The sequence below is a fragment of the Methylomonas sp. Uni0009 genome (assembly GCF_054188105.3).
Window position 1 is genome coordinate 4078862 of sequence record NZ_JBTAFN010000001.1, and the last position, 55049, is coordinate 4133910.

Genomic DNA, 55049 nt, shown 5'->3' on the forward strand with positions numbered 1-55049 from the left:
GGTTGCCTAGGTTTTTCACCAGCGATTCCGCTAGATCATCCATCGGCGTAACGACGGCATTCAGCAACGGATTGCACGCGGCCAATCGCGCCTGAGCCGCCTTCAGCAATTCCCCTGCCGTAACCTCGCCGGATTGCACCAACTGAGCCAGACCCAGGGCATCATATTGCGGATATTCGCTGAACGGGTTCATCGCTCAGACAGCCGTTTGTTAGCCCGGGGCATGCCGGTAAACAACATCAGTGCGCCAACGACCACGACCACATCGGCAACATTGAACACGCCGGTACGAATCAGCCCAATGCCCATGTTGATAAAATCCACCACATAACCGCCGTATATCAATCTATCGATCAGATTGCCCAAGCCACCCGCCAACAGCAGCGCATAGGCCAGGATCGAGGACGGCGAGGCCGACTTTGAAAACAGGATGTAACCCAGCAAAGCGATTAACATTCCGGCTACAGCAAACGAGAATAGACTTTCTCGGAGGTTTTCAGGAAGCGACGAACCCAGGCCCAAAAATGCGCCGTGGTTGTGAGCCAACTGCAAGCGCACGGTATCGCCCCAAAACGACCAGACTTCGGTCTCGGATAAAAACGATTGGGCTACCGACTTGGTAACCTGATCGCAACCGACGCAGGACACCAATACAATAAAGACCAGGAGTGCGCGTTTCATCATGCTCATTTCGGTATTTCCTCAGGTTAAACGTGTTCTTTTAATTCAAGACTTGGGTCGACAAAGTCCCAGGGCTGATGGCTTGCATGCCAAAAAACGGTTTGCGGCTTAAACAAACCGGGATTGTCCAAGGAGGCAGCATGGAAAAACAGCATGCCCGGATAACCCGATGATGTTTTTAATACCGGATTGCCGCAAGTCGGACAAAAGCCGCTAGTAACGGTATTGCCGCTATCGGCAGTCAGTTCGTAAAATTTCAGCGCTCCCGAAATCATTGTGTCTTTTGCCAATGCTACAAACTCGGCCGAATGGCCTGTGCCGGTGATTCGTTGACACTGCCTGCATTGGCATAAAAAAGACAAACGCGGCTCGGATTTCACTGCGTATTGAACCGCGCCGCACATGCAACCGCCTTTAAATTCGCTCATGCAATCTCTCGAAGTTAGGGTTTAATCGCTATGATGGTCGTCATGCGGTTGACGACTTCGTTAAACGTCACCCTTAAGCCGCAATCGGCAAGGATTTTCACGACATCGTCTGGAGAGACACGGACTTTATAGTAGGAACTCACTTTTTGCTGCCAGCCGTTTTTCGTTTTAATCTGCAACAAATCCGTCACCCGCACCCGGTCTACCTCATAATCCAGGCAGCAGGTCAGTATTTTGGTGTCGTCACTTTTTACCGGTATAAAGCGCTGATCGTCTGTGAGTGCCGTTGAATAATCTCGAAAAGATAAAACCAATTTTCCGCTTTCAAATAACGATTCGCAGCAATCGATAACCAATTGCCTAATTTCATCCAAACTTTCAAGATGTGTCAGTGTGTCGCCCCAGCAAATAATGAGTTCCGGCTGGGGATCAGCATATTTTTTTACCAGACGAATATCGTCATTAAAGCCGGTAACGGAAAGTCTCTGCGTATTGTCGTTTAACTCGGATAAAAGCTGTTGGTTAAAATCAATCGCTTTTACCGTATATCCCAATTTTGCCAGGGAAGCACTTTGTATACCGTGCCCCGCCCCCAGATCTAGGGCGATTGAAGTGCTATGTGGAGATAGGTCGTTAGCTACCAAAAATTGTTGATGTTCTTTTTGCCTGGCATCGAAGTCTCCAACCATCCATGCATAAAAGTCGCCAAGATGCCGGTCGTGGTGTTCTTTTACGGTCATGCTATTTCCTGTAGTCTTTCAGTTATTCGATTCCCAATACATCATGAGTTTTGATACTTTGCAAAATAAAGTACGCCACTCATCGAATTGCGCATCCGTTTTCCAATTTAGCGTTTTTTCCCGAAATAATGAATGGCATGGGTTTTTGCACCGGAAACTGTCGCGGCCTCAGTGACAAAATGGCTAATTTCATCAAATAGCGATAATTCTTCAGCAATCTCTGTAGGAACAAAATGTTTCATTGCCACATTGAAAGATGCGGTGAACGTGCCCGTTGAAGAATAAAGGATGTTTTCCGACCGATGAAATTCGACGCAATAAATGATGCCACCTTCATTCAGCGACTCATAGGCCGATTCGACGATTTTCAAGCGCTGCGCCTTAATGGGAATGCAGGTCAGTACGGCGCAAAATAAAATGACGTCGAATTTTCCAATGTCGGCAAGTATTTCATGGCTATCGATGTAACGTAGATCGAGCGTTGGATAGTGTTTTAAGCCGCGCCTGATCATTTCGATTGACGTATCTACGCCTGTCAAACAACCGTATCCTCTGGCGCGCAGCTCGCTCGTTATCCTGCCATAGCCGCAACCGTAATCCAGTATTTTTGCATTCTTGCTAATTAGCGTTGCTAACTTATCCAAGTCCGGCTCAAGCGAAAATGAGATTTCACCGGCTATTTTGTTCCATTCATTTTGCTGGGTATCGACAAGCGCTACAGGATTATTGGAACTCACTCGACCTCCATAGCCGTAGAGTATGTGCTTACTGATGCGGAGTCCGAGGCAGAATCGTTAGGACTTCGGAAAACGGGAGTACTTTGTACAGCACTCGCGGTAATAGTCTCGATCATTTGTAAAATCGTGTTCGCAACTTCGTGAGCATGACGATGATTGGTCATCAGGGATATATGATCGGCTTCTTCAAGGGTTCGCAACGAGCTGTTCGTCGATAAATTCAGCCAATTGCGCTGTTGTTTCCGATGCCAATCGATGAATTTTGCCGCAGCCTCGGCATCCAGACCGGTAAACTGGCCCGCTACGATTACCGCTACCGGCAGATCGTTTAAGGGTTGCAAGGAACGAATTTGCTTCAACGTGTCCGGTAGAAAACGGTATTCCCAAACGACGGTTTTGAGGTAATCGGTTTGGGCAAGGAAGGCATTGGCGACCGCTTCCGTATCGGCGGGCAGTCCCGCGGCAAGATTGAACAACCCCAAGCCAAGAACCGCGCGCATTGCCCCGACAGACGCCAGATAGGGAAATACCTGAACGGTTGGTGGCGTCCAATCTTCGACCTTGGGTAAATCGACTTCGGCATAGGTTTCCAGCACCGACGGGTTGGTCGCATCGACCAGAACCAATCCCGCCACATCCTGAGGATAATTCGCGGCGAACATGCGCGCATACGCACCACCGATAGAGTGACCAACCAGGATGTAGGGCCCGGGAATATTCGCAGCCGTCAATAGGTCGTGAAGTTGCCGGCTGGTGTTAATGGCATCCATGGGGAGCGCGCTTGGCGCGCTCCAACTGTATCCGGCTCTGTCATAAGAACAGACCTTCGCATTTTTTGCCACCTCCGGCTGTATCCAGGCCCAAGCCAGCGAGGAAGCACCGGCGCCGCCTTCGAGAATCACGGTCAATGGACCTGCGCCCGAGCAATTAATATGAAACAGATGGCCGTCCACGTCGACCATCCGGCCAGGTGGCGGGTATTTTTCCAAGTCGGCCTTTACCGCGAAGCGTTGATAAACGGCCCCGGTCAGTAGCAATGCGGTTAACAATACCATCCCAGCTTTTATGGCACGAAATGCCCAGCGCCAAACGGCGCGCAATAGCGTAAGAATATTGCTTGCCATTTAGAGTGCTCCGGCCAGCGATTCCTTGAGTGGCATATCGGCATGGCGTATATGCCAGTCATTGAACTGTTGCCGGTAGGATTCAAAGGGCTGATGCAGTTCCTCACGGGGATCGTTGCTCAGCGCGTAGGCCATGCCTTCGATTAGCCACTGTTCACCGCTTAGCAGCGCCAGGCTGCCGAATTGGTCGGCCTGCCAATGATGGATGAGCTCATGCGCCACGTAGTGTCGCTGCCAGCCACGCGGTGCGATGGCGATAGCGAAATTGCCCAAGGTGAATCCGGCTTTGTTGGATAGGCCGAATGCGGACCGGCATTGCTCCGTGCTACAAAAGACGATCTTCGGCTCGCCGATAGACAAGCCCCATTGTCTGGCAAGATCACTTTTCGAGTCATAAAGTAGCGATTGCGCCGCCGCAAGCAGAGAAACATCGTCAATGCACAAATGTTGCTCGTTGCAATGAACACCGAATGCTTCCGGAATCAGCACCCGAACCGGTCTGAAAAAAGCCAGCGCGGAAATCGGCACCAACAGGAAAATCACGGCTAGCCATCTACTGTATTTCATCAATCTTCCTCCATGGCAGCTAACGCATACGTTTCGGTAAAGCGCAGAGTTTGTGAACATGATCCCTGTTCGTTATTGAGGCTTGATGACCAGCATCTGATCACCGCCCCGCTGAAATTCGTAATCAACCTTAACGATCTTTACGTCAAACCCTAGGCTGGCAAATTCTTCGCAGACTCGGGAAAGATGTGGCGACAGGACCCTATCCAGCGCCAGCAGCGGAAATATCCGTACCTCTCGGGCAACCCGCAACATTTCCTGTACTACCTGAAGATGAAACTCCGCCGACAAGTGTGCGCTGTACAAAAACAGAAAATGCGATGACAAGGCCATATCGAATTGTCTGTCTTCAAAAGGCAGTGCAGGTAACTCTCCCGCTAGGTATCGGCCTTGTTGTTTACCCAACTCGAAATCGGCAAGGAAAGTGTCCATGGCCGTCATACGGATTTCTCCTAGCGCCTCTATCGAAGGAATGACATCCCAGATAAAGTCGCGTTGGTTTTCAAGCGTCTGAGCCATGACAGTTTCATAGGTTTCGGCGATGCGGCTTTTGATCTGCTCGACATCAAACATGTAGACAGGGTCTACTGAAACGATATGCCCACCACGTTGGGTCAGTTCAGCGTTGAATCCGGCGGGCCCGTCACCGCAACCCAAAATATGCCGACCCAGATCGGCCTCGCTCAGGCTAAACATGCTGACATATTCCGCGTATGAACGCCCCCAGGGTACGACCTTGTCGAGTGTAAAAGCCATCCTATGTTCCTTACCTGCTTCGGGTCTTAAACCCGGTTATTGTGCTTCCGAATGTTTGACACCAAATCGCCCGATGCGGCCAAGATGGGTAAAATCGAATCCCGCCGGATATTTGAGTCCGTAACCCAGCGCCCGGTCAAAACCGATATGGGCGCACCAGATCAAACCGGCACATTGCAGGGCCGACGACGGAACCGTGAGGCCGATCACCAGACTGGCAACGGCACCGAGGTATGAGTGCGCAGTGTTATAGCTAATAGCGCCAACCTTAGCGCCGGCGAAATAACCGAGTAACGAAATATCGGGCACCAGGAAGTAGAGTGCGAAAGTGCTCCAGTTCAGATCGAGTTTTGCGTAAGCGATGCAGGCGGCAAGTAGCACGCACAATCCCTCCAGTCGCAATAACACCCGAACGGTACCTGTGGTTTCACCTAACATTTTGACTCCGGCAGTTTCCGCATAGAAACGGATTATTTTGGGTTAATTACAACTCAGGATCAGGTCTTGCAACAACTGTCAGTATTGACAGGGTTATGGTGTGAAACTTGTAACCTGTGGCATACAGCTCGCTTATGATCCGCCATCGCTGCAACCGCAGTCTAGGATTTATTCTATATCGACAAGCGCTCTTGGCCTATTGCATCTCACTCGGCTCCCATGAAAGCCAGCATCAGATGCATTTGCGCGGCCAACATCGGAACGCCGGTGTGGATGACCTTCCCTTGGCCGGCGTTCCGGCTTGGCTGACCGGGTGGGCGATGACGCCAAGTATTTTGGTGTCGCCGGTAATCGATGCGGGCATATTGTTGAATGTGGCTTAAACGGATTGTTCCTTTGCGGGTCATGTTGCACGGTAGCGATATACCCCATATTCCCAATAGCCGCCGCCCGGCTTCGCGGGACCAACCCAATTTCGGGCTAACAACGCCTGGGCTATGAAGTAATTAACGAAACCATGGCCCACCAGCAACACGCTTTGATGCTCATGCGCCATGTCTATTAATAACGATGCCGCGACTTGCGCCCGCTGTTTTGCCATGGCGAGCGACTCGCCGTTTCGCGAGAATCCCATCGTCGACAGACAGCGTAACAATAAGCCCCAGGCACCAACCGACATCGTCAACCCACCCTGTTTGAAATGAGGGATAGCAATTTCCCGAAACACCGGGTCGCTCAGCAAAATATCGGCAAATCCCAATGCCTTGGCCGATTCCAGAGAACGGATAAAGTCGCTACAAACTGCGACATGGCATGCCGATGCGCGCTGCTTGGCGTGTTCCGGCGGTTCGTCAGCTATGCCGGATAAATCATAACAGCTGACAATTTCGCCGATGTCCCGCGCTTTGACTTTGCCTTTCAGCTCGAACGCCGGCTTACCGTGTCGGATTAAAGTAATTTCCATCACTTAACTTGCAATATGACCGGGAACTAAGGCGCTGGCGTTACATTTGAGCATCATGTTAAACCTCTAAACGGTCACCTAGTGTAGCCGGATGAGAAATCACCAAGAACCGGACGTCCGCGCTGGATTCATTGAGGAATTGGTGTGGTGTCCCGGGATCAACTTCAATGCCTTGTCCTTCGGATAATGGGATGCGTTTGCCGTTTATTTCCAGAATGGCGCAACCTTCCAAAATATAGAAAAACTGGCGAGCGCTGGCGTGAAAATGACGTACTTCACTTGCGCCGGGCGGTACGCGTTCGGAGATCACCGACATGTCGGCTCGTTTTACGAGATGCCAGCCATCACAGCCGTTTCCCCATGTGTAGTGCTCAGCGGATGAGCGGTCGATTGCTTGCATAAATTTTTCCATTAATTGGTTGCACCTTGAACGATAAACCACTCGACGACGGCCGACATGACCACCACTCCCGCCCCATCGACAACCTCAACGGGAATTGCGGCCACTACCCGGCCTCGGGATGTCAGCTCAGTAGACCATCGCTCAGTCTCTTCAGCGGGGACATTGCATCTGGCCGACACCTGCCCTAATGCCGGCTTGCGAAACTTGGCCTCAAGCTTTCTGACCACCGGAACGATGCCTGAGGTACCGGAAAACTGCTGTGAAAGAAACGCACCGGACCCCGCCTCGGCAACCGCCAATAAGGCGCTGCCGTGAACGGTGCCGAGATGATTGGCGTATTGAGGGTTTTCCGGTAAGCAAACTAAAAAGCCGCTATCCGGGTTGGCTAGCTCTAAACCGAGCAACTGATTGAAAGGTAATTGCGAGACATCCATGGCTGATTCTCTCCGATCGATGTTCAAATTAAGTGGGCTGCCGATGTTGGCAAGCTCTGTTCAACTACCATGCTAGATAAAGGGGTAGTGTACAAAAACAGGTTTTGGCCTCAAAGAACAGCATGTTATAAGTCGCTGTGTAGCAGTAACTTAATTTTCGTGCCTATTTGAATGGGATCCGCATCTGGTTCTATGCGCACCGATATATGACCCAAGCTGATAGGGCACACAAACTGGAAAAAATTTCCATAGCGCACAAGCAGGTATTCCAAACCGCCGCAGTCGATGTTGCCTCGTTGCGAGGCCAATTTAAGCAAGGTAGGATTGACCAACAGCTCTTCATATCTATCGCTCTCCGAACTGCTGGCGCCCAACATATTCGATTTTGCTTTCGATTCTAGCTGACCATTTCTATAGATGGCGACGTAGCGAACACTCTCTGACAGCTTGAATATTTTTTCAATCATAATTTCTCAACAAAGAACAAATAGCGTTGTTAGTTTCCGACAGTTTGCCTTGTCGTGCTAGGCAATTTTGCAAGCAAATCAACGTAGGCATCTTCTATTAGCTGATGATGGGAGACACCTAACTTTTCCAGCAATGCGTGCGCAATGGACACACCGGCTTCGTTAGGTTCACCCTCGCCAAGCACCACTTCCAATTCCAGAAAATCACCCAGTCCTTCGACTCTATCCAAATGCACTCGGGTTTTGCCGACCATAAACAATGTGCGGTGTTTTTGCACCCTACCGCGTTCACCATAAGCAAGCGTCAAGCTTTGCCGGAGTGTATCCGGCGATGCGGTGGGCGAAATCACATAAAAAGACTGTTTGGGATCTGCGCTGTCGGGGCGTTGATAGAAAATCAGCTGTCCGCCATGATCGGAGAAGGCGCGAAGTTTCAGCCTGCCATTAGAGCAAGGAAAAAAGGTATCGTCTTGGATGATTTCGATGGGCCCTTCATCGGCAATATTGACCACCAGCGGCCATAGTGATTCGATGCTGTCGATTCGCGCTTTGATTTCAATATTTCTGGCCATATTCGCTTCAGTTAGACAGTATGATTTTGACGGTCAACGTCCGGCAAGTTGTTATAAACCTGCTCGACGGTTTGGTGTTCGGTTAAGGCCCTGATGACGATCGGCAAGGGTTCCTCCCGGATGCCGGGTAAATCTTGTTCCAAAGCATTCACAATCGGGAACGCCAATTTTTCCAGCGGGGGGCAAAAGTCCGCGTTCACGCCGGGCTTATTGCCGCGCGCATCGATCCGGTACCAGCCGTATTGTTGCAGGTAAACCGCGTTCAAACCGTGCAGACAATAAGGAGGCTGGTCGCCGTCTATCGTCAACCGTTGGTAACACAGCCCGGCCGGAATACCGTTGGCGCGCAACAGCGCCGCCAGCAAATGGCTTTTGGCGTAACAGTAGCCGGTGCCGTGGATTAATACCTCGGAGGCTTTGCTGGTCACTGGATTCAGCCGGTAGTCCCAACTGTGTTTGATAACATCGCGAACGAATTCGAAACAGTGTTTGGCGATTTCTTCCTCATTGCCACAACCGTCCGCCAACTTTGCGGCTTGCGCGATTATCGCGGGATGTTGGCTATCGATATAAAGGCTGCGTCCAGGTATGGTTTCATCGCCGGTGATGGATTCACCGCGCGTTCGATTTCCGTTAATACGTCGGTAAGTAAAGAGAGTATTTCCGGCATAGCCAGCAGGTCTGCTTCGCCGATGTTCGCGCTCGGCAACGGTAAAGTGATTGATGCCGCTTCGATCAGCGTTGCCGACATCGTGATCAAGGTTTCCCGGATCGCGGCATCGGCATGATGGGCGCGGGGCATCGCGTTCAATACCGCCACCGGTTTGTAAGCAAAGCCCTCGAATGCCACCAACCAATCCAGCGCATTTTTGATGGTACCGGTAACGCCGTGGGCATATTCCGGGCTGGCGATCAGCAAGGCATCCGCAGTGGCGACTTCAATGCGTAATTGCGCCGCGATGGCCGGAGGCGCGGTTTCCAAATCCGGATTGTATAAGGGCAAGTCGCCAAGCCCGGAAAACAGACTGACATCAATCGAAGCCGGCGCCAAATGCCTTACAGTGCGTAGCACGGCGGAATTGACGGACGCCGCCCGCAAGCTGCCGGATAAAGCCAGTATTTTCATTGCAACGCTAAGTATTGAACATCAAGGATAAAATGGTGACTGTTTAGTTTTCATCGGTTACTACTGAACAATCAAAAAAACGCTGCTGAAATACAGGGTAAATCTGAAACTCCTTGGATTAGACGCTATTTTCAAAGCTCCAACAACTGTCAATATTGACAGCTTATATCGCCATTCTGCTTTGTAGGTAAAAACTCTGGACATATTGAGTTTCGGCGATTTCGCTCTTTAGGTTAAGCTTTCGAACAGTTCTATTAACCCGGCCCTTAAATACCCTGTGCTGCGTAAGCAGCGGCTGGGTGCCTGAAATAAGCGGCGACATGATTGGGTAGAGCCGAGATACGGTTCATGAAGGCGTGGGCTTTTTCAAGTAACGCTTCCGCATTTTGGCTGACGGGCCCACTGCGTAAGGCGGTTTTGAAATCGCGATTGAGGTATTCGTCAGGGTTCGATTCGGGCGCATAAGGCGGTAGAAAAACCAGTTCAATCCGGTCTTGTTTGTCCTGTAGCCATTCGCTAACTTGTTTGGCGTGATGCACGCGCAGGTTATCGACCACCAGAAAGATTTTTCGTGTCACACCTTCGATCAAGCGGCCAAGAAATTCCAGAAATCGCGGGGTATTGATCGAGCCTTCGACGATTTGAAAGGCACATTCACCCCGTGCGGAAATGGCTGAAATCATGGACAGTTTGTGCCAGCGTGTCGGTGTCTTCAGCACCGGTGTCTGGCCTTTAGGGGCATAGCCTCGAATCCAATGCGTGTCTTCTTTAACGGCGGTCTCGTCGCCCCATAAAATCGTGGCGTTTTCTGCTTTGGCTCTCGCCAATAGCTGTGGATAGGTCTGCTCCAACCAGGTAGCGACTTTGACCGGATCTTGCTCCAGGGCGCGCTTGATAGGGCGTTGTGGGGTAAAACCCCACCGCTTGAGATACTTGCCCACCAGGCGATCCTGCATCTCCACGCCAAAGCGTTCCCGGATGAGTGCCTTGATCGCAGGACGCGTCCATAAGGCAAATGGCAGCTTCAGTTGCTGTGGGCATTCGCCCACGATTTGATCACGCAACCAGCATTCATCCGCCATGGTTAGTTTACGTCCGCTACCGACGCGACGCCCTCGGCTTTTTTCCAGTAAAGCACCTTCGCCTTCCTTACGGGCTCGGGCGAGCCACTCTTCAATCGTTCGATGGTGAACCCCGGCCACATCGGCCAGCTCTTTGAGGCTCATACCTGACTGCTTGCGCAATCGAATCACCATTTGACGTAATAAAGCACGCCCTTCAATCGTTAGTTTTCGCGCATCAATTTTCTGTTTTTCCATGCGCTTATTTTATCAAATTACAGGGTATTTGAGGGCCGTGTTAATAACGACGGTAAACCCATGAAAGCCTGGCAAGAAATTCAACTTCAAGCGTTGCAGACGAGCGATAGCGAGCATCAGCTTATCCAAACCATTGTTTCATTGGGCGCGGAATTGGGTTTTGATTACTGTGCCTATGGACTTAGGTTGGCGCTGCCGCTGAGCAATCCGAAGATCGTGAAAATAAGTAATTATCCATCGGCTTGGCAAGCGCAATATCAAACAAAAAACTATTGTGCGATCGATCCCACCGTCAAACACGCTCTGTACTCGCCTTTGCCTATCCTTTGGACGGACGGTTTGTTCGCTTCAACGGCGGCGTTTTGGGAGGAAGCGCGTTCCTTCGGATTGCGTTATGGTTGGGCGCAATCCATCCGGGATGTCCATGGCGCCACCGGCATGCTGACGTTGGCGCGATCCGATGAGCCGCTGACCGAAACCGAGCTTGCGGACAAGGCTTTTAAAATGGCTTGGTTGACCCAAAATGCGCATATTGCCCTATCGCGCCGATTGTTGCCCAAATTGCTGCCGGAAGCGGATGCGAAACTGTCGAACCGAGAGATTGCGGTATTACGCTGGACTGCCGATGGGAAAACCGCCGGCGAAATCGGCGGCATCATGAAAATAACCGAGCGGACTGTCAATTTTCATATCAGCAATGCCGCAGCCAAATTAAATGCCAGCAACAAAACCGCGGCGGCCGTTAAAGCGGCGATGCTCGGTTTTTTGTAACAACCATCCGCCTGGATTCCATCCAAGCTTAGCCAAACCCTACCGCCGTCACAAAGCGAAACCAAAGCACGCCCAGAATGATGCAGCTTGAAGCCCAAGTCGCAAAGCGATACGGCACCCAGTTTACCGCCATATAAATGACGGCATGGACATACCTGAGTACAACAAAAGCCCAGGCAAGCGCGATTTGAACGGTGTCCACTTCTTTCTCGACAAGCATCAATAGGCAAATCACATAAAAAAGCGCGGGTACTTGCATTAGATTATTGAACGTTCGAGCCGGACGCTCGAATCGATCGTCGGCTGGAACATCCGCCTTGTAATCCGCGAAATACCTGATCGACGCATGTCCTCGAATAACGGCAACATTGCGTGCGACGACCATCGTCAGCCATACCAAAGCCGTCAGCGTAAAGAGCGTGGCCATGGGAGACACAAGCAGCTCCGGTGGAACAGCCCGATGTTCACCGGCTAATAGCCAAAATAACCATGCTGCGACTGATCCGACTATGATGCAAGGAGCCGTGTAAATCCGCGGCAACGAGATATTGGTGGCAGTAGAATTTATTGGCGACATATACGATCTCCTGATGAATGTGGTTTGCGGAATAAGCTTCGATTGATATACTTGCAATATGCAACTAATTATCCCATTTCAATTGCAAAACGCAAGTAAATAAGCCAAATGTCCGACTCGAAACTCGAAACTAGATGCCCAATTGATTATGCCCTTGAAGTGTTCGGAGACCGGTGGACGCTGATCGTACTCCGCGATCTGATGCTAAGTGGCAAACGGCACTACCGGGAGTTGATGACTTCGAAAGAAGGAATCGCAACCAATATTTTGGCTTCGCGACTGAAAAAAATGGAAGCGGACGGACTCGTCATCCGTAAACACAAGCCTGAAGACAAACGCCAAGTGTTTTATGAGCTAACGGAAAAAGCGCTCGATCTGGTGCCTGTGCTACTCGAAATTAGCCGTTGGAGTGTCATTTACGACCAGCATACGGCAGCTCCTCTGGAACTCATGCGCCGCTATCGAGAAGAGCCGCAGCAGCTGATAGCCGATTTGCAGGAAGCGGCACGAATTCGGCAATCCTGATCGTTTTGCAACAAAAACGAAAATCCGGAGGGCCATGGATAATCTGAACAGCGTGAAGCACATCGTTCGTGATCGGTGTGGTTCGTGAATTCAACGCTCCCAATGCCTTCCATCTAAGACTGGTAATTCTGTTCCGTCTGGCTGTTTTTGACCGAACTGATACCTTCTGGCATTTGACCCAATGACAGCTCACATCTCACGTGCATTTGACCTCCCCGTGAAGATTTCGTGACTTTTCCGATTGCACAATGGCCGCGCCATTTGGCATTCATATTAAGGAGAATCACGATGCAAAAAAACCATGCTTTTACGCTGTCGGCGCTGTTGTTAGCGGCCAGTGCGGCACCTTTAAGTTCGGCAGAGGCCGCGCAGGTCACGCTGAGTTTCAGCAATTTATCTGCTGCCAACGGGCCGGCCTTGAGTCCGTTTTTCATCGCCTTGCACGACGGTTCGTTCGACGCGTTCGATGTCGGCACCACTGCGTCGTCGGCCATCGAAGCGATTGCCGAATTAGGCAGCGGCGCCGGTTTGTCGTCGGCATTCGCGGCCAGCAGCGCGGCAGCGGCCGGCGGTTCCAGCGCGACGGTGACCGCGTCGGTCAACGCCTTCGGCCCTGGCATTTTCCTGCCCGGCGCCAAAGGCAGCGTCACCCTGGATCTGGACCCGGTGAAAAACCGTTATCTGAGTTATTTCGCGATGGTGGTGCCGTCCAACGACCGTTTCGTCGGTAACGATTCGCCGACCGAAATCGAATTGTTCGACGCCCAAGGCCATTTCACCGGCGGCACCTTCGTCGAGAACGGCAGCAGCATTTGGGACGCCGGCACCGAACTGGACGGCACCACTGGCGCGGCGTTCCTGGTCGGGTCTAACGCGGCGGATAGCCCGGCGCAAAACGGCACGATTCAGGCCAACCACGACTTCGCGGTCTATGCCGGATTAGGAACGCCGGCCGGTTACAACTTTACCGACCTGCCCGGCGCCAATACGCCGCTGCTGCAAATCAGCGCGGTGTCGCAAGTGCCGGCTCCGGCGGCGGCATGGTTGTTCGGCAGCGCGTTGCCGTTGTTCGGTTGGTTCCGGAAGCGCGCGCCGGTGTCGGCTTTGCCGGCTTGAGGCGGTCGCTTCAACGCAGTGGAGTGCAAAACTAGATTTGTACTCCAGCTTCGCACCGCATCAAAACCCGTCGCCGTAACCCTGATTTTGCAAGCTGGCTGGCGGCTTGCCGGTGGGGAAGCGGGCTTTCAATTCCACCGTCACCGCGAGTTCACCGGCCGGTACGCTGACGATTTGCTCGGCCGTTTGTTCGGCTGCGTCCGGATGCCAAAAGCTCAGGCGGTAGCGGCCCTCCGGCAAATCCAGCGTCCAGCGGCCCTCGGCGTCGGAAACCGCAAGGTAATCGGCATCGCTGACGTAGACGTAACCCAGCATCCAATCGTGAATGTTACAACCCAGCGCGACGATGCCGGGCTGGTCGAAGCGCACCGGTTCGCGCGGCACGCCGCTATAGAGCTTGATCTCAAATCGCTTGGCTGCGGAAAACGAATAGACGTGGTGCTTGATCGCGTCGCTGTTCGGAAAATACACCGGTGTGCCGCTGCGCACCGCCAACACGTGCGGGACAAACTCGCGGCTTTTCTGGTCCAAGGCCATGGCCGCCGGCGCCGGCGGCGCTTTGACCCGGCCGGCGGCATCCAAGGCTTGGGCGGCGACCACCAGATCGGCCAACGGCCGGCCGCCGGCTAAGGCTTTACCCGCCAATTCCGCAGCCGGCGCGACGGCGGCCCAGGCCGTTAAAAAAACAGCCGGTAAGCGACTTGCCACAGTGTGTCCTCCTGATAAGCGGCTTCGCCGCGTTCCTGGCGCGCCGGACGGGCGCTGAAAATGCGGCTGAATTCGACATTCAATTGATGGTGCTGGGCAAAGGTCAGATTGTAATTGACGGTCCAGGCTTGGCCGTGTTCGCCGTTGCGGTCTTGCGGCAGGTAATCGCGTTCGTCGCTACCGAAGCGTTCGTAGCGCACGCTGAAACGGCCATCGCCCAGCGGCCGGCTCAGCAACCAGGATGCCGACCAAAAGCCGACGTCGACCGCGCGCAAATCGCCAAGCAATTCGCCCATGCTGGTTCGCCCGGTCATTGCTTGTGAAATCAAAGTGGTTTCCCAGGGCAATTCGGCTTTGGTGCCCAAACTCCAGAAGCGGGTGTGCCAGCCGTACTGGCCGGCGGACAGCGCGGCCGGATCGGCGTTGTTGTCGTAATACAGCGCGCGCAAGGTGTAACGCTGGGGCCGTTCGGCGGCGATGCCGGCGTAAAAGCCGGGGCGGCCGTCCACTTCGACGAAGGTCTGGCTGGCCTTGGCCTGCTTCGGAAACAGCGCCGGTATGGCGATGCCTTCCGGCAGACGCAGGCGGCCGGTCAACGTGGATTCGAAGTCGTGCAAACTCCAGCCGCGCCAGGCCAACATCAGGCCGGCGGTATCATTGTTGGCCAAACCGGCGCCGAACACGCCGAGTTTGTCGCCGGCTTCGGTCTGGTAATCCACACGTAACTCGCCGCCGAAAGTACGCAATTCCTCGCTGACCCAGGCGTTGATCGTCGACGAACTTAGCGTGTACGGGCTGCTCCAGGCGGTGCCGGTGTTTTCCAACGAAATCGGCGGAAAGAACATGCCCAAGCGCCCGGCCAGACGCCAGCCGGCGGCACCGACCGGCCGGTAGGCCAGATAGGCTTCGGTCAAGTCCAGCGGTGTCGATTGACGGTCGGCGTATTTGACGGTGGCGTTCAGCATCGAATCCCAGTCCAACCGCACCTGCAACGTGGCGGCAGCTTCGTTTACCCTCCAGCGGTCGCGTTCGCCGCCGGCGCGCAGTTTGCCAAGACCGTTCTCCAGCTCGCCCGGCGCGGCGTCGCTGTGTTGGTAGCGCAGGTCCAGCAGGCCGTGCCAGGTCACTTCCGGAAATTGGCCGTCGTCGGCTCGGCAGATCTGCATCATCAAACCGAAAAGCGTCAGCAGAAGAAGCGACTGCATTAGGCAGGGTGGCTTCCAGCTTTGCCGCTGCTGCGGGAACGAGCTTGGCGGGACCGGGAATCGAGCGGCCAATAACAGCATGTTTACGATTTGCCTGTCGCGGTGCGTGTGGAATCAGCCAGCGGTAAGTCGAAGCGAAATTCGCTGCCGACACCCAGGGTGCTATCCACTTGCAAGCGGCCGCCATGCAACTGGGCGATCTTGCCAACTACGATTAGCCCGAAGCCGCCGCCGTCGGCGCGGGCACGGCGGGCCAGCGGTGAGTCCCAATCGCACAAAGTCGGCAGATATTCCGGCGCGATGCCGATGCCGGTATCGCGGACGGCCACCGTTATCCGGCCGCGCGCCGGCCAGGCGTCCAGCCGCACTCGGCCGCCGGGTGGGGTGTGGCGTAAGGCGTTGTCGATCAGATTGGTCAGCAGGCGCTCGATCAGGCCAATGTCGGCGCTGACGAGAGGTAAGTCCGGGCGCAGTTCGGCTTGCAAGCTGACACCGCGCTGCTCGGCTTGCAGCCGGTATTTTTGGGCGACGTCCTGCAGCAATTCGGCGAGATTGAAGGGCTCGGGACTCAGGCTGGCGTCGTCGCATTCCAGCTTGGCCAGTTCAAACAGTTCCTGCGCCAGCCGGCTGACTTTTTCGGTCTGGCGCAGCGCGGTGTCCAGAAAATGCTGCTGTTCGGTGGCCGGCAAGGTATCGGCCTTGCGCTGCATGGTTTCGAGAAAAGCGCGTAACGCAGCCAACGGCGTGCGTAAATCGTGCGACATCGAAGCCACCAACTCGCGGCGTTCCTGGTCTTTTTGGCGCAGTTCGCCCAGTTGGCCGGCCAGTTGGGCGGCGCGAACGAAGGTATCGGCCAGTCTGCCCAATTCGTCGTTGCGGCCGGTCAGCGGCGAGGCAGCGAAATCGCCGTTGACCGCTCGTTCGCCGGCACCGGCCAAGGCCCGTAGCGGCCGCGACAGATTGCGGGCGATGACCACGCTGCCAGCCAGCGTCGTCAACAGGCCGAGCAGCAACACCCCGGCCGCCAGTAACAGCATATGGCGGTAGCCGGCGAAGGCATCGGTGAACTTGATTTGCAGCAATGCGGCGACGCCTTGATCGCCGCCGGCCGCCGGCAACGTCAGTATGCGGCCGAGGTAGCGGCCTTGCGCGGTATCGACCGTGGCCGCCAGCGCCCGGTTGGTCGAGCTGTGCAGCAAGGCCAGGGCCGCGTCCGGTGCCGACGCGGCCAGCAGGCGGCCGCCGTCGGCACTGAGTTCGGCCAAACCGATGTGCAGCGGCAATAGCGAGTTTTGCCGAAATCGGGCGATACGCTGCTCGTCGACAGCCTGCGCCACCGCCACCCAGCCCACCGGCAGCGGCGCCGACACCGGCACCAGCGCCCATTCCTGCAAGCGGCCGTCCAACACGCCGAACCAGACCAGTGAGCGGGTGGCGTCGGTGTTTGCCAAGGCTTGCGCATACGGAAACGGCTGGCCTTGCCACTGGCCGGCGCTATCGGCGAGCACCTGAAATTGTGGATCGATAAACAAGCCGCGTTGGGCGTGGATGCGCAGCAGCAGGTTTTCCAAGGCCGAGGCGATGGTGGCCGGGTCGCCGCCGGTGACGGTGCTGCGAAACCCAAAATCGGCGACCAGCAAGCCGGCCTCGCCGGCGACTCGTTCGGCGCGTTCGACCAGCAGTTGCCGGAAGGCTTGCTCGGCGTAGCGCAAGTCCTGGTCGAGTTGGTGCAACAGGTTGTCTCGCACCGCCACGTAAATGCACGCCACCGTCAGCGCCTGCACCGCGACGAACAGCGCCGCGAACAATAGAGCGATGCGGCTTTGGAAGCTCAGCGTCATGCGTCGGCGGTGTCCGCTTCGGCAAACTTGTAACCAACGCCCCACACCGTCAGTATTCGCGCCGGTTTGGCCGGATCGGCTTCGATTTTGGCGCGTAAGCGATTGATGTGGGAGTTGACGGTATGTTCGTAGCCGTCGTGGTTGTAGCCCCAGACCTGGTTCAACAGTTCCAGCCGGGTGAACATACGGCCCGGATGGCGAGCGAAGAAATGCAGCAAGTCGAATTCGCGGGCGGTCAGCGCCAGCGTTTGGCCGTCCAAAACCACCGTGCGGCTTTGCACATCGATCCGCAAACCGTGAGCGACCAGAACGGCATCTGCTTGAATGGCGATGGGTTCACTCAACGCCGCCACCCGCCGCAACAGCGCCCGTACTCTAGCGACCACCTCGGCCAATGCAAACGGTTTGACGATGTAGTCGTCGGCGCCCATTTCCAAACCCACCACCCGTTGCACGTCGCTGGATTTGGAACTGACGATGATGATGGGGGTATAAACCGGCCCAGCCCGCACCCGCCGGCAAATTTCCAAGCCGTCCACACCGGGCAGCATGACGTCCAGCAGCAACAAGTCGTAACGATTGCCGGCAATCGCGGCCAGCGCGGCCTCGCCGTCGGCCGCCCAATCCACGCTGTAGCCTTCCTCGCGCAAATTGGCGGCCAGCAGGCCGGCAATGTCGGGATCGTCTTCGACCAGGAGCAGGTGTTTCGTAGGCGGCATGGTTGGCGGTTTTAGACAAAATAAAGCTGATTATCGGCCAAGCGGAGCCGTAAATCTAATCACGAAATTATCACGGCGGCATCAGTTCTCGACAAATTCGCCGAATTTGCCAACCAAACGTTAAGAAATGGGAACGAGCCCGAGCGGCCGCATGCACTGGGCAAGCACATGACGAATGCGCGGGTAAACCAAATGCCGTCTCGCACTTGGCTTATCGATCCGCGGCGTTTGGGAGTGTCATGCTTCTCGCCAGTTCGACGAGCTTGCAAACCGTTCGCCAATTGCGGCCGATCATCGCCACACCAAGGCGCTTTTCGGCCTGGGCCGCCAGTTTCGAGCGGCCGATTCCTTCCGGTGCATGCAGGTAGAAAACTAGATCGATCAGACTAAACCGTTCGCTGTCTTTCTAGATGGCAGCCAGCGCGGCCAGGTCGGGGTTGGCCGGTGCGGACAGCAAAAAATTCAGGTGCAATGTATCGGGCTGGGTTTCCGCGTCGGGAAAGGGATAGGTCCGCACGGCCTGTTCCAGTTCCGCTAGTTCCAGCAATACTAACTGCGGCTCGATCTGTTAGCGTTGTTTTATTGCACGCAGATTCGAATTACTAAAAATGCTCAGCTAGTTTATCGTTTGATCGGCACTATAGCTTCTGTTAGCATCCCATCATGATTAACGTCCTCCCAACCCTGCTGGCTATTATTACCACCATTTCAACAATGGTGGGTTAGCACGTTTACTTTCTACTGCAACCCGCCCTGAGGCGGGTTCAATATTGCCTGTCTCTTGGTGCCTTAACCTACCAAGGAGATCGATATGGCTTACCATCCACTTAAACAAATTATCGAAGCTGCTGACAAAGCAATCACTGAAGAGGACTTCGTTACCTTGATGGCTTTCTACGCAGACAATGCAACGCTCGTCATCAAGCCAGGCTTGATTGCTACAGGCAAGGAACAAATCCATAAGGCGTTCCTCGCGATCACCGAATATTTCAACCATAGTCTTGTGGTCAAACAAGGCGCGATGCATGTCATTCAGAGCGGAAATACGGCTCTAGTGATCATGGAAACCGTTCTGGAAACGGCGGATGCTGCCGGTGTAGCGAATTGCATGTCAAGGCGCGCCACCTATGTCTTTCGGGAAGACCCTGTCGGCAAGTGGCTTTGTGTTATCGATAATTCGTATGGCACTGACTTACTGGGAGCCATATAAAATGCCAAAGCTACTGCCAACATTGCATCTGCTCTGCGGAAAAATCGCCTCTGGCAAATCGACATTGGCAAAGGAACTGGCCAAGACGCCGGACACGGTGATCCTCAGCGAGGACACTTGGCTTGTACATCTATATCCAGACGACATCAAGACTGTGGCGGACTATGTTCGATGTGCTTCGAATTTGCGTGACGCGATCGGTCCACACGTGACCGATTTGCTTCGAATAGGTGTGTCCGTGGTATTGGATTTTCCAGCCAACACCGTCGCAAACCGAAAATGGATGAGATCTCTTATCGACAGAGCCGAATCAAGGCATGTGTTGCATTTTCTTGATGTATCGGACGACAAATGCTTGACACGTTTACGTGCGAGAAACGCGTCTGGCACTCACGCTTTTGTAGTGGCTGATACCGAATTTGACCTAATCACAAGTTTCTTCGTCGCCCCTCAGCAGGAAGAGGGGTTCAACATTATTCGATATTAGGTGTTCTGAATCAGTCTAAATGACGTATCACTGTCGTGTCCGTTTTGCTTTTGCGTTTTTTACGTTGGGCTCTACGCGCGGCGTCGTACGAGCGCCGCGCCCACAGAACGGCCTGCTCCCGGTCTTCCATAAACTCGGCCGGCGCTTGGTAATATGACATTTTCGTCATTTTGCCTTCCCGCTGATATTCGAATGGCGCAAGCCCCTGTTCCTCGAAAAATTTGGCATTCTCGGCATCCGCCTTGAGATACAGAGTATCGTCCGCCACCAGCGCGAACATCAAGCCATCGTGGTAGACACCATAGCCCCCAAACATCTTACGGATCTGAATGGTGCCGAACAGTTCGAACATTTCGGGCAGATAGGCGATAAATTCACTCATCGGCATACCTTATTGCTGGATGATGGCAAGCTTGAGAACACTCATTAAACCCTAACTGGCAACTGTTAATCCTAAAGGTTTTGCTCATTTCTTCCGCAATAAATACCCGGAATAAGCCACAAATTCTTGACCATTAATCGTCTCCAGCCGCACGGTTTCCTGCATGCCCCGCCCCAGCCCAAGAATGACGGCGGCGTTTTCCGATACCGGTGCAATCGGGAGGGTCAGATTATTCAGGTCGAATGTGGGAATGGAATACTCCAGCATCAAAAAACCGTCCCGCTCGCGTAGCGCGCATTTTTCCGGAACCATCGCCTCGCCTTCGGCAAGATTCACAATCTCGTATTCACCCAGACGGCTACGCATGGCGGCGGGAATCGGTACGGGTTGGATTTTCTCGCCCAATACAAAGGTTTGGCCGTGCCAATGGGCCAACGCCAGATCATGGCCGTCGACATGCCGTATCGACAAGCCAACCTCGGCCAGCTGCTTTGGTTGTATTGGAATCAAGCCCAGCAGTTTGTAGCGAATGCCGAATTTGCCATCGTCCCTGCCGACCAAATCCATACTGCTGCCGTTCAGTTCGGTGACCAAGGTGTCGCCATCGGCTGTTAACTTGATGTAGCCTAACGCGGTTGCATACTGCCCTGCCCCCAATTGTTGCTCTTGCGCGGTTAAGCCGCGTGTTTCGATTTCAGGCGTTTCGGCGTCCTCCAGCAGCGGCTGGCCGGTTTTTATCGCAACCGCCAGTTTTAGTGCCTTATCGGTGACTTTGTCGATCGAGTCGCCGGTGGGCGGGGAATTCGCCAGCACGACCACGCCTAGCTTGTGTTCCGGCAGCACCGTCAGCAGGCTACGGTGAAAAAGCGTTGCTCCGCCGTGTGCGGCCACATCGCCGATACCGGGCTTGCTGGTCAAGAACCAGCCCAAACCGATTTTATTGCCCACATCCAGCGCCACATCCTGGTTTTGCTGGCGCAGCATTTCATTTAGGGTTTCCGGCTTCAATAGTTGCCGGCCATTGGCTTTGCCGTCCGCCAAGACCATGGCGATAAAACGGCTTAGATCCAAAACATCGGCATTCAAGCCGCCGGCCGGCATATCGCGCAGTGCCACTTCGGCCTTTTCCTGATCACTCTTATAGGCTTTGGAAGTCAGTTCTCCCGATATGCCCGGCGCAAATGCCGCATTGGTCATACCAAGCGGTTTTAACAGCTGCCGGTCGGCATAACGGCTGAAATCCTCGCCGGTCAGCCGTTCCAACATCGTCCCTAATAAAGTGATGCCCAGATTCGAATAGGCCCAGATGCGATTGGGCGGATAGGCGGCGTATTCGTCTTTCAGCGTGTCGACCAGCTGACTGAACGGCGCCGGGTTGTTAGTCCACATGCCATTGCCTCTATCACCCGGCAAACCGGAATGATGGGTCATGATGTTGCGCGGCGTTATCGGTCCGGCATCCTGGAAGCGACTTTTGATGGCAAAATTCGGCAGATAGGTTTGTAGCGGCTGATCAATATCCAGCTTGCCCTGCTCCGCCAGTTGCATGACCAGCGTATCGGTGAAGAGCTTGGAGATGGAGCCGGTTCGATAAACCGTTTCCGGTGTGGCGACAATCCGGTTGTCTTGATCGGCATAACCAAAACCTTGCGCCCAAACGACCTGCTGATCGTCGACCACGGCAATACTCAAACCTTCCACGTCCTGTTCGGACATTTCCTGTTCAATCAACCATGTTAGATGAGTCTTGAGGTAGCTGTAATCGCCGCGTGCTACGTTATTCGATTTTAGCGGCGGCGAACCGGCGCAAGCGCTGAGCAAAAGCAATATCGCGCTTAAACAAGTCAAATAGGTTTTCATCTGATCCTTGAAGGGGTGGTCATCAATTAGTCGGCCAGCAAGATTACAAGCCGTGTGTTTGCTGCTTTGAGGCTGTTACCGGAGCTGATTTTAGTGGGTGGATGGTATTAGGCGAGCCGATTGCAGTCAAACGTTTTGACAGAGCTGCCTTGAGCCTACGCGAAGGCAGACTCTTGCATTGGAAGTAGTTGCGCGTTGAATGATAATTGCGGCGTTCATTTTTTGTGTAACGGTTTGAGTCAGTGATTTGCCATGTTTGCAAACTCTGCCCAGCAGTGGATTCGGAATGATCATGGCCCACCCCCCACCGGAAACGCCGTCTTATCCACGACCCGCCGTAACAAGAAGCTACGGTCGCGCCGGGAATGCCGGCAACCGCCGCCTCGAATGTGTTGAAACGTTCCGACGTGTGTTGGTCTATCGGAATGTGGCTCAAGGCCATCAGTGTCAGACCCAAGGCTTTGGCATCCAACAAGGCCCGATAGCCGACGCTCAGGCGCCCTCCTCCACCGCTCGCACCCGCCGCAGGCAGGGTGATGCCGACAGGCCTATGCGGTCGGCCAGTTCCTGTTTGCTGATGAGGCCGTCGGCTTGCAGTCTGACCGCGTCGCCCGGCGCACTGTTTAGCGGCGTCAATCGCTTATCGGTCGACTAAAAACAGCCCCCCGTCACTACGGTTTTCGGTTAGCGACAGACAATATCAACGACTTTGCTCATCTCTGCAATTTCATTGGGGGCTGTTGCCATTTTGTCATAATCCCTTTGAAAATCGATTGGCGAGCCATATTGATTGAGTTTTCAATCAAACGATAGCTAGCGAATGCCACGCCAACTGCTTACAGATACCCACTGGGAAAAGCTAAAAACGATTATGTTGAGTTTCAGCATTTACGACAAACCCGGTCTTCGGCAAACGGTCGAAGGGATTTTTTATCGCTTGCGTGTTGGCTGCCCTTGGCGAGACTTGCCCGTCGCTTTTGGCAAGTGGAATGCCGCGTACAAGCGCTTCAATGCCTGGTCACTGCAAGAAAAGCTGAGGGGTATCTTTCAGGCGCTAGTGATTGAGCCTGATTTGGAATGGCTATTTATTGATGGCAGCATTATTAAAGCCCATCAACACAGTAGCGGCGGCGCCCATGAAAATCCAACAGCCATCGGGAAATCGGTCGCAGGCAACACGACCAAAATCCATATGGCGGTTGATGCCGGTGGACTTCCCATCCAGTTCTCGATTACGGGGGGCGAAGTACATGACTGCAAAGAAGCGCCGGAATTTGTGGCCAAACTCCCCCAGGCGGGCTACATGATTGCAGACAAAGGGTATGACAGCGAGCCGTTACGGATTCAAATTCGAGACCAAGGCACAGTCCCCATCATCCCAAGAAAACAAAATTCAATAGTCGGGAATGAGGAAATGGACTGGTGTCTCTATAAATATCGCCACCTCGTTGAAAACGTATTTGCGCGACTGAAACATTTTAGAGCTATTGCCACCCGATATGACAAACTAAAACGCAATTTTGAAGGTGCTATCGCCCTGGCTTGTGCATTTATCTGGGTGTCCATTTTTATTAGACCACTACATGGTTACCGATGTAAAAAGGCAACAGCCCCTATCATTCAACCTAACCATCTCCCGCAACCTACCCGCCAAAAACCGCCGTTCCTATTCCTGTCTGGTCAATATCGAGGCTTGCTTGGGTTGTAGAACGATGGTTTGTCTTTCACCTATTTGACGGTCAGTATGATAGGGGCGCTCCGGGTAACAAGGATTCCTTCCGTTCATAAGATTAAGTAAAAAAACAAGGCCAAATTCAGAGGATGGGCGAAAAACAGCTTAAAGAGTGGTTTTTCGAACATATAGAATTTTTGGCATCGTCGTAAACTCGCCTCAAGACCATTATGGCGAGCTTGCGATGTTCATTGTTCCTTCAAAAAATCTTAAGCATAAGTTTCCATTTCAAAACGTTGTTAAGCATCTTCGGATTGGCATGATGGGCGGCTTTTGCATCATCAGCCAACCCATGGAATCAATGGCTGCTGATTCCATTCAAGCGAATGGCAACAGCCAACAGTCCCTGGCATCAAACACTAAATTACAAAACACGCTGTGGGGGCAAGTAGGTCGTAGGCATCGCATTGATCCCTATATTCTGTATGCCGTTGCGCTCACGGAATCGCGAAAAAACGGCGCACAGAATCGAGTCATACCCTGGCCCTGGGCCATCAATAACGCAGGCAACGTCTTTATTCCCGGCAGTCAGCAGGAGGCAGAAGCCTTACTCAATCAAATGTTGGAGCAAGGCAAGCGCAATATCGACGTCGGCATTATGCAGGTGAATCTGCGATGGCATGGCCACCGTGTTGCGAAACCAGAGCAACTCTTGATACCAGGCACCAATCTCGAAATCGGCGCAAGCATACTCTCCGAGGCCATCCAATCAGTGCCTGACAATCTTGCACATGGCATAGGCCGATATTACAGTTGGAAAAACGAGCCGGCCGCCATCCAGTATGGGCAAAAAGTGATTGCCTTGGCTGATCAGATCCGAGCGATTCTTTAGTCCATCAAGGATTCCTGAATGGACGAAAATCTCTACAAACTCAATCTCGACTACCTCATCGTCGCTCAATCCTTAATTTTTTCCGGCAGCGAACAGAAAGCCATGTTCTGCTTAGGTCTCACGACCGAAGCGGTGTCGTTGCTCAGAAAGATGCCACTCGAACAGTTGAAGAGCCTGGCTCGAAGTGATTGCCTAACCTTTGCCCCCCGTTTCAACACCCACAAATGGAGCAAATTCCTAGACGTCCAAAAAACCGAAGACCCCGAAGCACTTGCCGCGCGGACTGTCGAACTCCTAACGCTTTTGTCCCCCCATTCACCAGAGTCATGAGCAACCATTGCTCTTTTGCTGCTCGACTCAAAGATCAGTATTGGGCCTATCAATTACTGAAACGAAAGTTGCGTACCAAATTGGCCAGCCGGGTCATCAAAACCCTGCGCCCCAAAGAATTGTGTAACCTTTACTTTTCGCTGCACCGCGAAAGCCCAGTGGCGGGACTGATCCCCAGCATTACGTCAATGCCGCAGTCACGCGAGTCGTTTCTTTACATGGCCCTATTTGCTTCAATCTATCGAAGCGCTTGCTCAGGCGCTATCAGAGCGGAAATAGACCTGAATGCCATGGTATTTGCCTGGGACACTTTTTGTAAATTCTACCCAAACCATATTCAGGAACGCCGGCCGTTTGGCCGCATACGGCCTGCAAATTTCGATGAAGCCTGGATTATCGTCGAAGCCCTGAGAGACGGACTCGCTGAATTACCTTGCTGTACGACCTGCCATACGCCCTATTTGGTCATTCATGGCTGTAAGTACCCGCAAGTCTGCCAAATGTGCATGCTAAGCCAAATCCCTAAAACCAGAATCATCACCGATTAATTGATCCTAGGAGCCCGTCGGACTTAAGTTTTTTTAAGCCGAAAATTTGGCGTCAGCCAAATGATCGAAGCCCTCAAGCTGTCGTAAAGTTACTCAGCCGGTCTTGAGAATTGATGTAGACGCGCTCCCCTTGGGTTATTCGACGGCATGCAACCCTATCATTGAGTTCGGCGGGGCTTATGCCCCGGCCAGCGCATACATCCGTTTCAGGTTAAACGCCATCGCCACCAGCTTCCATTCCCCGGTTACCGCGTCCAGTCCGCGTAGCGAGAACTGGCGAAAGCCCAGTACCTGCTTGATGATCCCGAATACGGGTTCCACCGTGCATTTGCGCTTGGCATAGCGGGCCTTGCCTTCGCGGGTTTTCAGGTACCAGGCCATGTTTTCCACCGGGTCGCCGGTGTTGGGTTTCGGCGCGTCGGCCGCCAGATATTCAGCCAGGGGCACAGGGTGGCTGTCGCGGCCCATGGCGATCAAAGGTTTGATGCCGCTTCGTTCGCAAGCCTGAACGTTGGCGGCGCTGAAGTAGCCCGTGTCGGCCAGCAGGGCATCGACTTGGCCCAACGTCTCGGGGAGTTTTTTCAGCTCGGCCAACATCGGTTCGACTTGTTGCTTATCGTTGGTCTGTTGCGTGACGCGGGTGGCGACGATCAGCATCGTGTCGGCGTCGACGGCGGCTTGGCTGTTATAGCCTTGCACGAAGCCTTCATGACTGGGCATGATGCGAGATTCTTCGTCGGTCAGGTTGATTTGGTCGTCAGGCTTGGGGCCTATTTCCGGGGCCTTGGGCTCCGGCCCTCTAGGCTTTTTGCCGGCCTGCCGCCCGGTTTCCCGGCGGGCAATCTTCGCCTCATACTCCTTTTGTGCCTGCTCATCGTGCGGCTTGACCCGCTCGGCGATCTGGGTTTTGGCATCGCGCAGGGCTTTCAATCGGTCTTCACGCCGCGCCAGTTCGGCCGGCAAGTCCAGATCGTCGCGGTCGTCCGCCGCATCGGTTTCGGCGGCCTTTTGTAATAAGACCTGGACCTCGTCCCGCAGCTGCGCTTCCAGCTTTTCGATGTGACCGTGGGACAAGGCTTTATGCCTGGAGGCGTTCGCCTTCACTTTCGTACCGTCCAGCGCAATTTGCCCCAGTGTCACCAACTTCATCGCTTGGGACAGGCTGAGGACCTGGACGAACAGATCTTCCAGCTCGATCAGGAAGGTTTTGCGGAAATGGGCCAGCGTATCGTGGTCGGGATGCGTATCCGCGGACAGGAAACGGAACGCCACCGAATCGTAGGTCGCTCGTTCGATCTTACGGCTGGAAAACACGCCGGTGGCGTAACCGTACACCAGGAGCGCCAGCAACACCGAGGGATGATAGGCCGCACTGCCGCGTCCCTGGTAACGGCTGGTTAATTGGCTCAGATCCAGTTGCTCGATGACTTCGACAACAAAACGGGCCAGATGAGCCTCCGGCAGCCATTCGTCCACCGAAGGCGGTAGCACGTAAAGTTGATGGCGGTTGACGGGAATGAATCGACTCATCACAGGCTCCGTATATCTGATCTTTTGACCGTCCTTATTTTACCAAACCGATGTCGCGGTTAGATCTACTGCGCTAAAGTCCGACAGGCTCCTAGGAGCAACGTTGTCTTGGCCACATAGGAGATCATTGTCCAGGGAGAAAACTTTATGCAGCAATTTTCATTTAGAGGATTATAATCCACCTATCCAATCTTCCTATGTAATCAGACTATGAAAACGGTCAATGTCAGCGGTCTAAAGAACAACCCCAGCGAAGCTCTGCGCATGGCTCACGAGGATATGGTCTTGGTTATGAATCGAAACGAACCAGACGCGGTGATGGTCGGCCTCAAAGCCGCCAAAATCATTGGAATGCCGGGCGTGCGTAAAGCCTTGGCAACGGCACTTTTCAAGGACGGTAACCTGTCCCTTGCCCGCTCCGCTAAACTGGCCGATATGCCGTTGGCAAACTTTATTGCGCACGTCTCGCGCCTGGGTATTTCCGTCATCGAGCAAACGGCTGATGAAGTCGAGGATGATTTGGACACTCTGGACCAGTGGCTCAACCAAGCCTGATCGCGGATGACCAAAAAAGTAATTGTCGATGCCAGTCCATTGATCGGACTGGCGTTGGTGGAGGGTTTAATCTGGCTACCGAAGTTATTTGGCCAGGTTTTCGTACCCGAATCGGTGAAACAAGAAGTGTTACCGGGCAAATCTGCGCCAGGTGAACAAGCGCTGGCTCACGCATTTGATTCAGGTTGGCTAACGGTATGGCATGAATCCATAACACCACATTTGGACATTGATCTGGACACCGGAGAAACGGATTGCATCAACATTGCGCTGTCGTCACCCCAAAACTATTTGCTGATCATGGACGAACGTGCCGGCCGGGCTGTGGCCAAAGAATATCAATTACATGTCGCAGGTACTGCCGCCGTCATCGGACAGGCCAAAAAGCAAGGTTTGATTTCGTCTGCTCGAGCCACTTTTGAAATTTTGCATCGATCGGATTTTCGGATTTCGGCTACCGTGATCAACAAAATTCTGGCAAGTGTCGGCGAGTAAACCGTTCGATATGCAGGTCATCTTTCTTTGCCTTGTTGAAATAGTTTTGATTTAAAAAACCGACTTGGAACGTTAGCTCAATCGCGGTAGGATTTCCCAACCGCTTAAGCATGGAGAATACAATGTCTTCACAGTCATCACTCTCAGATCGGTTCAAACGGCCCAGCCAATCGATTCAAACTCGATCAAATCACTCAATGTTTAATGGCCATCATGCAACTGTCGATTGTCCCGAATGCAACCGATCCATGGTGCCGAGAGTGGTCGTTTACTATGGCCGACCAGTCAAGTCAGTTTGCCCTTTCTGCGGCGCTACGTTTGCACGGTTTCCGAGCGGAGTTAGACAATTTTTACAGCGTTTTTCACAAAAGTCCCTTTCATTCGATGCTTTTAAACGAATAGCTTTGGTAACCGTTGGCTTTGGTTTGATTTGGCTCCTTGCAACGATGGAAATATTGCCTAACGAAATGGAAGCCCTTGGGATATTCGGTAGCATCATTTTCAGCGCTTTCGGCCTAGCTGAACTTTTTTATCAAACGATCGAATTCATTGCGAAACAGTTATCGCACAACAGTAGCCATTATTGGTCCGCTATAGGTTTGATCGCAATTCTGATTCCGTATGTTAGAGATGATCTAACCCGTTACGTCATGACGGCTTCCTTTCTGATGATAGCTCGATGGATACTGGCCGGTTTTGCAGCCGCCAAAAGTCTCTCTCATTGAAAGTTAATAGTTTATGCGGCCTCGCGCCCGATTGTAATTCCCAATCTGATCAATAAGGTCCACGCGGCCTTGACCAGCCGCACTTTTAAGTAGCTTGGCGATATCATTACCTTCGACACTGCCTTCCTCTTCTATCAACTGGCTTCTAGCGATACCAAGGTTGCCGCCATACTCGCCAGCAACAGCAATCCCCGCAAACGCCTCAAACATCGCGGCACGATAATAAGTTTGCTGAGTCGGAGTTAATTTATCTGTAACCTCATTTACTCTTTGATTTGCCCATACTTGAGAAGCCTCCTTAAATCCAGAATACGATTGGTTTGAAGCAAATTTTATTGAATCCCAAATTCCCATTCCTTGCGCTTGAGATTGTTGAACATATTCTGCAAACTCCTTGATATGTTGGTTACTAACCGATCCTAATGCTTCCAAATTTTTCGCGGAGTTATAAAGACTACCCCCCAGATAATTGTACGAAGCCTCTGCAACTGAAGGTGTTTCATTAGCCGCTGCCGCAATCGATTGTCTAAAGTGCTCCGCTTTGACATTCGCCAATTGACCAAAGCCTTCTCTTGAATTTTGTTCACGCTCGGCCAGGTTACGATCGTGTTGGGTTTCGACACGGGCTTCGCCACCGGCAATTTTTCCCGTCGCTGAACGAATCTGCGACTGTGCACGTTGATTCAGCGATTCGGTTTCGTCGCGTGGATCGTTGAGATGGGCCTGTTCGACGGAGGCTTGAACCTTACCAGTTTCCGGCGCATTGGTTTTCAGGGATCCGTTTCGGTTGGCATTCCAGGTTTGATCGGCTTGCGGCGCATTAAAGGCATCACCGAGCAGTTGGTAACCCGAGATATGCGCCTGATGCGATTGTTGATAATCCAGCGTGCGGTAACTAGGTGACGAGAATCCGGTCAATAACGACATGCCGGCGGCCGCGTAGGCTTGGTCAGCATCGCTGATCCAACCCGCCACTTTCCACTGCGATGCCAACCGCTGCGTATCGCCGCGCAAACCGTATTGATCGAGTGTACGATCCAGACGCTCCATCAAGCCTGGGTAATGTGCGATTTTGTATCCCGTCTCCGCCGCACCGAAACTGGCTTGTGTCCCGAAGCGTTGTTGGGCCGATAGGGTTTGTTGATAGGATTCGCTAGCGGATACCGCATCGGTTGCGCTGTGTTGCGAGGAGGACAACGACTGATTTTGCAGTCCCATTGAGGCGACGTTTCGGGTGCCGGTTTGCGCATCCATTGCCAGGCTTTTAGCTAAACCGGCCTGATAGCCCTGACTGTCATTGACGGTTTGACTGATGTCAGCGGCGATGGCATCTGACTTGTCCTGACTGACTTTGAAGTCGTTTTGCAAGCGGCCAGAAATTGCGCCGCTGAGTTGGTCGTTACCGAGCTTGGCGCCGGCATTGGCACTGCCGGCCACCAACGCCGAGAACTGATCGGCGGATATGCCGGTATCGGCATGTTTCTTGGCGAAGGCTTCACCAAACTGACGGTTGTAAGCATCGGTGTAACTGGAACTACTGGCGATTTGATTGCCCAAGGAACGGGTGTCAAACGCATCACTGGTGATGCTGGCCGACTTCGACGCCGTTGAAGACACGCTGTGCATGAAGCTACTAGTGGCTTGCTCGGACGCGGAATAAGCTGACGAAACGGCGGCACTCATATCCTTGCCGGCGGTAAATGTGGGTAGCACCTTATCGACTCCGTTTTGGGTAACTGCTGAAAGTGGACTGTATTGATGTTGCGCCTGAGCATTCAATACCGGTGCCGGGCTGATCACATCGGGCGTGGCAATTTTCTCGTTCACATAATCGCCCCCGTCCATGCGCCCCAGGAAATGCGTAGCCGTGACCGCGCCACGGTAGATCAGCATCAACGTGATCGCCGGCGTCGAAGCGGCTAGCATGCCGCCGATCGATAGCCATTGCTGCAACTCCATGTCCAGCTGGTAAATGCCCATCATCGACGGCAAGTTGTAAGTGGCCGTAGTCAGTGCCGCCATTTTGCCGGCGGCCGACATCTGGATGAATAGATTGACCACCGCCAAAATCGGCATCCACAATTGGATCCACAGTAGCATCGAGAAGTAGCCGATATTCATCCGGATGCCGACACTGCCCAGCATCACCACAAACGCCATGATCGGTGCGATGGCATAACTCAAACCTTCGATAAACGCCATCATGGGCCGGACGATCTTGGCAAACAGGGTTTGTTCGGCTGCCCATTGGGTATTGCGTTGCTGAATGGCTTGTTCAACCATCGCGGCTTTATTCCAATGCAAGCCGTCTTCATGCCGACCGATGACGCCTTTCTCAAACATCGGCAGGATCGCCGACATCAGCATGTAATCGGCGGCATCGACTACTCCTGGCCCGGCCAGCGCATCGAAGGCCTCCTGAATTTTCGGTACCGTGTCGGCTGCCGACGGCACACCCAAGGTCGGTTGTAACAATCCTTCCAGCGCCGTCGCAAAATTGCCATTAGCGACCACACTCAAATCGGCCCAGGCATCGGTACAGGTTTTGGTTTGCGGTTGGCCGCCGACATAGATTTGGGTCATGTAAATATCGGAATCAAACCTGATCGCATTCAATGGATCGGCATCGCGCAAGATGGCATCTACCGATTTTTGATTCAAATCGACACCGGTCAAGGTGCATTCGCGCACGTAATTGGCGAACGAGGTTTCCATGTCGCTGCCGGCGTTCGGCACATTGGCGACGCCTAGATTTACCCGCGACAACAGATTCTTCCGCACCGCCGTCAAGGTCTGCAAGCTGTCGGCAAAGCCATTGCCAGTCATCGACGGCGTGCCAAAGCCTTGTTCGAACAAACGCGTGGTGCGATAACCCATGTTCGACATCACGCTTCCCACCACCGCCGGCCCCAGCGGTACGTTGTCGATCACCACTACACTGCCAGTATAGGCATCCTCGATCGACACCCGAACCGAAGGCGCATACAGCATCAACCACAACACATACGCTAACAGCAAATCCTGATAGCGTATGCCGCGGCCGTCCCATTGCAACAAGGCCCGAAGCATGACGATGATGACGCCGATCAAACCGCCGACGGCCGCTGCTGTGCGGTAATCGCCGGTACAGGAGATCATCGCGATGGCATTGAGTATGGCTTGCAAATAGGCGGAATCGCCCACGGAGAAAATTTCAAACATGGGCGACCTGCCTTTTAATGAAAGAGGGAGAAATGCATCGTGGGGAGGACGGGGAATGAGCGTTTAAGGACTTGGCCACGCCATCCCGGACGCCGGCAACTGTGCCACGGTACCGTAGTGTTTCGGCTTCACGGTGGTCATCAACTGCTGGTAAAACGCCATCAAGGTTTGCGGATTGCCGTAGCGTCCGGCGATGGTGACGTACTCGTCTTGAATCTGCTCGCGGGCGTCTTTCAAGGCATCCATCAGCAATTTGGCGTAGGCATGGTCGTTCATGTGCGCCGCGGTTTGCACAGCATTGAGCAAATCGTTGACGATCAATTGCGCCAATTCCAGAGCAATCACCGGCGCGACTTCCTCGGCCCACAACTTTGCAATGCCGGCATCCTCCCTTGCCAAGTTATGGATCATGCCGCCGATGGCATCTGGCACAGTTTGCATGAAGGCTTTTTCGCTGTCGGTGATCTGGCCGCTGTTGGTCGAGAATTTGTAGATTAACCCGTTGCCGGTATTGGCAGAACCCAGCAGGATTTCCATCACCCGTTGCTTCAAGCCCACCAGATTGACGTTCTGGACAATGGGTTTGAGGCACTGATCGGCATCGTGTCCATCCGAACAGGTGTACATCCTGACGGTTTGATAACTATTGCCGACGTCATTGCCGTACATCAAATCCTTGATCCGCAGCACCGGTGGCGGCGCGCTGATGGCATTGTTCTCGCCTTTGCCATCGGGTGCGGCTTGCGGGGCATCGACGATCACGGTACCGGAAATACTCATCGCCGCTTCCAGCAAACTGTTGCCGCCAAAGCGGAACCAGCCGCCGGCATTTTGATTGACCAAGGCTCGCCAGACCAGATTACCCTGGATGATCTTGGTCATGTCGGTCGGGTCGTTCTGCTTGATTTGTTGTACCGGATCGCCCAGGGTGCTGGTATTGGTCCAGCTGGAAAACACATCCGATATGCCTTGGGTAAACGAGGCATTGGATAGATTGGTTTTACTTTGTAGATCGAAGGCTTTGACCGTGTCGTTGACCAAGCCTTGCGCCAAACGGCAGGAGTTACTGAACATCTGGTTCATCTCCTGAATCTTCTTTTGCAGATCGGTCATCACGGAGGCACACCAGGGACACATGGCGCCGACCGCCAGTTGAAAGGCATAGCCTGCCGCATTGCCGGCCACGTTGCGCATCAATTGCACGAACTGGTTGAAGTTGATGAAACTGAAACTACCTGCAAACAAATCGATACCCCCGCAGCCGGCGCTGAACGACGGCGGCACGAACGACACCAGATTGGTGTTAGTGATACCGTTGCGCGCCACCAGGCTGCCGCCGGTAATCACGCCACGGCGCTGTCCCAGATGCGCGGTGGGTGCCGTGAAGTTGGTCATGGTGCCGAACATGCTGTCCATTTCCTGTTGCAGGTCGGCATAGGCTGGATCAGCACTCTCGACCAACAAAATCAACACTACGATTTGACGATAGCGTAATCGAAACGTAAACGACGTCATGGCGTACTCCCCCTTTGCGCACTGCGTTGCAATGCCTGGATCAGTGACAGTGGATCTTGAGCAACCGCAGGACTGATACTGCCAACTGTTGGTAACAACATCGGCGTATTACGAATGCCCTGGGTGGTTTGGTATTGGGTGGCATCGATCCAACCGGCTTCCTTGGCGGCCAACAGAATCCGTCCGGTAACTTCCTCCAACGACAAGGCACCTTGCGCCAACGGTACTATTTGCTTGGGCGGTTTCATCAGGAACAGCGCCGGTGTCTGTTCAACGCCCAACATTGCCGCCTGCCCGTTATCGCGTTTGAACTGACTGAAAAAGCCATTCGGCATCGCCAAACCATCCAGCGATACCGGATAGATTTTGAAACCGTAGGCGTTTTCCAGCATCGCCAGAATCGGCGCCTGCACATGGCAATAAGGGCAATCGGACCGAAAGAAGAACAAAATACCGACTTGGGCGGCAATCGCTTTCAAGGCGCGCTCGGCCACTACGCTGGCTTGATGATTGGCTTCATTGGCCGCATAAGTTGCCACCGGCCGGCGCACCGTTTCATCGAGTTGCGGATCCGACATCACCACGTAACGCGCTGCATTGGTAAAACGCTCGGCTTTGTCCATCATCACCAGCTGCAGGTAATAAAACGCTGCGACATTCTCCTGAGTGGGATCATCAATGGCCTGGTTCAGGTAATGCTCCAGGTTTTGCTTCAACCAAGCAGAGGACAGGGGTTGGGGTTCTGCAGCTGGCTGGGCTTGAGTTTTGAGTTCCGTTTCAGCCTGATGAACGACGCTGGGCGGTTTGCTGTCAGGCTTCGGTGTGTGCTGATCAGCTTGAATATCGGGTTGGGCTTTTTTAACCGGCTCCGGCAACACCTCATACCAAAACCAGCCGCGCTGTTTGTCGACGAAATAGGAAACTTCGGACGTGTCGTCCTTACCCATCGCCAGAGAGGCTCTGAGACACAAGCTCAAGATGATCGGTAAAGAAATGGCATTTCGGTTCATCGCGCCATTGTCCGTCAGATTTTCCCAGCGACTTTTGCAGCTGACGACGAAAACGCCATCAGCTGCAAGATGGTTCAAAAGCGATCGCAGAATCCGACCGTAACTGCAGACGATCGCAAATTCGGCGTCAACTGCAATCGGCATCCCATGTCGGTTGCCTAAAATGCCGGCGTTATTGCGAACGGGCGATGGCCCGCAAATACTAATAGGAAATCGACTTTCGATTTGCCTACGCTAGTAGGGAAACGTGGCAACGGTAATCGACCTGAAAGCCGAAGTTATTTCCTAGGTAGGCATGAGTCACGCCGTTTTGACAAGGCAATGCCTAAATGAACCATTCAGAAAATGACAGTGATATGCCTACTTCGGTAGGCATTTAAGGTGCAAAACCTATGCACTAAGGCGCTTTCCAAGGCTCGCAATGAACAGAAAATCCCGTTAGGCATTGTCCATGTCTATCCCTACAGTTAAGTAATAGGAAAATTCATGTCTAGCGAACAACCTGTCAACAGTCAGCTCAATCTTACTGAACAAGACCTGCTGCATTGGATCGAAACCCGGTGCGATCATCTCCAGGCGCAAGCCAAAGTATTGGTCGATGATTATTGGCGCCAAATGAAAAGCCAGCGCCAGAAACACAGCAAAAGCGAATCGGGCCGAATCGGCGTCCGCATCCGCTGCCGGGAAAACCAACGCGCTTTCAGCATTGAGTGGTACCGCATGGCCACGTTGCGAAAAAACGGTCAAACCAAGCCCATTGCGCAGTACGTTAAGAAAGGCCGTGGCTATCGTTATCCGTTTGGCAACCTGCTGAAGGGCGAACCCGCCTGGGAGGCGGAATTAGTCGAAGAACTGGAAACCGAGTTTGCCCATATCCGGCAACAGCTCGATCGACTGGGAAAAATTCGAGATGCGGTGCAGCGTTATTGCAGGGTAATTTAAGCCGAAGCCAATAACAAATTCATCGGTTGAGATTGCAAGATTACGAGCATTGTTCCAATGGGCTTGCTTGAAAGATAGGCCCCGGTACGGCGATTACCTGTCGGTCGGGATGGCCATTAAATTCCAACGATTAACACATCCTGAAATCGATTCGAATGTCCGGAATTCGGCGAGCAAATTGAAATTATCACTGTGTCATAACGGCCAAATATAGTCTTTCCGTCCTGTTTTCAGTAATAGTAAGCAAACTGGCAGGTAGCTGCCAGTGAAAGCAGGACATGCACTTGCAAGCTACGAATAGTTCGGCCATAACATTCGATGTTCACCGGTTTTATTTCGAGCTCGCAGGTGCGCTTGTGATCGTTAACGAATACTCAGGGCTTGCCGTAGCATCGGCTCACCTATATTTCTTTCGCAGATCCCAAGCAGGCATGCCCCTTAGACTTTATTTGTTATGCCGGAGATCAGTTATGAAGAGTCCTACTAATCAACCTTTTACCGCCTTTATTGGTATTGACTGGGCAGACAGGAAACATGACGTTTGTGTCCAACCAGCAGACTGTGAGAGGCGGGAGTTCTTAGTCATTCCGCATAAAGTTGAAATGATCAATGACTGGGTGCAATCTTTAATCCAGCGCTTCGGCTCGCCCATCGCAGTGGCTGTTGAATTGTCGAAAGGCCCGATTGTGTCGGCACTGCAGAAATTTGATTGTTTTGTCATTTATCCAATAAACCCTTCAACCCTGGCCAAGTACAGACAAGCGTTTACGCCCAGCAGGGCAAAAGACGATCCGACAGATGCGGAATTTGCCGTTGATTTACTGTTGCGTCATTCCGGTCGTTTTAAACCCTTACAACCTCAAAGCATTGAAATACGGGCATTGTCATCTCTGGTAGAGCAACGCAGAAGCCTGGTTAACGATAAAATCCGTATTACCAATCGCTTGCGCTCTGCCTTCAAGCAGTATTATCCGCAGGTGTTGGACTGGTTTGACCATATCGACACCCCGTTATTTTGCGATTTTATCCGGCATTGGCCAACGCTAACGCAAGTCAAACGTGCCAGAAAGAACACGCTTGAAACATTTTTCAATCAGCATAACATGCGGTTTGCCCAACTGTTGGCAGATCGAGTAGAAGCTATAAAAACCGCGACACCTTTGACCTCCGACGACGCCATCATTATCCCTTATCGGCTTCAGGCGCTGGTATTAATTGAACAGTTAAGCGTTACCCTGGAAGGTATTAAGCAATTTGACCAAGAAATCGAGAATATCGCCCGCAAGCATTCTGATTACCCCTTGTTTAGCGCATTGCCTGGGGCTGGACCTTCGCTCGCACCCAGACTGTTAGTCGCATTTGGTGAACAAAGAGAACGATACCCGAGCGCGGCAGATTTACAAAAATACGCTGGCGTTGCTCCAGTGACAGAGCGCAGCGGTAAAAAGCATTGGGTGCATTGGCGCTGGCAGTGCCCGACTTTCCTACGACAGACGTTTACAGAATGGGCGGCACAGACGATCAACAAATCCTTCTGGGCAGGCCAATATTATCAGCAGCAGCGCGCAAAAGGCTGCACCTACCAAGCCGCAGTACGAGCTTTGGCATTTAAGTGGATTCGCATCCTTTACCGATGCTGGCAAACAGGCAAACCTTACAATGAATCCACCTATCTAAAAGCTCTCGAGCACCGCGGATCTCCATTGCTAAAACAGGCTTAAAAATAGTCAAAATATCTTGACGGACTAACTCAGGGCGTGAACCGGTCGGTCGGGGTAACTTTCCAATTTAGTAAATTAAGGCAACCCGTGACCCAACCGAATGTCAGGTATTCGGCAAGCAAATCGACTTTATGACTGCGTCACTAAGGCCAAACCCGCCGCTCGGAGTAGCTATCCGATTTTAATAATTAAGGCACCATGTAACCCAATCGGCTGTCCGGTATTCGGCTTCGTTTTGGGTCGTCGTTTGATGGCTCTAGGCTCAATACGTCCAGGTCGGTTGTCAACCAACTGTTCAGCCACTAAAAGGAGCAGGCAGACCCGAGAGGAATCCGGGTGACCGTTTGCTTTCGGGTTTACCTTTGCATCCATTACGATTCATATAGAGCCAATTTCACTTTGCCCGTGGGCTAACTTGAGTCGCTGACACAAAAAACTCGACGATATCCTGACTTCGCTCGGGCCAATGTGAATGGATGTTATCACCTTCACAGTACAACGTTTTTACGCCCCCGGCACACCCTGAATAAGAGGAGCAACCATTTGCGATTTTATCCGGAATAGGATCACATTTATTACAAGCCGCCCACCAACCCACCGCTTGCTGACCATAACCAGGGAACAGGCGATCCTTACTGCTGTGCATAACCATAACCGGCAAGGGTTCAGGGCATCTGCGGTCGCGTAAATCATCATATGCAACCCCTGCTGCGCTCGGCGCAATTGCACGTGGGATGTGTCGTGTGCCAGTCATAAACGCTAATGCCATCGCCGAAGTTCCTCCATCGGAATGCCCGGTAACATAGACTTGTTTTTCATCAATACACCACTTTTTGGCCATTAAACTGGGAATGGTGCCTAATTCTACGGTAGTGCTGGGCGATAATTCCGGATGATCCGCATAGGCCACGATGAAACCGGCTTGGGTGGCAGGAAAAGTGAACCCAGTTGTTTTTTCGGTTTTAGCCCGATTCGATCCCGCCGGAGAAAATACCAGTAATAGTGGGTGGGCAACGGATGCATCATAATTGGCTGGTGTGCGGACATTGTATTTGATGCCATTTTCGGTTTCTTCACCATAAGTCTCTCCAGCGTCTCCACTGAGTTGACCGGCTTTGCAAAGACGTTGCAGCATCTCAGGTCGATACACGGCCTGCCCCAATTCTACTGATTCGCCGCTATGATCCATCAAAAGCATGACAACCATTGCTAATATCGGTAAACCGAATAGCACTTTCTGCCAAGAATTGGTTCTTAAAAGATAAACCTTTAATTGAGCCATATTCATAGTCATATTCCCCCTAAGTACGTTTGACTCGCCTGTACCATTCGATCATGCCTCAGGCGAGTGATTGGGCGCTTCCTTATTCGCTAACTTCATTACAATATAAGCCAGCAACAACAAGCTTCCGATTATCACAATCTGCAGCATATAGCTTTTTCCGGGAACCGATTCCAGGCCAACAGAGAATGGAATATGAGTATCAAGACGCTTATCCTTGTCGACAATAGCGATGTGTGCCAAATAATTACCAGCGCCATATTGACTAAAATCGACCATACTATCGAAAGTACCGTTTTTAACTTTTTTCGGCTGCTGATAAAAAACCCTTTGCCCTTCAGGTTCTTTGGTGATTTCGAATTCCACGCTGACATTGCGCAGACTTTTACCTTCGTAGTCGAACACCAAATTAGTTGGGCCGATTTCGGGAATGATGCTGCAATATTCCCGATCCCCTGACAGAGTCGGGGTATAGGCCGTGAAATGGACTCGTTCAAAACCAACCCTCGTAACGCAAGCATCGGCCTCGTCAGGCGCACCTCGATGCGCTTGGGCAATAGTTGGCATTAATCCGACCCAAAAGACAACAGGCAGCAGACCCAGCCACCTAATGCGCTTATAAGCCACCTTTTTTAGTTTGTTGATTGAGTTAGACATTGATTTGCCTCCACTGTGATTATGTTAAATCCGATGGTCGGATTAGAAATCAAAGGTTTCCACCTCGGAGATCAGAAACAACGGCTCACCACCGCTAGAAATCTCAACGGCATGCTGAGCTGTTTCTTGACCGCCTGGTGAATTCAGACAAGCCTTTAATTCGGCGAGGGATGGAAAATAAACCTCGGCAATTCGATGAAACTGCGCTGCAGATTTGTCTACATTGGAAAGAATCAATGAGGCGACAAATCGTGTTTTGCCGGCCAGCTTTTCGACAGCCATCGGCACATGCTCATCAGCATAACGACGTTCAAAAGTTTTTAAATCTGTTGGCGTAGGGTACATTACGATTAATTTTGCAGTTTTCATAGGAATATTGAATATTTATTTGATTGGACGTTTATATTAAATAATGAGTTAGGAAAATAGTAAAATACCAATTTTCTATGAAACAATAGGTTTTTCCTATTCAAAAAGGGGCAAACTGTGGAAATGCAACAAATACGCTATTTTCTGGCCGTCTGCGATAAAGGTTCATTCACTCGCGCTGCACAAGCAACCTATGTGGCCCAACCCTCGCTGACCCAAGCAATTAAGAAATTGGAAGATGAACTTGGCGGTGAGCTATTTAGCCGAGACCGCAGTGGATGTCGGTTGACGGCTTTAGGACGTTTGGTCGAACCTTCTATACGTGAAATAGTGCGCAAGACGCAAGCTCTCAAAGCTGAGGCTGTGCGTTTCAGCCGCTTAAATACTGTGCCACTTCGCATCGGCGTGATGACGACAATTGCCGCACACCATTTAAGTCCATTCTTCACTGACTTTCAGCAAGAACGACCCCATGTAGAACTGGAATTAGTCGTCGACAGTGAATGCAATCTATTGAATCAACTTGATGAAGAGGGCCTGGATTTAGTTATCAGCGCACCAACATCCTTACTGGCAGAGCATTACCAGTCTTTAGAGCTTTACGAAGAACGCTATGTCGTTGTCTTCAACGACAAACACCGTTTCAATCAAATGCAACAAATTGATTTAGCGACCATACAAGCTGAACCTTACTTGGATCGCCTGAACTGTGAATTGCGTGAAACACTGAGGAGTGTGTGCCAGGGGCGGCAGGTCAATCTTTATGCTGCCTATAGAAGTAATAGCGAAGAGTGGATACTGAGTATGGTACGCGCCGGAATCGGTGTTGCGCTAATGCCGGAATTCACCATCACCAAAAATGCAGATCAGATTCGAGTTCGTTATCTGTCAGATCCGGAAATTCGTCGCACCATCTGCGCTATATTCCCGCCCACATCGGCCGCAAAACCCGAAGTGGCAGAAGTATTGAAAAGTCTGCGGATAGGTTTTTAAAAAATCACAGGTTAGGCAAAACTAAATCAAAAGTCCGATTATGGCGTTTATAGGGGTTAGGAAACCTCTGATTATTGCAGTTTTTCAAGAAAAATTGACGCGCAAGCCATTGCTTTAATTGGTGTTGAACCAATCGGCCAGAAAGCCGCCATACATGTTTCTCAATAGCAGACCTTCACCAACTCAATTTATTGTTGAAGGTTACAACGAAAAGCCCAGTTTTTGCTTGGCAAATCAAAAATCCTTTTAATATTCAGACATCACGTTCTCAATACGTCGATCTGGCACTAACCATAGCAATGCGACCAGCACATAAAGCCCTTGAGCTAACCATGGCGACCAAAACGTGCTTAGTGTCGCTATTAAGTAAATCAATGGTGAGGATTTACCCTTCCAGTCGCTACCGACAGCTCTTTTTAATAGCGAATTTGTCCCTTGTGAAACGATGATGAGGTATTGTAATAATATTTAAGCGATTGCTGCCATCAATAGAACCACTCCGTAAGCCATCGTTGGTATAGCCGCAAAGTGATTTTCCCCCATCCAGGCAGTTGTGAACGGAAATAACGATAACCAGAACAATAAATGCAGGTTTGCCCACAGTATCGAACCAGTGACTTTTTGGCATGTTTGCAGTAGATGGTGATGGTTATTCCAGTAAATGCCTACATAGACGAAGCTCAACACATAGCTTAAAAGCAAAGGAATCAGCGCATTGATGTCCGCAGTATGGGGTACTTTCAATTCCAATACCATGATGGTGATAATGATGGCCAGTACCCCATCACTGAATACCTCCAGCCGACCTTTACCCATGTCTTACCTCGTTAACGTACTGTAGTGATGGGTAGCTATTATTACAGCCTATGGTTACGCACTGTTTTTTAAAATACAAAATTCAATTGGGTTCTTACATAATCGCTATCATGTCCACCTTCAGTAATCACTTGTCCCGCAAAAAATGGGTGTAAGTAAAACCGAAGGAAAGGTGTTTATTGATTTCTCACTCTGTGTTTGCCGAAATGGCGAGGGCTCGATATTGGCAGGCACCCTCTATATGTGGATGTCGCAAAATTGGCCGTTGGATGCGGTCGCCAATGGCCGCTTTGTAGATCTCCAGTTCCCAGGCGCTGGATTTAGCTGACTGACTGGTTTGGAGAAGTGCGACCGTCAAGTTTGGGTCGGTTTGGCACTGTGACGACCGGCTGCTTCCAGGCACCGGAATTCAATGACGGCTTTCGGGGGATGAATCTGAAGAGAATACGGTCCTTTGGCGATCCATTCTTGCAGGCCGCGTTTCTTCAAACCGATCAGCCAGGCAAATTCAGATTTTGTGGTGATCCAGCTTTTTGGGAATTTGTATTATCATGAGGATAAATAAAGATGGCTATTCCATCGCCATCCAACCAGCTATTTATCCACTAATATCCTCGTCATGATGACTGAAAAAGTTCCGAAATCCATGGCAGACAAATTTGCCGCTATCACTGCTTTAACGGATTCATTCTGTGAACAGCATTTGAACGATGAATATCGGTCAATGATCCACCGTGTGGTTGGTGTATTGGCTAGGAAACGACCATCGCCACTTCTTAAGGGTAGAGACAATGTTTGGGCTGCCGCTGCCGTTCACGCGGTTGGTCGTACCAATTTTTTGGATGATCCCAGTCAATCGCCGCACTGTAAACCGAAAGTAATTTATGAGTTTTTTGGAATTGCGGAATCCACCGGACAAAACAAATCGAAGGAAATTCGCGATCTATTAAATATGGGACCAATGTCGCCGGATTGGACTCTTCCCAGCAGTCTTGCTGATAACCCTATGGTGTGGATGTTGCAGGTCAATGGCTTGATTGTTGATATTCGGCATGAATCGCTTGAATTACAACAAGCAGCCTACGAACAGGGATTGATTCCTTTTATACCAGCAAAGGTGGAAAAGTGAGTCGCATCTCTATTGATACTTTGAAAGTCGCAACATTGAAAATTCAGGCTATGGATTTTCGACAAAAAGAGCTACTACTCGATGAAATTTATCAGAATCAGCCACACATGTTGGGCTTGGTTTTGGTTCAACAAAAGCTCGGTGTTTCTCTTGAGAAGATGGATTTCCTGCTAAACATCCTACTGAATTGTTTCCAGGCTATGAAGGATTCTGGCTTGAAATGGATGAAAATTACTGAAGATGAAATTGATCGGCAAATGAATCGCTTTGTGGCGACAGTCAATTTCGCCAATGATTTGGATAACTCGCTTCAAAACCAGTTAATTCAACAGTATGCCGAAGGACATCACGAAATTGCTTTACTGGCTTATGTTCAAGCTGAAACAGAGAGTTGGTTAAAGCGCATTAAACCCGAAGAAAGTGATAAAAACCTGATTATTGCTGCAATGACCTTTGTAAACTGTATTGCTTCAGCCCGATTGGTTTCATAAGCTAAAAGTACATTATGACTCTGTTGGTTAGGGTTACTAGTAAGACGCCAATGGCCGCTATGTGAATCTCCAGTTCCGATGCTCTGGATTTGGCTGACTGGCCGGTTTAGAGAAGTGCGACCGTCAAGTTTGGGTCGTTCTGATACGGTCGCCAAGGACTGCTTTGTAGCCCGCCCGTTCCAAGAATCTGGCTTTGGCCGACTGGCCGGTTTGGAGAAACGCTACAGTCAGATATGATCGTCACAAGACAACCAAGGCGATTCCATATAAGCCCAGTGACAAACTCCTCACTAGCATTCGTTTCAAAAAAGAAATCCTTGCTATCACCAGTCCCTATATATAGATTAAAAAAAGATTATATATAGATTAGCACCCTCAAATTTCAGCGCAAGAGAATTGCTGAAGCCCACGAATAGCATGGCCTGCGGCGATTTCACAACTTACTCGAAGCGTCGGTCTAATGCCGTGTTAAACGTCGGCCTAATGCCGTGCTTTCTGTCGGTCTAATGCCGTGCCCGTCGGTCTAATGCCGTTACCTTGTCGGCCGAATGCCGTGCCTCCGTCGGTCTAATGCCGTGTCCGCGTCGGCCTAATGCCGTATCGAGAGGCTTCGACCGACCCAAAATAGCGTCGGTCTAATGCCGTGCTTTTTAGTGCTGCTGGTCGTCGAGAAAACGCTGTTGACTGGGCGTCGGCTGGCGTTTGATTTTCACCATGTCATCAGCGAATTCAAAGCTAGCCAAAGTGCCAATACTCACCAAGGCCTCCAACGCTTTACCCAACCGATATTTGAAATCACGCAGGGTTTTCGCGCCACTGCCGCTGAGTCGGTGAATGGTGGTAATTTTCATCGGAAACGGCGCAGCATGAGACGACAAAAAACCGTGTAACCATAATGCCAAGGGTTGCTTGCGCAATTTCTGCCGCTGCTCGAATTCGATGTAGGTATAGCCCTCCTCGAACAGACGCAGCATGGATTCGGTCAATTCCACTACGTAACGCTGCGTCCGTTCATCACGGTAATAACGCAAGAAGCCTTTTTCACCGAAGGCATCCCGGCCGTGAAAGGTGATTTCGACAAAAGCGCCGCCCAACCGGGCCATCGATTCTTTCAACCATTCATGTTGGCTTTTGCCGCTACCGCGCCCCAATGCCGACAACAGGGCATGGGCGCTGAAGGTCACGCTAAATCCCGGTAATTGTTGCCGGGACAAATGCACGATCTGCATCCAGACATCGAGGTCCGATTGATTGAGCTGTATACCGAGGTAACGAACCTCAATGCCATCGACCGCAGCCAGCAGGGTGCGCTTTTTGTAGGCAATGCGCTCCTTGCCTTGGATGCCGGCGAACAATGCGCTCCGTAAACAGGCATTGGGCGTACCGCGAATTGCCGATGGCCAATTGGGTAGTGAAGTCATGGGTTCGACGACCCGCAATTTGGCCTTTTTCCGCTCCGTCAGAGATTGAAAACGTTCGGTGAGATTATCGAGCGAATGGTTGGTGGTATTTCTGTCCATGACGACCACCTCACTTCTTCAAGCTGCCTGGATGACAACCATGACTCAAAACGTTGTGCGGAATTGGCATGGATCTGACTAACGCCTGCTCCTGCGGTGTCATATCGAGTTGGTGATGACAATACTTTCGCCAGGCGCGTTCGATGACCAGTGTATCGTCATCCTGGCGATCGGGAATGTGCGACGCGCTGACATCGAGAACGCGATCCGATGAGTCGTCGCTTGCCACGTAAACGCCAAGCGGTTGATCGACTTGCCTGACAACGTGTTCAATCGATGCGGACCGTAATACCGAACCGCCCAATCCTCCTGTCTGCCAAGCAGTATCCAGGCGCCAGGGTTGTTCGGGTTGAATCGGCACAATCGATTCGATGACGGTCTCGCTCACGGCGGCATCAGGCCGATTCAGCGAAGTACAGGCCGTGCCGCACACTGCAGACACAAGACAATGGATTGCGAGCGATTTGGATTTCATGAGAGCTCCAGGGGTAATTAAAGGGAGCTCGTTACACTAAACACTCTTTTGCGAAGCCTGCTTGCAGCTGACGTCGAATTCGTCGTCAGCTGCAAACGACGATTGAAAAATTCCCGGCAAGATGCGGCGTTATGGAAAATACGCCTTCGACGCTCATTACCCGCATCCGCCAACGTCTGTTTGGAGTCGAGTCCGCGCCTATAGGTCCGGTTGCGACAACGATTGATGAGGACGTGCCGCGTTATCCGCCCTTCATGAAGGGTCTGCCGGCTGCGCCTGTGGAACGCATCCTGTCCAGTCAAACGGAATTGATTGCGGCCATTGAACAGGCGCTTGCCATGCCGGATAGTCTTTATCAAACCATAGCCGCGCCGGTCATACGCCGTTATGCCGCCTACAGCCACTTGTTGCCGGCGTCGGAGTCGCATCATCATCGCGGCGCCGGTGGCTTATTTCGGCACGGATTGGAAGTCGCCCATTGGGCCACTTTGGCTTCTCAAGGCAGTTTGTTTGCCACGTCAGCATCCCCCAAAGAACGAAAAGCACAAGAATTACGCTGGCGTCTGGCGGTCTGTTTTGCCGGGCTGTTGCATGACATCGGCAAACCGGTCGCCGATATCGCCGTGGTCAACGCACAGGGGCAACATACCTGGAACCCTTGCGATGAAAACATCACCGACTGGGCTTTGCGAAATGAGATCGACCGATACTTTCTGCGCTGGCGGGATAACCGCCATAAACGCCACGAACAGTTTTCGGCCTTGGTGATCGAGCGCGTCCTGACCCGCGAAGCCCGCACATTCATTCTGGAGTCCGGCCCCGACATCATGCAGGCCATGCTGGAAACCATTAACGGTTTGGACCGCGGCTCCAAAGTTTACGCACTGGTGATAACCGCCGACTGCAAAAGTGTGGAACGGGATTTAAAAGCGCATTATCAAAACATCGACTCGGCCTTGGGCATGCCGGTGGAAAAGTACTTGTTCGACGCCATGCGCCGATTGGTCAAGTCCGGACAATGGACCGTCAACGAAAAAGGCGCTCGGCTATGGCGTTTTGAGGATGGCCTTCATATCGTCTGGCGTGCCGGTGCGCAAGACATCGTTACCCTGTTGGCCAAGGACAAAGTACCCGGCATTCCGCGCGACGAAGATACCTTGGCGGACATCCTGATCGAACGCGGCTTGGCAATCCCTAAGTCCTGGCCGGATGGCCGGCAATACCGTTATTGGCAAATGCAGCCCGAAGGCCTGGACAATCCGCTGTATCTATTGCGCCTAAAATCCGCGGAACTCATTTTCAGCGGCGAACCGCCGACTGTGGTTGAAGCGCGCGAAATCAACGAACCGGATCCGACTGCGCAAAACCCCGAACCCACTACTAATCCGGCACCGAAAACCAGTAAACCGGCAAAAACCAAGAACGTCGCGGCTCCGAATCAACCCAAACGCGCAGATAATCCTGCGTCAGTTTTGCCAGAAGCAACCTCACCAGAACCCGCATATGACCCAAGCGCCCTACCCGATTCGCGGCTAATCGAATCGGCACCACACACTTTGAATTCTCAAGGCGCGAAGGATCTAAATACCTTGCCATCAGATCCCGATCAACGACTGTCGCAAGCCAAATCAACCGATGGCGCCCCTTCGTTGGATCAGACAGAACAACCGGAAAACGCAACGCCTGCCAAACCAACCCACTCAGAAAAAACGGCTTCAGCCGCAAAACCCGATCTCTCCACGACAGACACGAAAAGCATTTCTAATCCGGTCGATAGCGCCCGGTGCTGGTTACAAAACCACGGTGATGCCGGCCAATGGCTATTCGACATCTCTTCTATGCTTAATCAAGGCCAATGGAAGTTAGGCAGCGATCTATTGGAAGTTCAAGACAAATACTTGCTGCCGTTTCCGGCTACCCCTGAAAAACTCGCCATCGAGCCGCCCCAGTTCATCAAAATACTGGAGGAGACGGGGTGGCTGGTGACCGACGTTCTGTCACCGATGCGCAAGGTACAAACTATCCAATCCGTTCGCGGCGTCCTGCTGGCATTGGAACCGAGTTTGGCTTTGAAGGCATTATTTAAGTCTCAAGGCGAAACCACGCCAATAGAGTCATCCGCGCAATCTCCAAGCAGCAATACTGACAAGACCGTAGATCAAGTTAAGTCTTCTCAGCCTCAAGATGCGGCGCCTCTGGAACCCAAGCCTGTCCGGCCCAAATCAAAAGCGACAGGCAAGCAAAAATCAATCAGCGGCAACGCGCCAGCCAGTTCGGTCAATTCAGAGCCTGATAAGGCAAGTGCTCCACTAACAACTCTACCGGTAAAACCCGGAACTATCGACTTGCTGATCACACATGTGCGGCAACAAAACATCCCGCCCGAGGAATCATCGCCAGACGGTAATTGGCACACAGTATCCAATACCGAGCTGGAACAATTTCTGACCCAACATCCGACGGTCAAGCGAACTCGCCTGATGCTCGATATTGCTAACCATCCAGATTGTCGCTCGGTCAGTGCCACGGAGGGGATTCAGGTGAGATTACGTCCATGAAATCCGATTACGACTATCAATTTCCTTGGCGCCCGATTTTCGAGATTTATGCCTTCTCGGGTTGGTTGAGCGGCGCCGGTTTGGCGCATTTCACCAGTCGTTGGTCGGGCTTGCCACGCGAACCCTTCGACTGGTTGATGACGGCGTGCGGAGTGATGGCGTTTTGGCGATTATCACCGGCATTGAGTCTCTGGTATCGGAAACGCCGGTTGCGGCAGTTTCGTTTCCAATACCTGGATGCCGAGAAGCTGGTAACCCTGGTGAAGCGAAACCCCGAGGCTTTGTGGTTCGGCTGGGGATTCGATTGGGTGCAAAAGCATGCGCAATTGGCGTACGAGATTTTGAAACGCGATGTTTCGACGCTGATTCCCAGCGATCATCAGCGCATGGGCTCGGCCTGGATTCATGGCCTGGAAGTGTCCGAAAGTGACATCCGCCAGCCCTTGCAGCATACCGCCGGCCATACGCTGCTGGTCGGTACCACCGGCGCCGGTAAAACGCGCGCCTTTGATGTACTGGTTACGCAAGCCGTCTTGCGCGGTGAAGCGGTGATCATCATCGATCCCAAGGGCGATAAAGATCTGATGGTCTGCGCCAAACGCGCCTGTGCCTTGGCCAATCGCCCGGATCGCTTCGTGTATTTTCATCCGGCTTTTCCGGAAGGCAGCGTGCGACTCGATCCCTTGCACAATTTCAACCGGCCTTCGGAAATCGCCAGCCGCATCAGCGCCATTTCGCCTAGCGAAAGCAGTAACGATCCGTTCAAGGCGTTTGGCCAAAAATCGCTGGACAACGTGATTCAAGGTTTGATGGTGATTGAGGAGCGACCAACCCTGGTCAAGCTGCGCCGTTATCTGGAAGGCGGCCCTTCCACGTTGGTGATTCAGGCCTTGGAACGCTATTTCGACAACAACCTGGGTCATTGGCGGCAAGAGGCGCGGCCTTACCTGAAGAATGCTAAGGACGTCGATTCCAAAGCGGTTGGCTTGGTGCGGTTTTACCGGGAGGTCGTACAGTATCAATTGCCGAATTTGGATCTGGAAGGCTTGTTGTCTTTGTTCGAACACGACCGGACGCATTTCAGCAAGATGGTCGCCTCCTTGATTCCGATCATGAACATGCTGACCTCCGGTTCATTGGGACCTTTGCTGTCGCCGAATCCGCACGACGTGGACGATCTGCGGCCGATTACCAATACAGGTCACATCATCGAAAAAGCCCAGGTGGCTTACATCGGCCTGGACTCGTTATCCGATGGCATGGTGGGCAGTGCGATTGGTTCGATTCTGTTAGCCGACTTGGCCGCCGTCGCCGGCGATCGCTACAATTATGGCGTCTCGGATAGACCCGTGAATGTGTTTGTCGACGAAGCGGCCGAAGTCATCAATGATCCCTTCATCCAAGTGTTGAACAAAGGCCGTGGCGCCAAGATTCGTTTGTTCATTGCCACCCAGACCTTTGCCGATTTTGCCGCCCGTACCGGTTCCCAAGACAAAGCCCGGCAAGTGCTGGGTAACGTCAACAACCTGATCGCACTCAGGATCATGGACAGCGAAACCCAGCAGTACATCACCGACAATCTGCCAAAAACCCGCTTGAAGTACATCATGCGCACCCAAGGCGTGGCCACCAGTGCAACCAATCCCACGGTGTTTTCCGGAAATGTCGGTGAGCGCCTGATGGAAGAAGAAGGTGATTTGTTTGCCCCGCAGCTACTCGGACAACTGCCGGACTTGCATTACATCGCCAAGTTATCCGGCGGCCGGATCGTCAAAGGTCGCTTGCCGATCCTGCGGTCGGAACTGGATCGACAACGGAATCGACAAGGTGCTAGCTCATGACGCGCAATCTGTTGTTCAGCCTGATGCTGTGGCTACTGGAAGTGATCCTGGTGGCCAGCTTCGTGTCCGACCGCTGGACGCGGGAACTGCAACGCGCCGAAGATCAAATGATGATCGGCTATTTTGGCGCCGATAAAGAATCACAGATCAGCCATACCGCACAGCGCTGGTTTGATCGCCTGTTCGTCAGCACCGGTATCCGAGAAAGCGTGTTCCGCTATTTCATCCCAACCGAGCGCGAACGCCAGATGTCGAAAGGCTTCGAGGATGTGGGACGTAACGATTTATTTCCCTTTATCGAAAGCCGACTGAATGTGCTGTGGGACACGATCTTTCAAATGATCAAGCGCCTGACCACGGCGTGTATCTGGTTACCGTACCTTGCAGCCGCCTTGCTACCGTTTGTCGTCGACGGACTGGTGCGGCGCAAGATCAGTCAGACCAACTTCGATTACCCCAGTCCCATGGCGCATCGCTACAGCCTTTATCTGATTCTGGGCGCGCTGTATCTATTGCTGGTCAGTTTGACCTTACCGTTTCCGATTCCACCGCAAGCCGTGCCGGTAGGCGTTTTTGTCGTGGCCTACGCCGTCAACGTGCTGTTGGCCAATACGCAAAAGCGGGTTTAGCCATGTTCAACACAGCGTCATTACAGCTCCGTGATAGGCCTTTTCAAGCAATATTGGCCTATCTGAGATCCAGGGGTTGCAATATCTAATAACATCCTGTGGTTTACAACTTATTACACACCGCAAATTTTTTGTAAGGTTTCACGCTCCCCAGACGACTCATGGCCGTTAGAGTCGATTTCATCATAGGAGCGTTACCGATGTTGACAAGTTTGCTATTCCTCGGCGTTTGCTTTCTGGCCTATGCCAACGGCGCCAACGACAACTTCAAAGGGGTGGCCAGCTTATACGGCAGCGGCACCGTCAGTTTTCGACAGGCGTTGGCCTGGGCAACGCTGACGACCTTGGCGGGCTCGATGGCGGCGCTGTTTCTGGCCCAGACCTTGCTGATCAAATTTTCCGGCAAAGGTCTGGCACCCGACGATTTGATTCACACGCTGCCGTTCATGATTGCCGTTGCGGGCGGTGCGGGAATGACGGTGATTCTGGCCACCCGTCTCGGTTTTCCGATTTCCACGACCCATGCCTTGTTGGGCGCCATGGCGGGCAGTACCTTGTTGGCGACCTCCGGCAGCATCAGCCTAGCGCCTTTGCTGAGCAACTTTGTGTTGCCGTTGTTACTCAGTCCGTTCGTGGCGTTATTGTCGGCCGGGCTCCTGTATCGAAGCCTTAAGCTGTGGCTTGGCCGCCGGGCAAGCCATAACGACTGGTGTTTATGCGTTGAAAGGCCGGACAGTCTGGCGCTGGCCGGTAACGTCAATATGACCATGGCAATCGATTCGACATTGATTCCGTCGCCAAGCCTCGATCGTCAAGAGGCTTGCGCCGAGCGGCAAGCTAGCCAGATTTGGGGTTTCAGTCTTGAACGCCTGCGCGACGGCCTGCATGTTTGCAGCGCCGGCGCGGTTTGCTTTGCCCGCGGTTTGAACGACACGCCAAAAATTGCCGCGTTGTTGTTATTGGCGCCGGGTTTCGATCTGCACGGAATCATTGTCGTAGTAGCGATTGCGATGCTGTTGGGCGGGATATTCAATGCGAGACGCGTCGCCGAGACCATGAGCCACAAAATCACGTCTATCAGCCACGACCAGGGGCTTTCCGCCAATCTGGTGACGGCATTTTTGGTTATTTTTGCCAGCAAACTGGGCATGCCGGTTTCCACCACCCATGTATCGGTCGGCTCGCTGTTCGGCATTGGTCTGGTGAACGGCCAGGCCAATAGGTCTATGATTGCAGCCATTGCCTTATCGTGGCTATTGACGCTGCCCTGTGCGGCCATCTGTGCCGCTGCGGTGTATTACACAGCCAGCCATTTTCAATAATTTTTATTTAGGATCAGCCATGACCACCACCCTCGAAATCAGCGAATCTGTCCAGCACTATTACGGGCAGGTATTGCAGTCCAGTAGCGACCTGAAAACCAGCGCCTGCTGTAGTATCGACGCCATGCCGACTTATCTAAAAGCACTGCTGGCTGGCTTGCATCCGGAAGTGCTGGAACGCTTTTACGGCTGCGGTTCGCCGTTGCCGCCCGCATTGGCAGGCATGACGGTATTGGATTTGGGCTGCGGCACCGGGCGCGATTGTTATCTGCTGTCGACACTGGTCGGGCCGACAGGCCGAGTGATCGGCGTCGATATGACACCGGAGCAACTGGAAGTTGCTGTGCGGCATCGCGAATGGCATGCCGAACGCTTCGGCTTCGCCAACGTGGAATTTCTGCACGGCCATATCGAAAACCTGCACACCGTCGGCATTGCCGATAACAGCATCGACGTCGTGGTTTCAAACTGCGTAATCAACCTGTCCCCGGAAAAACCCAAGGTACTGGCGGAAATCTTCCGCGTACTGAAGCCGGGCGGCGAACTGTATTTCTCTGACGTATTTGCCGACCGCCGCATTCCCAGCGAATTGCGCCAAGACCCGGTTCTACTTGGGGAATGCCTGGGCGGCGCCTTGTATTGGGAGGACTTTCGGCGCATCTTGCAAGATTTGGGCTGCCCCGATGTTCGCAAGGTCAAACAGAACCCGATCAGCATTGACGATCCCGAGGTGTTCGGCAAAATCGGCATGGTCAAATTCGACTCGGTGACAGTGCGCGCTTTTAAAATGCCGTTGGAGGATCGCTGCGAAGACTTTGGCCAAGTCGCGGTCTATTTAGGCAGCATAGAGCAACACCCACACAGCTTCGAGCTGGATGACCATCATCATTTCGAAACCGGCCGTCCGCTCAGGGTTTGCGGCAACACTGCCGACATGCTGGCCGCCAGCCGTTACGGCCGGCATTTTCAAGTGTTGGGCGATAAATCCACGCACTTTGGTTTGTTCGATTGCGTGCCGGGGCCGCGCAACACCATCACCCAGGCGGACGGCGCATGTTGTTGAAAAGCGCGCCCGTTACGGCACCCAGCTTGAGCGAAGCCGTGCTGTCTGAACACCGTCCGGTGCTTTTTCGTTACGCCTTGCTAAAACTGCGCGATCACGAACTGGCCGACGATGCAGTGCAGGAAACCTTGCTGGCCGCTTGGCAAACAGCGGCAGCCTACCAAGGCAAAGCAGGCCTCAGAACCTGGCTAATCGGTATTTTGAAACACAAAATCGCCGACCACTGGCGGCACAGTGCCCGCGAAGTCGTCACGACTGAATTCGATCAACTCGATAACCCTGACGACGAAGCAGACGAAGACGTGTTTTTCATGAGCAATGGTCACTGGAACGGCGGCCCCACCACCTGGAACGATCCCGAAGCGGCGCTCAAGCAACAGGAATTCTGGGCCATTTACGAAACGTGCCAGAACAATCTACCGCCGAAAATGGCCAAGGTATTCATGTTGCGCGAGTTGGTCGGTCTGGAAGCCTCCGAAGTCTGCGGAGAAACCGGCTTAAGCGACGCCAATTATTGGGTTACTATGCATAGAGCCCGATTGCGGCTGCGTGAATGCCTGGAAGTTCGCTGGTTCAATCAGTCAAAAAAGGAGAATAATCATGCGTAGTTGTCGCGATATTACCGGCCTGGTGTCACAGGGTATGGACAAGCAACTTAGCTTAGGCGAACGTCTGGCGATTGGTGCGCATGTGATGATGTGTTCCCGCTGCAGAAACTTTCAAAGTCAAGCGCATTTCATCCGCACAACTGCTCAGACTTACTTGGAGCGGCTCCAAGATGAGTCAGAAAAAAAATCATAAATCGAGGCCAACTACTCTATGGCAGGGTTCGATAACTCTATCACTCTGCCACTTCAACCCATTCATTTATCCGAATAAATCCGCTCTATCGCAGATTTAAGTCGCATCCAAAAAATATATTTAATTTTTGTTGTAAGGAATAGCAATTTGCGGCGACTAATTTTCGGAGTCCGGCAGCTATTGATATCCGCAGTTTCAAATCACGCTAGGTCCTTTTCGAGGATTGATATTAATCCCGCAAGTACGCGCTCCGTTTACCCGTTCATCCACTGTAATTGACCTGCATAGGGAGATATTAAATGCAATCCTTCTTTTTTCGCACGATTTTTATCTTAATAACTTTGGTTGTCAGCAATGATCTTGCATTTGCATCTGGCTCGTATAGCACCGGCGGTGGTGGCGGTGATGCGAACCAGGCTTACAACTTGGGTAAGTCAGCGGTTTATAAAAAATTAGCCTGCTCAAGCTGCCCTTTGGCCGGTCAGGAAATCGATGCCGCCAAAGCGACAGAAGTCATTCAATCCTTAGCTAATAAACCGGAACTCGCTGAAAAGCTGTCTGAAGTCGAGCGCGAGGCGGTGACCGTATATCTAAAACGTCGTTACGAACTCGACTAATCCAATGGAATAAGGAATGTTAACTATGAATATTCATCGCCCGCTTAAGCTCGTTATTCTTACGTTGTCCAGCTCTGTTCATGCTGCAAGCAACCCCTGGCTACCTGAACCAGGTTCCCTAAACACTGTTCTTTCTTATGTGTTCCAAACCGCCGATGACTTTTATTTTGGCGATACGAAGGCCGAACTGCCAACAGACCTTGATCAGCATACGGCAAGTTTATATCTGGAATACGGACTTACCGACAATATTGCCATTGACGCACGGCTAGGTTACGCAGCCAGCGATTTTCTTAAAACAGGGGCGGATGGCCCCAGCCCTTTCGCAGATAGTTTGGACGGCCTGACCGACACCAACTTAGGGATTCGGTGGAGGGCATTGGATGAGCTGGTCGGGGATTGGGCAACAGTTACATTGCGTGCTGCGGGGATTGTAGAAGGCTCATACAAGACCGGCGCCATCAATGCAATTGGTGATGGTGCTTCGGGGGGTGAATTTTCAACGTTGATCGGCCGTTATTTCGAAAATGGTCTCTCGCTTTCAGCCGAAATAGGTTATCGCACGCGCAATTCCCCAGTACCGAACGAATTCTTTGCAAATCTGCGGAGCGGGTATGCGATTACCTCCAAACTGGGTGTTGGTGTTTCGTACCAAGTAGCCGAGTCTCTCGGTGGCATCGATATTGGAGGCCCTGGCTTTACATTTGCCCGCTTTCCAGCGCTTAACGAGGACTCGCAGATATTTGGGCTTGATTTAAGTTATCGAGTAACACCAAAAGCATTTGTATCAGTTAATTATGGAACCACGCTCACTGGAAGAAATACCAGCAATCAGGACATCGTTGGGGTCAATTTTGGCTACAGTTTTTTCTAGGAAGCAAGATCCATGTATAACCAATTACATGTTACAGCTATTATCCCGGCATTGAATGAACAAGAGGCAATTGGCCAAGTTGTTAGTGCTTTAATTGCTCAGCAAGGCAATCACGGCCAACCCATAATTGATCAAATCATAGTCGCTGATAATGGCTCCATCGACCTCACGGCAACACTGGCTAATGTAGCGGGTGCAAATGTTGTCTTCGAACCAAAGCGTGGTTATGGAGCAGCTTGTTTAGCTGCTATTAACAGCATTGTTGCAACCGATGTGGTGCTGTTTATCGATGGCGATTGTTCAGTGCAAGTATCCCAGA

Annotated in this window: 63 protein-coding genes and 1 pseudogene (2 of these 64 running past the window's edge); 29 read left to right on the forward strand and 35 right to left on the reverse strand. The window is 52.3% G+C overall.

The annotated features are described in order from the left end of the window. The 9 genes from ACWAU0_RS18765 to ACWAU0_RS18805 form a co-directional block, all read right to left on the reverse strand. Positions 1 to 193 carry the 5' portion of an amidase gene (locus ACWAU0_RS18765; protein ID WP_458137574.1) on the reverse strand. It extends 1283 nt beyond the left edge of the window, so the window shows 193 of its 1476 coding nt (coding positions 1-193); it begins with the start codon at positions 191 to 193; its stop codon lies beyond the left edge, outside the window. Next, positions 190 to 690, reverse strand: a complete 501-nt coding sequence (gene lspA, locus ACWAU0_RS18770) for a signal peptidase II (protein WP_458137575.1) — start codon at positions 688 to 690, stop codon at positions 190 to 192. The genes ACWAU0_RS18765 and lspA overlap by 4 nt, the downstream gene beginning before the upstream one ends. A gap of 17 nt (positions 691 to 707) precedes the next feature. Continuing rightward, on the reverse strand, positions 708 to 1109 hold the full coding sequence (locus tag ACWAU0_RS18775; RefSeq protein WP_458137576.1) for a GFA family protein: 402 nt from the start codon (positions 1107 to 1109) through the stop codon (positions 708 to 710). A 14-nt stretch (positions 1110 to 1123) separates the two neighbouring features. Beyond that, complete coding sequence (locus ACWAU0_RS18780; protein WP_101052379.1) at positions 1124 to 1849, reverse strand: class I SAM-dependent methyltransferase; 726 nt, start codon at positions 1847 to 1849, stop codon at positions 1124 to 1126. Positions 1850 to 1956: 107 nt separating this feature from the next. Beyond that, a complete protein-coding gene (locus tag ACWAU0_RS18785) occupies positions 1957 to 2586 on the reverse strand; it encodes a class I SAM-dependent methyltransferase (RefSeq protein ID WP_165786294.1) in 630 nt (209 codons plus the stop codon). Beyond that, entirely contained in the window at positions 2583 to 3710 is a 1128-nt protein-coding gene (locus ACWAU0_RS18790; RefSeq protein ID WP_458137577.1) for an alpha/beta hydrolase, read from the reverse strand. The genes ACWAU0_RS18785 and ACWAU0_RS18790 overlap by 4 nt, the downstream gene beginning before the upstream one ends. Next, positions 3711 to 4277: a hypothetical protein gene (locus ACWAU0_RS18795; RefSeq protein WP_458137578.1), complete on the reverse strand. Its 567-nt coding sequence runs from the start codon at positions 4275 to 4277 to the stop codon at positions 3711 to 3713. Between the two features lie 72 nt (positions 4278 to 4349). After that, positions 4350 to 5033, reverse strand: coding sequence for an SAM-dependent methyltransferase (locus ACWAU0_RS18800; RefSeq protein ID WP_458137579.1), 684 nt, complete (start codon positions 5031 to 5033; stop codon positions 4350 to 4352). Positions 5034 to 5069: 36 nt separating this feature from the next. Continuing rightward, complete coding sequence (locus tag ACWAU0_RS18805) at positions 5070 to 5471, reverse strand: DUF4260 domain-containing protein (RefSeq protein ID WP_458137580.1); 402 nt, start codon at positions 5469 to 5471, stop codon at positions 5070 to 5072. A 236-nt stretch (positions 5472 to 5707) separates the two neighbouring features. Here ACWAU0_RS18805 and ACWAU0_RS18810 point away from each other — a divergent pair, with 236 nt between their 5' ends. After that, positions 5708 to 5854 (forward strand): hypothetical protein, encoded by a 147-nt coding sequence (locus ACWAU0_RS18810; protein ID WP_523070822.1) that lies wholly within the window; start codon positions 5708 to 5710, stop codon positions 5852 to 5854. 20 nt (positions 5855 to 5874) lie between these two features. Here the strand turns inward: ACWAU0_RS18810 and ACWAU0_RS18815 are convergent, their stop codons facing one another. From ACWAU0_RS18815 to ACWAU0_RS18850, 8 genes are all read right to left on the reverse strand, one after another. Then, a complete protein-coding gene (locus tag ACWAU0_RS18815; RefSeq protein WP_458137582.1) occupies positions 5875 to 6435 on the reverse strand; it encodes a histidine phosphatase family protein in 561 nt (186 codons plus the stop codon). Between the two features lie 58 nt (positions 6436 to 6493). Continuing rightward, on the reverse strand, positions 6494 to 6835 hold the full coding sequence (locus ACWAU0_RS18820) for a cupin domain-containing protein (RefSeq protein ID WP_033158732.1): 342 nt from the start codon (positions 6833 to 6835) through the stop codon (positions 6494 to 6496). An 11-nt stretch (positions 6836 to 6846) separates the two neighbouring features. After that, on the reverse strand, positions 6847 to 7272 hold the full coding sequence (locus ACWAU0_RS18825; protein ID WP_033158705.1) for a PaaI family thioesterase: 426 nt from the start codon (positions 7270 to 7272) through the stop codon (positions 6847 to 6849). 125 nt (positions 7273 to 7397) lie between these two features. After that, positions 7398 to 7739, reverse strand: a complete 342-nt coding sequence (locus tag ACWAU0_RS18830; protein WP_051670381.1) for a hypothetical protein — start codon at positions 7737 to 7739, stop codon at positions 7398 to 7400. Between the two features lie 29 nt (positions 7740 to 7768). After that, positions 7769 to 8311, reverse strand: coding sequence for a class IV adenylate cyclase (locus tag ACWAU0_RS18835; RefSeq protein ID WP_033158706.1), 543 nt, complete (start codon positions 8309 to 8311; stop codon positions 7769 to 7771). Positions 8312 to 8322: 11 nt separating this feature from the next. Next, entirely contained in the window at positions 8323 to 8838 is a 516-nt protein-coding gene (locus tag ACWAU0_RS18840; protein WP_225892848.1) for a transglutaminase-like domain-containing protein, read from the reverse strand. A gap of 17 nt (positions 8839 to 8855) precedes the next feature. After that, positions 8856 to 9437: an NADPH-dependent FMN reductase gene (locus ACWAU0_RS18845; protein ID WP_051670383.1), complete on the reverse strand. Its 582-nt coding sequence runs from the start codon at positions 9435 to 9437 to the stop codon at positions 8856 to 8858. 266 nt (positions 9438 to 9703) lie between these two features. Next, positions 9704 to 10756 (reverse strand): IS630 family transposase, encoded by a 1053-nt coding sequence (locus ACWAU0_RS18850; protein ID WP_458137583.1) that lies wholly within the window; start codon positions 10754 to 10756, stop codon positions 9704 to 9706. A gap of 60 nt (positions 10757 to 10816) precedes the next feature. Here ACWAU0_RS18850 and ACWAU0_RS18855 point away from each other — a divergent pair, with 60 nt between their 5' ends. Beyond that, complete coding sequence (locus ACWAU0_RS18855) at positions 10817 to 11527, forward strand: autoinducer binding domain-containing protein (RefSeq protein ID WP_458137584.1); 711 nt, start codon at positions 10817 to 10819, stop codon at positions 11525 to 11527. Positions 11528 to 11555: 28 nt separating this feature from the next. Here the strand turns inward: ACWAU0_RS18855 and ACWAU0_RS18860 are convergent, their stop codons facing one another. Further along, positions 11556 to 11954: an MAPEG family protein gene (locus ACWAU0_RS18860; RefSeq protein ID WP_523070823.1), complete on the reverse strand. Its 399-nt coding sequence runs from the start codon at positions 11952 to 11954 to the stop codon at positions 11556 to 11558. 258 nt (positions 11955 to 12212) lie between these two features. Between ACWAU0_RS18860 and ACWAU0_RS18865 the strand changes: the two genes are divergently transcribed. Together ACWAU0_RS18865 and ACWAU0_RS18870 are read left to right on the forward strand one after the other, a co-directional pair. Next, a complete protein-coding gene (locus ACWAU0_RS18865; RefSeq protein ID WP_458137586.1) occupies positions 12213 to 12629 on the forward strand; it encodes a winged helix-turn-helix transcriptional regulator in 417 nt (138 codons plus the stop codon). Positions 12630 to 12917: 288 nt separating this feature from the next. After that, positions 12918 to 13745: a spondin domain-containing protein gene (locus ACWAU0_RS18870; protein ID WP_051670385.1), complete on the forward strand. Its 828-nt coding sequence runs from the start codon at positions 12918 to 12920 to the stop codon at positions 13743 to 13745. Positions 13746 to 13805: 60 nt separating this feature from the next. Here the strand turns inward: ACWAU0_RS18870 and ACWAU0_RS18875 are convergent, their stop codons facing one another. The 5 genes from ACWAU0_RS18875 to ACWAU0_RS18895 all read right to left on the reverse strand — a co-directional run bounded on the left by ACWAU0_RS18875 (position 13806) and on the right by ACWAU0_RS18895 (position 18765). After that, positions 13806 to 14453 (reverse strand): methylamine utilization protein, encoded by a 648-nt coding sequence (locus ACWAU0_RS18875; protein ID WP_051670387.1) that lies wholly within the window; start codon positions 14451 to 14453, stop codon positions 13806 to 13808. After that, on the reverse strand, positions 14423 to 15658 hold the full coding sequence (locus tag ACWAU0_RS18880; protein WP_523070825.1) for a hypothetical protein: 1236 nt from the start codon (positions 15656 to 15658) through the stop codon (positions 14423 to 14425). Before ACWAU0_RS18880 ends, ACWAU0_RS18875 begins: the two co-directional genes overlap by 31 nt. Before the next feature lie 83 nt (positions 15659 to 15741). Beyond that, complete coding sequence (locus tag ACWAU0_RS18885; RefSeq protein ID WP_051670389.1) at positions 15742 to 17499, reverse strand: ATP-binding protein; 1758 nt, start codon at positions 17497 to 17499, stop codon at positions 15742 to 15744. After that, a complete protein-coding gene (locus tag ACWAU0_RS18890; RefSeq protein WP_033158711.1) occupies positions 17496 to 18218 on the reverse strand; it encodes a response regulator transcription factor in 723 nt (240 codons plus the stop codon). The genes ACWAU0_RS18885 and ACWAU0_RS18890 overlap by 4 nt, the downstream gene beginning before the upstream one ends. A 406-nt stretch (positions 18219 to 18624) precedes the next feature. Then, on the reverse strand, positions 18625 to 18765 hold the full coding sequence (locus ACWAU0_RS18895; RefSeq protein ID WP_165385959.1) for a DUF1697 domain-containing protein: 141 nt from the start codon (positions 18763 to 18765) through the stop codon (positions 18625 to 18627). 264 nt (positions 18766 to 19029) lie between these two features. Between ACWAU0_RS18895 and ACWAU0_RS18900 the strand changes: the two genes are divergently transcribed. Both ACWAU0_RS18900 and ACWAU0_RS18905 read left to right on the forward strand, forming a co-directional pair. Then, on the forward strand, positions 19030 to 19428 hold the full coding sequence (locus ACWAU0_RS18900) for a YybH family protein (RefSeq protein ID WP_033158712.1): 399 nt from the start codon (positions 19030 to 19032) through the stop codon (positions 19426 to 19428). 1 nt (position 19429) lies between these two features. Further along, on the forward strand, positions 19430 to 19915 hold the full coding sequence (locus ACWAU0_RS18905; RefSeq protein ID WP_033158713.1) for a P-loop nucleotide/nucleoside kinase family protein: 486 nt from the start codon (positions 19430 to 19432) through the stop codon (positions 19913 to 19915). Positions 19916 to 19925: 10 nt separating this feature from the next. Here the strand turns inward: ACWAU0_RS18905 and ACWAU0_RS18910 are convergent, their stop codons facing one another. Both ACWAU0_RS18910 and ACWAU0_RS18915 read right to left on the reverse strand, forming a co-directional pair. After that, positions 19926 to 20297, reverse strand: coding sequence for a TfoX/Sxy family protein (locus tag ACWAU0_RS18910; RefSeq protein WP_033158739.1), 372 nt, complete (start codon positions 20295 to 20297; stop codon positions 19926 to 19928). Between the two features lie 84 nt (positions 20298 to 20381). Continuing rightward, a complete protein-coding gene (locus tag ACWAU0_RS18915; protein ID WP_033158714.1) occupies positions 20382 to 22157 on the reverse strand; it encodes a serine hydrolase domain-containing protein in 1776 nt (591 codons plus the stop codon). A 292-nt stretch (positions 22158 to 22449) separates the two neighbouring features. On the opposite strand from ACWAU0_RS18915, the gene ACWAU0_RS18920 reads away from it, so the two are divergent. The 5 genes and pseudogenes from ACWAU0_RS18920 (at position 22450) to ACWAU0_RS18940 (ending at position 25599) form a co-directional block, all read left to right on the forward strand. Then, positions 22450 to 22812 carry a hypothetical protein gene (locus ACWAU0_RS18920; RefSeq protein WP_458137588.1) on the forward strand — a complete coding sequence of 121 codons (363 nt, stop codon included), beginning with the start codon at positions 22450 to 22452 and terminating at the stop codon, positions 22810 to 22812. Between the two features lie 165 nt (positions 22813 to 22977). Beyond that, positions 22978 to 23724 (forward strand): annotated as a pseudogene (locus ACWAU0_RS18925) (IS5 family transposase); the annotation flags it as partial. Positions 23725 to 24073: 349 nt separating this feature from the next. Further along, the gene (locus ACWAU0_RS18930; RefSeq protein WP_101053523.1) at positions 24074 to 24721 is read left to right on the forward strand and encodes a transglycosylase SLT domain-containing protein; all 648 of its coding nucleotides are present in this window, start codon (positions 24074 to 24076) and stop codon (positions 24719 to 24721) included. 18 nt (positions 24722 to 24739) lie between these two features. Beyond that, positions 24740 to 25051 carry a flagellar transcriptional regulator FlhD gene (locus ACWAU0_RS18935; protein ID WP_033159611.1) on the forward strand — a complete coding sequence of 104 codons (312 nt, stop codon included), beginning with the start codon at positions 24740 to 24742 and terminating at the stop codon, positions 25049 to 25051. Next, the gene (locus ACWAU0_RS18940; RefSeq protein WP_033159612.1) at positions 25048 to 25599 is read left to right on the forward strand and encodes a FlhC family transcriptional regulator; all 552 of its coding nucleotides are present in this window, start codon (positions 25048 to 25050) and stop codon (positions 25597 to 25599) included. The genes ACWAU0_RS18935 and ACWAU0_RS18940 overlap by 4 nt, the downstream gene beginning before the upstream one ends. 177 nt (positions 25600 to 25776) lie before the next feature. On the opposite strand, the gene ACWAU0_RS18945 is transcribed toward ACWAU0_RS18940, so the two are convergent. Further along, positions 25777 to 27129 carry an IS1182 family transposase gene (locus ACWAU0_RS18945; protein ID WP_458137589.1) on the reverse strand — a complete coding sequence of 451 codons (1353 nt, stop codon included), beginning with the start codon at positions 27127 to 27129 and terminating at the stop codon, positions 25777 to 25779. A 210-nt stretch (positions 27130 to 27339) separates the two neighbouring features. Here ACWAU0_RS18945 and ACWAU0_RS18950 point away from each other — a divergent pair, with 210 nt between their 5' ends. The 3 genes from ACWAU0_RS18950 to ACWAU0_RS18960 all read left to right on the forward strand — a co-directional run bounded on the left by ACWAU0_RS18950 (position 27340) and on the right by ACWAU0_RS18960 (position 28904). Next, positions 27340 to 27684, forward strand: a complete 345-nt coding sequence (locus ACWAU0_RS18950) for a UPF0175 family protein (RefSeq protein WP_033159614.1) — start codon at positions 27340 to 27342, stop codon at positions 27682 to 27684. Positions 27685 to 27690: 6 nt separating this feature from the next. Then, positions 27691 to 28179 (forward strand): PIN domain-containing protein, encoded by a 489-nt coding sequence (locus ACWAU0_RS18955; RefSeq protein ID WP_255187037.1) that lies wholly within the window; start codon positions 27691 to 27693, stop codon positions 28177 to 28179. 122 nt (positions 28180 to 28301) lie between these two features. After that, complete coding sequence (locus ACWAU0_RS18960; protein WP_129871397.1) at positions 28302 to 28904, forward strand: hypothetical protein; 603 nt, start codon at positions 28302 to 28304, stop codon at positions 28902 to 28904. 3 nt (positions 28905 to 28907) lie between these two features. Here the strand turns inward: ACWAU0_RS18960 and ACWAU0_RS18965 are convergent, their stop codons facing one another. From ACWAU0_RS18965 to ACWAU0_RS18975, 3 genes are all read right to left on the reverse strand, one after another. Beyond that, positions 28908 to 32105 (reverse strand): conjugal transfer protein TraG N-terminal domain-containing protein, encoded by a 3198-nt coding sequence (locus ACWAU0_RS18965; protein ID WP_458137590.1) that lies wholly within the window; start codon positions 32103 to 32105, stop codon positions 28908 to 28910. Positions 32106 to 32168: 63 nt separating this feature from the next. Next, the gene (locus tag ACWAU0_RS18970; RefSeq protein ID WP_129871398.1) at positions 32169 to 33620 is read right to left on the reverse strand and encodes a conjugal transfer protein TraH; all 1452 of its coding nucleotides are present in this window, start codon (positions 33618 to 33620) and stop codon (positions 32169 to 32171) included. Then, positions 33617 to 34630: a conjugal transfer protein TraF gene (locus ACWAU0_RS18975; RefSeq protein ID WP_033159474.1), complete on the reverse strand. Its 1014-nt coding sequence runs from the start codon at positions 34628 to 34630 to the stop codon at positions 33617 to 33619. Before ACWAU0_RS18975 ends, ACWAU0_RS18970 begins: the two co-directional genes overlap by 4 nt. 486 nt (positions 34631 to 35116) lie before the next feature. Here ACWAU0_RS18975 and mobI point away from each other — a divergent pair, with 486 nt between their 5' ends. Next, on the forward strand, positions 35117 to 35572 hold the full coding sequence (gene mobI, locus ACWAU0_RS18980; protein WP_033159463.1) for a conjugative transfer protein MobI(A/C): 456 nt from the start codon (positions 35117 to 35119) through the stop codon (positions 35570 to 35572). A gap of 470 nt (positions 35573 to 36042) precedes the next feature. Further along, positions 36043 to 37293 carry an IS110 family RNA-guided transposase gene (locus tag ACWAU0_RS18985; protein ID WP_033159462.1) on the forward strand — a complete coding sequence of 417 codons (1251 nt, stop codon included), beginning with the start codon at positions 36043 to 36045 and terminating at the stop codon, positions 37291 to 37293. A gap of 394 nt (positions 37294 to 37687) precedes the next feature. Here ACWAU0_RS18985 and ACWAU0_RS18990 read toward each other — a convergent pair whose 3' ends face one another. Genes ACWAU0_RS18990 through ACWAU0_RS19000 form a run of 3 tightly spaced genes read right to left on the reverse strand, consistent with a single transcriptional unit; the run spans position 37688 to position 39601 of the window. Continuing rightward, the gene (locus ACWAU0_RS18990; RefSeq protein WP_033159461.1) at positions 37688 to 38581 is read right to left on the reverse strand and encodes a CE1 family esterase; all 894 of its coding nucleotides are present in this window, start codon (positions 38579 to 38581) and stop codon (positions 37688 to 37690) included. A gap of 45 nt (positions 38582 to 38626) precedes the next feature. Beyond that, positions 38627 to 39232: a hypothetical protein gene (locus tag ACWAU0_RS18995; RefSeq protein ID WP_129871399.1), complete on the reverse strand. Its 606-nt coding sequence runs from the start codon at positions 39230 to 39232 to the stop codon at positions 38627 to 38629. Positions 39233 to 39274: 42 nt separating this feature from the next. After that, entirely contained in the window at positions 39275 to 39601 is a 327-nt protein-coding gene (locus ACWAU0_RS19000; RefSeq protein ID WP_033159460.1) for an EthD family reductase, read from the reverse strand. A gap of 117 nt (positions 39602 to 39718) precedes the next feature. Between ACWAU0_RS19000 and ACWAU0_RS19005 the strand changes: the two genes are divergently transcribed. Then, the gene (locus ACWAU0_RS19005; protein ID WP_458137591.1) at positions 39719 to 40594 is read left to right on the forward strand and encodes a LysR family transcriptional regulator; all 876 of its coding nucleotides are present in this window, start codon (positions 39719 to 39721) and stop codon (positions 40592 to 40594) included. Between the two features lie 468 nt (positions 40595 to 41062). Here the strand turns inward: ACWAU0_RS19005 and ACWAU0_RS19010 are convergent, their stop codons facing one another. Continuing rightward, a complete protein-coding gene (locus ACWAU0_RS19010; protein WP_458137592.1) occupies positions 41063 to 41410 on the reverse strand; it encodes a TMEM175 family protein in 348 nt (115 codons plus the stop codon). Between the two features lie 619 nt (positions 41411 to 42029). On the opposite strand from ACWAU0_RS19010, the gene ACWAU0_RS19015 reads away from it, so the two are divergent. Continuing rightward, positions 42030 to 42539, forward strand: coding sequence for a DUF6398 domain-containing protein (locus ACWAU0_RS19015; protein WP_101053399.1), 510 nt, complete (start codon positions 42030 to 42032; stop codon positions 42537 to 42539). Next, on the forward strand, positions 42536 to 43030 hold the full coding sequence (locus ACWAU0_RS19020; RefSeq protein WP_101053401.1) for a hypothetical protein: 495 nt from the start codon (positions 42536 to 42538) through the stop codon (positions 43028 to 43030). The genes ACWAU0_RS19015 and ACWAU0_RS19020 overlap by 4 nt, the downstream gene beginning before the upstream one ends. Positions 43031 to 43680: 650 nt before the next feature. On the opposite strand, the gene trfA is transcribed toward ACWAU0_RS19020, so the two are convergent. Continuing rightward, complete coding sequence (trfA, locus tag ACWAU0_RS19025) at positions 43681 to 44550, reverse strand: plasmid replication initiator TrfA (protein WP_033159458.1); 870 nt, start codon at positions 44548 to 44550, stop codon at positions 43681 to 43683. A gap of 10 nt (positions 44551 to 44560) precedes the next feature. Next, positions 44561 to 45025, reverse strand: a complete 465-nt coding sequence (locus tag ACWAU0_RS19030) for a hypothetical protein (RefSeq protein ID WP_458137593.1) — start codon at positions 45023 to 45025, stop codon at positions 44561 to 44563. Positions 45026 to 45156: 131 nt separating this feature from the next. On the opposite strand from ACWAU0_RS19030, the gene mobH reads away from it, so the two are divergent. The 10 genes from mobH to ACWAU0_RS19080 all read left to right on the forward strand — a co-directional run. Continuing rightward, positions 45157 to 47583: a MobH family relaxase gene (gene mobH / locus ACWAU0_RS19035; RefSeq protein WP_458137594.1), complete on the forward strand. Its 2427-nt coding sequence runs from the start codon at positions 45157 to 45159 to the stop codon at positions 47581 to 47583. Then, positions 47580 to 49424, forward strand: coding sequence for a conjugative transfer system coupling protein TraD (gene traD, locus ACWAU0_RS19040; protein ID WP_458137595.1), 1845 nt, complete (start codon positions 47580 to 47582; stop codon positions 49422 to 49424). Before mobH ends, traD begins: the two co-directional genes overlap by 4 nt. Beyond that, the gene (locus ACWAU0_RS19045) at positions 49421 to 50053 is read left to right on the forward strand and encodes an IncC plasmid conjugative DNA transfer DtrJ family protein (protein ID WP_101053405.1); all 633 of its coding nucleotides are present in this window, start codon (positions 49421 to 49423) and stop codon (positions 50051 to 50053) included. The genes traD and ACWAU0_RS19045 overlap by 4 nt, the downstream gene beginning before the upstream one ends. 200 nt (positions 50054 to 50253) lie before the next feature. Continuing rightward, positions 50254 to 51375, forward strand: coding sequence for an inorganic phosphate transporter (locus ACWAU0_RS19050; RefSeq protein WP_033159454.1), 1122 nt, complete (start codon positions 50254 to 50256; stop codon positions 51373 to 51375). Positions 51376 to 51394: 19 nt separating this feature from the next. Then, a complete protein-coding gene (locus ACWAU0_RS19055) occupies positions 51395 to 52438 on the forward strand; it encodes a methyltransferase domain-containing protein (protein ID WP_033159453.1) in 1044 nt (347 codons plus the stop codon). After that, positions 52429 to 53046, forward strand: a complete 618-nt coding sequence (locus tag ACWAU0_RS19060; protein ID WP_033159452.1) for a sigma-70 family RNA polymerase sigma factor — start codon at positions 52429 to 52431, stop codon at positions 53044 to 53046. The genes ACWAU0_RS19055 and ACWAU0_RS19060 overlap by 10 nt, the downstream gene beginning before the upstream one ends. Further along, on the forward strand, positions 53039 to 53239 hold the full coding sequence (locus ACWAU0_RS19065; RefSeq protein ID WP_033159451.1) for a zf-HC2 domain-containing protein: 201 nt from the start codon (positions 53039 to 53041) through the stop codon (positions 53237 to 53239). The genes ACWAU0_RS19060 and ACWAU0_RS19065 overlap by 8 nt, the downstream gene beginning before the upstream one ends. A gap of 299 nt (positions 53240 to 53538) precedes the next feature. Then, positions 53539 to 53856, forward strand: coding sequence for a hypothetical protein (locus ACWAU0_RS19070; RefSeq protein ID WP_033159450.1), 318 nt, complete (start codon positions 53539 to 53541; stop codon positions 53854 to 53856). Between the two features lie 25 nt (positions 53857 to 53881). Further along, complete coding sequence (locus tag ACWAU0_RS19075; protein WP_133120689.1) at positions 53882 to 54730, forward strand: transporter; 849 nt, start codon at positions 53882 to 53884, stop codon at positions 54728 to 54730. A gap of 12 nt (positions 54731 to 54742) precedes the next feature. Further along, positions 54743 to 55049: the 5' portion of a glycosyltransferase family 2 protein gene (locus tag ACWAU0_RS19080; RefSeq protein ID WP_458137596.1), read on the forward strand. Its footprint extends 434 nt past the window's final position; the window shows 307 of its 741 coding nt (coding positions 1-307); it begins with the start codon at positions 54743 to 54745; its stop codon lies off the right edge, out of view.

What these genes read in the sequence shown, in the direction of transcription:
- ACWAU0_RS18945 (WP_458137589.1), bottom strand. Translation starts at nt 27,129, where the DNA reads ATGAGTCGATTCATTCCCGTCAACCGCCATCAACTTTACGTGCTACCG.
- ACWAU0_RS18940 (WP_033159612.1), top strand. Translation starts at nt 25,048, where the DNA reads ATGAGCAACCATTGCTCTTTTGCTGCTCGACTCAAAGATCAGTATTGG.
- ACWAU0_RS18910 (WP_033158739.1), bottom strand. Translation starts at nt 20,297, where the DNA reads ATGAGTGAATTTATCGCCTATCTGCCCGAAATGTTCGAACTGTTCGGC.
- ACWAU0_RS18915 (WP_033158714.1), bottom strand. Translation starts at nt 22,157, where the DNA reads ATGAAAACCTATTTGACTTGTTTAAGCGCGATATTGCTTTTGCTCAGC.
- ACWAU0_RS18995 (WP_129871399.1), bottom strand. Translation starts at nt 39,232, where the DNA reads ATGTCTAACTCAATCAACAAACTAAAAAAGGTGGCTTATAAGCGCATT.
- ACWAU0_RS18965 (WP_458137590.1), bottom strand. Translation starts at nt 32,105, where the DNA reads ATGTTTGAAATTTTCTCCGTGGGCGATTCCGCCTATTTGCAAGCCATA.
- ACWAU0_RS19010 (WP_458137592.1), bottom strand. Translation starts at nt 41,410, where the DNA reads ATGGGTAAAGGTCGGCTGGAGGTATTCAGTGATGGGGTACTGGCCATC.
- mobI (WP_033159463.1), top strand. Translation starts at nt 35,117, where the DNA reads ATGTCTAGCGAACAACCTGTCAACAGTCAGCTCAATCTTACTGAACAA.
- ACWAU0_RS18930 (WP_101053523.1), top strand. Translation starts at nt 24,074, where the DNA reads ATGTTCATTGTTCCTTCAAAAAATCTTAAGCATAAGTTTCCATTTCAA.
- ACWAU0_RS18950 (WP_033159614.1), top strand. Translation starts at nt 27,340, where the DNA reads ATGAAAACGGTCAATGTCAGCGGTCTAAAGAACAACCCCAGCGAAGCT.
- ACWAU0_RS18860 (WP_523070823.1), bottom strand. Translation starts at nt 11,954, where the DNA reads ATGGCCACGCTCTTTACGCTGACGGCTTTGGTATGGCTGACGATGGTC.
- mobH (WP_458137594.1), top strand. Translation starts at nt 45,157, where the DNA reads ATGGAAAATACGCCTTCGACGCTCATTACCCGCATCCGCCAACGTCTG.
- ACWAU0_RS18795 (WP_458137578.1), bottom strand. Translation starts at nt 4,277, where the DNA reads ATGAAATACAGTAGATGGCTAGCCGTGATTTTCCTGTTGGTGCCGATT.
- ACWAU0_RS18990 (WP_033159461.1), bottom strand. Translation starts at nt 38,581, where the DNA reads ATGAATATGGCTCAATTAAAGGTTTATCTTTTAAGAACCAATTCTTGG.
- ACWAU0_RS18890 (WP_033158711.1), bottom strand. Translation starts at nt 18,218, where the DNA reads ATGCCGCCTACGAAACACCTGCTCCTGGTCGAAGACGATCCCGACATT.
- ACWAU0_RS18805 (WP_458137580.1), bottom strand. Translation starts at nt 5,471, where the DNA reads ATGTTAGGTGAAACCACAGGTACCGTTCGGGTGTTATTGCGACTGGAG.
- ACWAU0_RS19075 (WP_133120689.1), top strand. Translation starts at nt 53,882, where the DNA reads ATGAATATTCATCGCCCGCTTAAGCTCGTTATTCTTACGTTGTCCAGC.
- ACWAU0_RS18870 (WP_051670385.1), top strand. Translation starts at nt 12,918, where the DNA reads ATGCAAAAAAACCATGCTTTTACGCTGTCGGCGCTGTTGTTAGCGGCC.
- ACWAU0_RS18775 (WP_458137576.1), bottom strand. Translation starts at nt 1,109, where the DNA reads ATGAGCGAATTTAAAGGCGGTTGCATGTGCGGCGCGGTTCAATACGCA.
- ACWAU0_RS18825 (WP_033158705.1), bottom strand. Translation starts at nt 7,272, where the DNA reads ATGGATGTCTCGCAATTACCTTTCAATCAGTTGCTCGGTTTAGAGCTA.
- ACWAU0_RS18905 (WP_033158713.1), top strand. Translation starts at nt 19,430, where the DNA reads ATGCCAAAGCTACTGCCAACATTGCATCTGCTCTGCGGAAAAATCGCC.
- ACWAU0_RS18900 (WP_033158712.1), top strand. Translation starts at nt 19,030, where the DNA reads ATGGCTTACCATCCACTTAAACAAATTATCGAAGCTGCTGACAAAGCA.
- ACWAU0_RS19050 (WP_033159454.1), top strand. Translation starts at nt 50,254, where the DNA reads ATGTTGACAAGTTTGCTATTCCTCGGCGTTTGCTTTCTGGCCTATGCC.
- ACWAU0_RS19045 (WP_101053405.1), top strand. Translation starts at nt 49,421, where the DNA reads ATGACGCGCAATCTGTTGTTCAGCCTGATGCTGTGGCTACTGGAAGTG.
- ACWAU0_RS19030 (WP_458137593.1), bottom strand. Translation starts at nt 45,025, where the DNA reads ATGAAATCCAAATCGCTCGCAATCCATTGTCTTGTGTCTGCAGTGTGC.
- traD (WP_458137595.1), top strand. Translation starts at nt 47,580, where the DNA reads ATGAAATCCGATTACGACTATCAATTTCCTTGGCGCCCGATTTTCGAG.
- ACWAU0_RS18815 (WP_458137582.1), bottom strand. Translation starts at nt 6,435, where the DNA reads ATGGAAATTACTTTAATCCGACACGGTAAGCCGGCGTTCGAGCTGAAA.
- ACWAU0_RS19055 (WP_033159453.1), top strand. Translation starts at nt 51,395, where the DNA reads ATGACCACCACCCTCGAAATCAGCGAATCTGTCCAGCACTATTACGGG.
- ACWAU0_RS19015 (WP_101053399.1), top strand. Translation starts at nt 42,030, where the DNA reads ATGATGACTGAAAAAGTTCCGAAATCCATGGCAGACAAATTTGCCGCT.
- ACWAU0_RS18780 (WP_101052379.1), bottom strand. Translation starts at nt 1,849, where the DNA reads ATGACCGTAAAAGAACACCACGACCGGCATCTTGGCGACTTTTATGCA.
- ACWAU0_RS18960 (WP_129871397.1), top strand. Translation starts at nt 28,302, where the DNA reads ATGTCTTCACAGTCATCACTCTCAGATCGGTTCAAACGGCCCAGCCAA.
- ACWAU0_RS18970 (WP_129871398.1), bottom strand. Translation starts at nt 33,620, where the DNA reads ATGACGTCGTTTACGTTTCGATTACGCTATCGTCAAATCGTAGTGTTG.
- ACWAU0_RS18885 (WP_051670389.1), bottom strand. Translation starts at nt 17,499, where the DNA reads ATGACGCTGAGCTTCCAAAGCCGCATCGCTCTATTGTTCGCGGCGCTG.
- ACWAU0_RS18790 (WP_458137577.1), bottom strand. Translation starts at nt 3,710, where the DNA reads ATGGCAAGCAATATTCTTACGCTATTGCGCGCCGTTTGGCGCTGGGCA.
- ACWAU0_RS18865 (WP_458137586.1), top strand. Translation starts at nt 12,213, where the DNA reads ATGTCCGACTCGAAACTCGAAACTAGATGCCCAATTGATTATGCCCTT.
- ACWAU0_RS18935 (WP_033159611.1), top strand. Translation starts at nt 24,740, where the DNA reads ATGGACGAAAATCTCTACAAACTCAATCTCGACTACCTCATCGTCGCT.
- ACWAU0_RS18985 (WP_033159462.1), top strand. Translation starts at nt 36,043, where the DNA reads ATGAAGAGTCCTACTAATCAACCTTTTACCGCCTTTATTGGTATTGAC.
- ACWAU0_RS18975 (WP_033159474.1), bottom strand. Translation starts at nt 34,630, where the DNA reads ATGAACCGAAATGCCATTTCTTTACCGATCATCTTGAGCTTGTGTCTC.
- ACWAU0_RS18850 (WP_458137583.1), bottom strand. Translation starts at nt 10,756, where the DNA reads ATGGAAAAACAGAAAATTGATGCGCGAAAACTAACGATTGAAGGGCGT.
- ACWAU0_RS18830 (WP_051670381.1), bottom strand. Translation starts at nt 7,739, where the DNA reads ATGATTGAAAAAATATTCAAGCTGTCAGAGAGTGTTCGCTACGTCGCC.
- ACWAU0_RS18880 (WP_523070825.1), bottom strand. Translation starts at nt 15,658, where the DNA reads ATGCAGTCGCTTCTTCTGCTGACGCTTTTCGGTTTGATGATGCAGATC.
- ACWAU0_RS18955 (WP_255187037.1), top strand. Translation starts at nt 27,691, where the DNA reads ATGACCAAAAAAGTAATTGTCGATGCCAGTCCATTGATCGGACTGGCG.
- ACWAU0_RS19000 (WP_033159460.1), bottom strand. Translation starts at nt 39,601, where the DNA reads ATGAAAACTGCAAAATTAATCGTAATGTACCCTACGCCAACAGATTTA.
- ACWAU0_RS18800 (WP_458137579.1), bottom strand. Translation starts at nt 5,033, where the DNA reads ATGGCTTTTACACTCGACAAGGTCGTACCCTGGGGGCGTTCATACGCG.
- ACWAU0_RS19060 (WP_033159452.1), top strand. Translation starts at nt 52,429, where the DNA reads ATGTTGTTGAAAAGCGCGCCCGTTACGGCACCCAGCTTGAGCGAAGCC.
- ACWAU0_RS19070 (WP_033159450.1), top strand. Translation starts at nt 53,539, where the DNA reads ATGCAATCCTTCTTTTTTCGCACGATTTTTATCTTAATAACTTTGGTT.
- ACWAU0_RS19065 (WP_033159451.1), top strand. Translation starts at nt 53,039, where the DNA reads ATGCGTAGTTGTCGCGATATTACCGGCCTGGTGTCACAGGGTATGGAC.
- trfA (WP_033159458.1), bottom strand. Translation starts at nt 44,550, where the DNA reads ATGGACAGAAATACCACCAACCATTCGCTCGATAATCTCACCGAACGT.
- ACWAU0_RS18820 (WP_033158732.1), bottom strand. Translation starts at nt 6,835, where the DNA reads ATGCAAGCAATCGACCGCTCATCCGCTGAGCACTACACATGGGGAAAC.
- ACWAU0_RS18920 (WP_458137588.1), top strand. Translation starts at nt 22,450, where the DNA reads ATGGCCCACCCCCCACCGGAAACGCCGTCTTATCCACGACCCGCCGTA.
- lspA (WP_458137575.1), bottom strand. Translation starts at nt 690, where the DNA reads ATGAGCATGATGAAACGCGCACTCCTGGTCTTTATTGTATTGGTGTCC.
- ACWAU0_RS18810 (WP_523070822.1), top strand. Translation starts at nt 5,708, where the DNA reads ATGCATTTGCGCGGCCAACATCGGAACGCCGGTGTGGATGACCTTCCC.
- ACWAU0_RS18835 (WP_033158706.1), bottom strand. Translation starts at nt 8,311, where the DNA reads ATGGCCAGAAATATTGAAATCAAAGCGCGAATCGACAGCATCGAATCA.
- ACWAU0_RS18855 (WP_458137584.1), top strand. Translation starts at nt 10,817, where the DNA reads ATGAAAGCCTGGCAAGAAATTCAACTTCAAGCGTTGCAGACGAGCGAT.
- ACWAU0_RS18845 (WP_051670383.1), bottom strand. Translation starts at nt 9,437, where the DNA reads ATGAAAATACTGGCTTTATCCGGCAGCTTGCGGGCGGCGTCCGTCAAT.